Source organism: Endozoicomonas montiporae CL-33 (assembly GCF_001583435.1).
In the GTDB taxonomy this organism is placed as follows: Bacteria; Pseudomonadota; Gammaproteobacteria; order Pseudomonadales; family Endozoicomonadaceae; genus Endozoicomonas_A; species Endozoicomonas_A montiporae.
In genome coordinates, this window is record NZ_CP013251.1 from 2279308 (window position 1) to 2336978 (window position 57671).

Here is a 57671-nt window from a genome sequence, read left to right on the forward strand (position 1 = left end):
AACTGGAGAACACGATGTATTTTTTATGGAGGTTCTCAGGTCTGCCTATCTTATCCATCAGGCGTGAGAATACACCGGATTTCATTTTGCTTGCATCTACGGCGTAACAGGGTTCAATTTCAACACCATATATTTTTTTGTAGGCTTCAATACACTTATCCAGGAACGCTTTTTCCTGCTCGTTCTTGCCATAGTTACGGGTAGAGAGAATGATCATATAGCGGTTGGTTGGGTGGGCTGCAAACCGGTTTACTGCAGACATCATAGGGTTTAGCTGTTCAAGTATATTGTTCTGATAGTTCTTTTTTTCCAGTTCTGTTTTACAGGTTGCCGGAGGAGGGAATGTGCGATTTAAATGGAGATGAAATACACCTTCACTTTCAAAGAGGCGGGATATTTCATAAGGATCGTTTTTAATAAAATCTGCAGATACACTGACACCATTGGCTTTATAATCCCGCTTCTGGCGATAAAACTGGTAAATGTCTTTTGTCCTCTGAACTTATTCTGGCTCTTGAGGATTCAACAACCCTTGGTTACAAACATTCCGCAAGGTCAGAGCTTGGTGATTTGGGTGGACCGAAAGACGCCATAACCAAGGGGTTTTGGGCTCACTCTGTTATGAAGCAGAAAATATCAGGCTGAATAGTTGCTGAATAGTTACATTGCGTTAAACAAAGTGGAAAGATAGTCCAGGGGCGCATAGAATTTTTTCCACTGAGTTTTGGCTGTCTCTGATAGCGAATACTCAATAGGATCACCGTAAATGGCGTAATTGGACAAGCTGTTAAACAGGGCAAGACTCAGGATCAGGCTATGAAAAGCTCTGACAGTCAGGCCATTTGAGTTTATCTTCCAACTGGCGATAGTAAGTAAGGCTGCGGCTGCGGCTCCGGCTCCAGCTGCGGTTGTGGCTCCAACTGCGGCTCCGGCTGCGGTTGTGGCTCCGGCTCCAACTGCGGCTGCGGCTCCGGCTCCGGCTCCGGCTGCGACTCCAACTGCGACTGCGACTGCGGCTCCGGCTCCGGCTCCGGCTCCGGCTCCGGCTACAGCTACAGCTGCAGCTGCAGCTGCGGTTACGATTCCGACTCTGATTCCGACTCTGGCTATTGACCGGTCGTCCAGGCCAAGCATGGATGAAGACGCTAAAGCTGATATAGAACCTGTTGCAGACGCGCTTATCATAAAGGCCAGTGCAGCCTTTGCACGATTGAAGCCCCTTCTAATTAATGCTTCATAAAGGATGCCGCCTACCACCCAACCAGTGCTCATTGAAAGCACTATGTATTGTAGATGGTCATACTGGACAGGCCTAATGCTCGTACTACCTGTTTGTCTTAGCATTAATGATGATACAGTGCTCCCGACTGTCCTTGCGCCCGCTTCTGCGGTGAAATAAGTCAGAACCACAGGAAGTTTTTGATTACGGGTTCGATAAGCCATCCCAACGGCACCTGCAAGGCGTAATGGCTGCCACCAGGTTTGCTCTAAAGGCCAGGACGAGACATGCCCTGCAAGCATCACCTCAGTGGTTGTGATGGCGGGAACCAGCTGAAGACAAAAATGGTTTCTGAGTTCAGCCAGATCTTCTTTGTCATTGCTGTTCAACCCGAATCGCCTGACCAGTCCCGAGACTATCCCGGGTGTTTGACAGACACCATACCAGATACCCATGCTAACCAGGGTTGACAACGATACCCCTGCCACACTCTCCAACAGCTCGACGAGGCCAGACTCTACCGCGGTGGTATTTTTTTTATAGTATTCCAGAAAAGTAAAATCGTCCTGTTTGGACAGATCGCCCCTTGCCAAAGAACAAACAGCAATCAGACAAAAAAGCAACGGAAATAGTTTGAATGCCAATTTCATGATGATGCTCTGTAAATGACTGAGAGTTAAATGTAGATCATAAATGAGTTGACCTTGTATTTCCGAGGAGCCGGTTTTGCCATCAAACAGCCATATTGAGTTTGGCATTACAGAATTACTGAAACTATTTGTCCTGCTATGTCGGGCATGGGTGGTCAACAATAACGGCAGCAGGCAGGATGTTGGGAACGGCAAGGTGAAGCAGAAAATATCAGGCTGAATAGTTGCTGAATAGTTACATTGCGTTAAACAAAGTGGAAAAATAGTCCAGAGGCACATAGAATTTTTTCCACTGAGTCTTGGCTGTCTCTGATAGCGAATACTCAATAGGATCACCGTAAATGGCGTAATTGGACAAGCTGTTAAGCAGGGCAAAACTCAGGGCCAGGGCCAGAGTATAAGAAGCTCTGACAGCCAGGTTATTTGAGTTTATCTTCCAATTGACGGTATTGGCTACGGCTAAGGCTCCGGTTACGGTTATGAGTTCGGCTAAGAATATGGTTTTGGGTTTGGGTTCTGCTCCGGCTGAGTCTACGGCTAAGTCTGCGGCTAGGACTCCTGTTAAGACTGCTGCTACGGCTCCGGTTGCGGCTCCTGCAAAGCTTCCGGCTACCGTTCCGACTGCGACTATGGCTTCGGCTCCGGCTCCGCCTAAGAATAAGGCTAAGATTGCGGCTCTGGCTAAGATTTCGATTACGACGTTGGATTTGGTTAAGTTTATTAACCGGTCGTTCATACCAAGCATGGATGTAGACGCTTCGGCTGATATAAGACCTGTTTTAGACGCGCTTATCATAAAGGCCAGTGCAGCCTCTACATTACTAAAGCCCCTCTTAATTAATGCTTCATAAAGGATGCCGCCTACCATCAAACCAGTGACCACTGAAAGCATTCTGTATTGTTGATAGTCATACTGGAAAGGCGTAATGCTCGTACTACCTGTTTGTCTTAGCATTAATGATGATACAGTGCTCCCGACAGTCCTTGCGCCCGCTTCTGCGGCGAAATAAGTCAGAATCGCAGAAAGTTTTTCATTACGCTTTAGATAAGCCACCGTAACGGCACCTGCAAGGCGTAATGGCTGCCACCAGGTTTGCTCTAAAGGCCAGGGTGAGACATGCCCTGCAAGCATCACCTCAGTGGTTGTCATGACGTGAGTCAGCTGAAGACAAAAATGATTTCTGAGTTCAGCCAGATCTTCTTCGTCATTGCTGTTCAACCGGAATCGTCTGGCCAGTCCCGAGACTATCCCGGGTGTTTGGCAGACACCATGCCAGATACCCATGCTAACCAGGGTTGACAACGATACCCCTGCCACACTGTCCAACAGCTCGAGGCCAGACTCTACCGCGGTGGTATTTTTTTTATAATATTCCAGAAAAGTAAAATCGTCCTGTTTGGACAGATCGCCCCTCGCCAAAGAACAAACAGCAATCAGACAAAAAAGCAACGGAAATAGCTTGAATGGCGATTTCATGATGATGCTCTGTAAGTGACTGAGAGTTAAATGTAGAGCATAAATGAGTTGACCTTGGATTTCCGGGCAGCCGGTTTTGCCATCAAACAGCCATATTGAGTTTGGCATTACAGAATTACTGAAACTATTTGTCCTGCTATGTCGGGCACATAGGGACGACATTAAGAGCAATCCTTTGGTAATCAAGGCCTACAGCTATGACTGGGATAAACATGAACTTTGCTGTTGAGCCATATAATGCGACCTGAGCGAAAGCCCTTGCAAGACTCGTCACCTGTGAGCCTATCTGCAGGCCTTATTTGCCAAGGCCTTTCGCTTAATGTCGTCCCTATGATGTCGGGCATGGGTGGTCAACAATAACGGCAGCAGGCAGGATGTTGGGAACGGCAAGGTGAAGCAGAAAATATCAGGCTGAATAGTTGCTGAATAGTTACATTGCGTTAAACAAAGTGGAAAAATAGTCCAGGGGCGCGTAGAATTTTTTCCACTGAGTCCAAGCTGTGTCTGATAGCGAATACTCAATAGGATCACCGTAAATGGCGTAATTGGACAAGCTGTTAAACAGGGCAAAACTCAGGGCCAGGGCCAGGGTAACAGAAGCTCTGACAGCCAGGTTATTTGAGTTTATCTTCGAACTGGCGTTAGTAAGTAAGGCTACGGCTAAGGCTACGGTTCCAACTGTGGTTCCGACTGCGGCTCCGTATTCAGCTCCGGCTACGGCTCCGGCTCCGGCTACGGCCCCAACTGCAACTCCGGCTGCAACTCCGGCTCTGATTACGGGTTCGGCTGAGGCTCCGGCTCCGGCTCCGACTCCGACTGAGAGTAAGGCTATGGCTCCGGCTCCGATTCCGGCACTGATTCCGGCTATGGCTATTAACCGGCCGTCCATATCAAGCATGGATGTAGACGCTACAGCCGATATAGAACCTGTTGCAAACGTGCTTATCATAAAGGCCAGTGCAGCCTTTGCAGGACTGAAGCCTCTTCTAATTAATGCTTCATAAAAGATGCCGCCTACCACCAAACCAGTGACCACTGAAAGCATTCTGTATTGTTCATAGTCATACTGGACAGGCGTAATGCTCGTACTACCTGTTTGTCTTAGCATTAATGATGATACCGTGCTCCCTGCAGTCCTTGCGCCCGCTTCTACGGTGAAATAAGTCAGAACCGCAGGAAGATACAATTTTTCATTACGGTTTTGATAAGCCACCACCACAGCGGCACCTCCAAGGCGTAATGGCTGCCACCAGATTTGCTCTAAAGGCCAGGGTGAGACATGCCCTGCAAGCGCCATCTCAGCGGTTGTAATGACAGGAGTCAGCTGAAGACAAAAATGGTTTCTGAGTTCAGCCAGATCTTCTTCGTCATTGCTGTTCAACCCGAATCGCCTGGTCAGGCCCGAGACTATCCCGGGTGTTTGGCAGACACCATGCCAGATACCCATGGTAACCAGGGTTGACAACGATACCCCTGCCACATTGCCCAACAGCTCGAGGCCAGACTCTACCGCGGTGGTATTTTTTTTATAGTATTCCAGAAAAGTAAAATCGTCCTGTTTGGACAGATCGCCCCTTGCCAAAGAACAAACAGCAATCAGACAAAAAAGCAACGGAAATAGTTTGAATGGCGATTTCATGATGATGCACTGTAAATGACTGAGAGTTAAATGTAGATCATAAATGAGTTGACCTTGGATTTCCGGGCAGCCGGTTTTGCCATCAAACAGCCATATTGAGTTTGGCATTACAGAATTACTGAAACTATTTGTCCTGCTATGTCGGGCATGGGTGGTCAACAATAACGGCAGCAGGCAGGATGTTGGGAACGGCAAGGTGAAGCAGAAAATATCAGGCTGAATAGTTGCTGAATAGTTACATTGCGTTAAACAAAGTGGAAAAATAGTCCAGGGGCGCGTAGAATTTTTTCCACTGAGTCCAAGCTGTGTCTGATAGCGAATACTCAATAGGATCACCGTAAATGGCGTAATTGGACAAGCTGTTAAACAGGGCAAAACTCAGGGCCAGGGCCAGGGTAACAGAAGCTCTGACAGCCAGGTTATTTGAGTTTATCTTCGAACTGGCGTTAGTAAGTAAGGCTACGGCTAAGGCTACGGTTCCAACTGTGGTTCCGACTGCGGCTCCGTATTCAGCTCCGGCTACGGCTCCGGCTCCGGCTACGGCCCCAACTGCAACTCCGGCTGCAACTCCGGCTCTGATTACGGGTTCGGCTGAGGCTCCGGCTCCGGCTCCGACTCCGACTGAGAGTAAGGCTATGGCTCCGGCTCCGATTCCGGCACTGATTCCGGCTATGGCTATTAACCGGCCGTCCATATCAAGCATGGATGTAGACGCTACAGCCGATATAGAACCTGTTGCAAACGTGCTTATCATAAAGGCCAGTGCAGCCTTTGCAGGACTGAAGCCTCTTCTAATTAATGCTTCATAAAAGATGCCGCCTACCACCAAACCAGTGACCACTGAAAGCATTCTGTATTGTTCATAGTCATACTGGACAGGCGTAATGCTCGTACTACCTGTTTGTCTTAGCATTAATGATGATACCGTGCTCCCTGCAGTCCTTGCGCCCGCTTCTACGGTGAAATAAGTCAGAACCGCAGGAAGATACAATTTTTCATTACGGTTTTGATAAGCCACCACCACAGCGGCACCTCCAAGGCGTAATGGCTGCCACCAGATTTGCTCTAAAGGCCAGGGTGAGACATGCCCTGCAAGCGCCATCTCAGCGGTTGTAATGACAGGAGTCAGCTGAAGACAAAAATGGTTTCTGAGTTCAGCCAGATCTTCTTCGTCATTGCTGTTCAACCCGAATCGCCTGGTCAGGCCCGAGACTATCCCGGGTGTTTGGCAGACACCATGCCAGATACCCATGGTAACCAGGGTTGACAACGATACCCCTGCCACATTGCCCAACAGCTCGAGGCCAGACTCTACCGCGGTGGTATTTTTTTTATAGTATTCCAGAAAAGTAAAATCGTCCTGTTTGGACAGATCGCCCCTTGCCAAAGAACAAACAGCAATCAGACAAAAAAGCAACGGAAATAGTTTGAATGGCGATTTCATGATGATGCACTGTAAATGACTGAGAGTTAAATGTAGATCATAAATGAGTTGACCTTGGATTTCCGGGCAGCCGGTTTTGCCATCAAACAGCCATATTGAGTTTGGCATTACAGAATTACTGAAACTATTTGTCCTGCTATGTCGGGCATGGGTGGTCAACAATAACGGCAGCAGGCAGGATGTTGGGAACGGCAAGGTGAAGCAGAAAATATCAGGCTGAATAGTTGCTGAATAGTTACATTGCGTTAAACAAAGTGGAAAGATAGTCCAGGGGCGCATAGAATTTTTTCCACTGAGTTTTGGCTGTCTCTGATAGCGAATACTCAATAGGATCACCGTAAATGGCGTAATTGGACAAGCTGTTAAACAGGGCAAGATTCAGGGCCAGGGCCAAGGTAATAGAAGCTCTGACAGCCAGGTTATTTGAGTTTATCTTCCAATTGACGGTATTGGCTACGGCTAAGGCTCCGGCTCCGGTTATGAGTTCGGCTAAGAATATGGCTTCGGGTGTGGGTTCTGCTCCGGCTGAGTCTACGGCTAAGTCTGCGGCTAAAACTCCTGTTAAGACTGCTGCTAAGGCTCCGGTTCCGGCTCCTGCAAAGCTTCCGGCTACCTTTCCGACTGCGACTGCGGCTTCGGCTCCTGCTTCGGCTCCGGCTCCGGCTCCGGCTCCGGCTCCGCCTAAGAATAAGGCTAAGATTGCGGCTCTGGTCAAGATTTCGATTACGACGTTGGATTTGGTTAAGTTTATTAACCGGTCGTTCATACCAAGCATGGATGTAGACGCTTCGGCTGATTTAGAACCTGTTGCAGACGCGCTTATCATAAAGGCCAGTGCAGCCTCTACATTACTAAAGCCCCTCTTAATTAATGCTTCATAAAAGATGCCGCCTACCATCAAACCAGTGAGTATTGAAAGCTTTCTGTATTGTTGATAGTCATACTGGACAGGCGTAATGCTCGTACTACCTGTTTGTCTTAGCATTAATGATGATACAGTGCTCCCGACAGTCCTTGCGCCCGCTTCTGCGGCGAAATAAGTCAGAATCGCAGAAAGTTTTTCATTACGCTTTAGCCCGGATATTTCATAAACAAGCAGCAACTACCATCCCATCCTCTTAATTTTGGACTTTTCCGCAAGCCTGCTGCTCTGTTAACCATGTGAAAGACATTGCAGCCCATACTTGCTTACAGATTAGACGCTAATCAACGAATCCTGCTATTTCAGGATAACGGAAAGCCCCAAGGCTCTTTCATCTGGTTGCTATGTACCTTGATTGAGTCTTATGAAAGTTGCTACCCCGGTCGAAGTATCGGCATCTGGTAAAAGACTTCTGTCACATGCTGCAAAAGCCTCTTGAATGGGCAGCTACGCGGCAGATGAAGTTTAATTCGGTCTTTATATTCAACCACTTTGACTGCAACTTTACAGAGCTTCATGATCACCGTTGATGGCTGCGCTTTTTCCAGCTCCGTACCTTTCAAAGTCTTGGTTCTTAACTCATAGTGCAAAACATAAGCGGCACAGGCATAAAACATTCTCAAATGGTTAGCCAAAAAGCCCTGATCGGACAATCTGTCGCCGGACAGATCACTTTTCAGATGTTTGATGAAGTTCTCATCCTGTCCTCTTGGACAGTAAAGCTCTTCATAAATTACCTCTGGAGAAGCTTCCTTCATCGACGTCACAATGAAACGAGGGTTGTCGCCTTTTTGGTTGACCTCCGCCTTGTAAATTATCCGGGTATCGAGACCTTTCCAGCTCTTGGCCTGGTATTCTGCTTCCCCGTAAAGTCTGAGCCGATCAGGTTCTGGCATGTTGTTCAGTCTTGCCAGCTCAGTCTTGACCTTCAGAGCTTGACGCGCTTCATCCAACAACTCTTTGGCTTTTGGCCGCAAAGCCGTTTTGTGGCCTGCACCTTTGCCCAGGACATAATCCGAATGAGGGGCATTCTGAACCACCCACATTAACTCTGGTTGAGCGAAGTGGCTGTCTCCCCGAACCAGTAGATGGGTTTTCGGCCACTTTTTCCGAAGCAGCCGAATGACCCGTTCGAGAATGGCTGCATTTTCCTTGCCCGTTGGGGTTTTCCCCGGACGAAGAATCGCCGTAATCAGCTTGCCGCTGAGTCCCTCAAAAATCATCAGGGGCAAGTAGCAGTAGTCCTGATATTTGGCATTAAACAGGTTCATCTGCTGGCCACCATGAGTAATGGCCGGTGTATGATCAAGATCGATAACGATCACCGGAGGTGGCAGCTTGTAACTGCTGATAAAGTGATGCACAAATGCTTCAGCCATCCTGTAAATGTCGGAGCGGGTCATAGATTGTCCCAGCCGGGTAAAAGTGGGCGCTGATGCGAGATGGTTATCGCTGTCCAACGGATTGCGACCAGTGGCCAGTTTGAACATAGGGTCTTTACGCAAACGGTTACTGTCGTTGGCATCTTCATAGCCGCAGGCCATTTGCAGAACCCGCTGAACCAGAAGTTCTTTCAGGGAGTGGTCGATATAGGATTGATGGCGTCTGTCATTGATGGCATCAGTCATTTTGCAGATAAGACCGCTCTGCAGAATGGTTTCCCGTAGCAGCAGAGTGCCAAAGTCAGAAGATAACTCCCCACCATTGAAGTATGCCCGGATGGTTTTTCCATTTGAGGGATGAAAACGAAGCTGTTCTTGTGTAGATTTGGGCATGGCAAGTTCCGGTTTGCTTCTTCCGAAGCTTTCTTTTGGTCGACCCAATTATATCAAGTGATTGGGCGGAACTTGCCTCCTTTTATGAAATATTCGGGTTAGGGTATATCACATAAAAAACCAATAAAAACAACACCAAAGTACCTATTCATCATCGGGGTGTGTTTCGATAACTGAACGTCAGTCTTATCTTCGGAATTTGCCATTAATCTCTCTGAAAGCAACGTAATTCATGGGGTTTACAGCTATTTGGACGTTAGAGCTCAATCTCATCAAGTTCCAAACAAGACCAACAATATGTGGTGTAGCGCGTTTGCTAGTATAGGTTTTAGTATAGGTTTTTCGACCTAAAAGGAAGTTCGAATTTGATAACAGTAAAAACCTATACTGAATGTCGTCAGGCCTTGCGGATAAAGCCTTTCGGGCCAGGTAATAAGACTTCGAGGCCGATGATAATGACACTGTTGTGATATCCGCTAATGGCATGATGACAATGGATAACCAGAATGATTGAGGACTGGCTTTAGTGAGCGCAAATAATAACAAAGAGCACAAAAAACCTCTAACGAACCGTGGGATTGTCACTCTGAAGCCCGGGGAGGTGAGGGCAGATACGGCACAGCATACTGGATTACGGGTTGCATGTGGCAAGGAGGGCAGAAAGTCATTTATCTACCGCTTTAGAAGCCCTGTGACTCAAAAGCTAGTTCAAATTACGCTGGGTCACTACCCTGAAATGTCACTGCTCGACGCAAGGTCTGAGCATCGCCGGTTAAAGTTGATTCGTGAAAAGGGAGAGTGCCCCAAGCTGTACCTTCAAAAAGCCAGAGAGTCCGAACAGGCCGATTTACAAAAAGCTGAGGCAGAAGAAGCGGAAAACAGATTTCAGGTACATGATCTTGTAGAATTGTACCTCACAGGGCATGTTGAATCTAAAAACGTTAATGGAAAAATAATTTCAGGTGCCCGTAATCGAAAAGGGCAAGAAGAAGTTCGAAGAACCCTGGAGTTTGATGTTACGAAAGTGATAGGAAATATACCTGCCTCTGCACTCACTAAAAAAGATGTTACTGAACTGATAAGCCGTATTATTAGTCGCGGAGCGCCTGTTCAAGCAGGCAACGTGATGAGAGAGTTGAATGCAGCTTATGAGTATGCCATTGGCACAGGTAAATTGGATGATGAATTTATAAACCCGGTTGAGCAGGCAAAAAAAACGCTAATACGAGCTCATAAAGGAAAACTGACAGCAAAGAAAAAAAGCCGATATCTTTCGGAAAAGGAACTCAGAGAATTCCTTTTTTGGCTACCCAAATCAGGATTTTCCCAAACTCAAAAGAATGTTCTTTATCTAGCATTATTTACCGGTGCTCGTACCGGAGAGGTGTGCAATGCTGAATGGTCTGAGATTGATCTTAAAAATGCTGTCTGGCAAATACCTGACCCCAAAAATAGTATTCCCAGAAGTGTCCAGCTCTCCCGTCAGGCTGTATCACTGCTGACAAATTTAAAAAAGGTGAATGGATTTTATCCTTTTCAAACAAGCGTTAAAAAACGTCCTTTGAAACAAAAGTCACTTACTGAGACCCTGTGGGCATTAAGAAATCCAAAAAAAGTTGCTTATAACCGGAAGTACTCAGTCGAGCAACTGGCACCAAAATTTTTAGATGGCTGGGCTCCTCACGATCTGAGAAGAACGGTAAAAACCGGGCTGGCCCGTATGCAGTGCCCTTACGAAGTGAGTGAGGCTGTTTTAGGGCATGTACAGCAGGGGATGGAAGGGGTTTATAATCAGCACAGGTTTGAGCCTCAGTGTAGGGAGTGGCTGCAGACGTGGTGTGATTACTTAGATTCCCTGTAACAGGATATGTTCTGGCTTTACCGTCAGTTATCAGTAGAGCAAAGTGTCAGATCAGGTCTGAATTACTACAACTTATCCAATTGATCTGCTGATTTTTCTAAGTCCTCTTCAATTTGTTTATAATCAGGGTCCGATGTTGATGGCCACTCAGGCATTGGTCCCAGGATGCTTTCAGCCAGCTTTATTGCTTCTTTAGTATTTTGCTTCAATGATTCCAGTTCGCTTGAAGTCAAAAGACGTGGCTTGAAAAGCGATTTATCATGATTGGGTATTTTATTCATCGTATTCTACATACCGTCAAATTTATTTAAATAGTAGCTATTTTGTATTACAGGTTGAGGAGTTGATTTGTCAAACAAGTTAAGATTGATTGCGCTAATTCTTTTTTAGATCATTTTGCCAATCAATGATTTCACAGTGCTTCCAAGCTACAGTGCCAGTTGAAAGATGATAAGGAGCAGGAAATGAACCATTTTTAATCCATCGATAGATGGTAGATCTGCTGACTCCAATTGTTTCTTTTAGTTCGTCCAGGTGGATTAATCTTCTGAGTAACTCCCCATGAGCTCGCCGGTTGCTAAAACAACCCTAACCGACGGCGGTTTCAACCGGCGTTAATGTGAAGCCCATATCTTTAGCCTTCTGCTTCAGGGTTTTTAAAACTCTTTCTCTGTAACGCTGCTCAAAGTATTCCTGACCTTCATCTACATACTGGCTCCCATGCTTGAGCATACTGTAAACCAGCCTTGCCAGCTTATGCGCTGTTGCCGTAATCGCCTTTGGAGCACCAAGCTTGCTTCGCATTCTACGGTAATAGGCACCCAGGGCGCTTTTTGAGTTGGCCAGTGCATAAGCCGCCAACCTGAATGCTGTTGCGGCTGCGCCTGGCAAACGCTTGGTTTTCCGGTTCAGAACTTTACCACCGGATATTTTGGTTCCGGGACAGAGCCCTAACCAGAAGGCAAAATGTTTAGCGGAAGGCCATCGACTCATATCCAAACCGATTTCTGAAACAATCTTCAGAGCCGTATTTTCGTCGATGCCGTCGATATCAGTCAGATCGACACCGCTCACCCGGTTGAGCTCTGAACGCACATCAAAGTCTGGAGCGCAACGGGACTTCCGTTTTTTTGAAGGCTTATCTGGCGTAGAAGGCTTTTGAGAGTCTTTATCATCTTTGCTGTCAAATGTGTTGAGCTTCTGTTCCAGAGCTTTGTCACAAGCCCTGATTTTTTCATCATAAGTATCGTAAAGTTCAACAGCTTGCCGCAGAGCAAATACATGCTCATCCCGGTAATGCCCCTTCAGGGATTTGGCGATTTCTTCCTCGGATTTTTTGCAGTGCTTGTCACGATATCTGGCCAGCTCCACAGGATTCCGCTGCCCATTCAGTATGGCGCGGATAATAGTCATACCGGTTTTTCCGGTAATATCAGTCACCACATTATCCAGTAACAGATTCATCTGTCGAAGTGCCTTTTGCATATGCTGGATGTGGGAAGCACGGTAGCCAACAAGAGTGTCACGTTGTCGTCTATAAGATCGTAAAGAGCAAACCTGCTCATCAGGGCGGAACGCGCCATTGAGCAACCCGTAAGTATGTAACTGCAAAAGCCATTGGCAGTCCAGAACATCAGACTTACGTCCGGCAACATTCTTTACATGTCGTGCATTGACCAGCTTTACATCAAGTCCCCGGGATTCCAGTATTTCAAATGCAGGTATCCAGTAAATTCCGGTTGACTCCATCACAACGGTGGTAATGCCAAGCTTTACGAGCCAGTCAGCCATAGCTTCAAGGTCTGCGGTAAAACAGCCAAACGAACGCACCGGTTGTTCATCTAACTCTTCTGGCACTGCAACAAAGTGTGACTCTGACCCGATATCAATACCGGCGGCAAAGAGATTGATTTTCTCCAGATGTCCAGCAATACGCTTTTTGACTCTGTCAGAATGGGAACGGTTGGATTTGCTGCGGCGAGACATGGTTTACCCTCTATACTTCCGTGCGAAGGCATATCCGGATATGGGGCTGTCGATGATTCGCATTCTTCCGAACGAGATCGCATATTGCGTCATCAGTGATGTTGTCGCCAGCTCCCCGACCACGCTTTCAAACGGGCAAAAGGCACCAGTGTGTTTACGGTCTCTGGTCCGGATATGTCTTCCTTTCTATCATAGGCATGTAGGCAGTAGTTGGGAGAAAAGTTACTCATAGATGTTCAGCCGGGGGCCCGGCTTGGAGCGCTTTCAAGTTTCATGATCTTTCTCCCGAAAATTTATTTTTAATGTTTTCAAATGATTGATTGTTTGATTTAAACACCTCATAAAGGTTTGAAATCTTTTGGTTGAGATTCTTTAGTTTGGTTGCTTTCTAAATCGTCGCTCTTATTATCATCATTTTTGTATAAGAAAGGATATAGTTCTGGTTTGAAAATCTCTTTATTTCTTAACCTGTTTCTCTCGGTTTTATTTGTAATGTGAGTTTTGATTAGGTTTGAAACTAGAGATGGTTTTATACTGCTTTTCTTAATGGCTTCAATTATCATTGAACCAAGCAGGCTGATGATTTTTTTGTTTGCGCTATTTCTGAGCCTGTTGATCTTGTTTCGTTTCTTTTTTAGTGACTCTAAGGTTCTAGCTTTTTTTTCTTCTAGGACTTTAATGTTTTCGTTAAGTCGATCTAACTGGTCCACCCATTGTGGTTTTTCTGTACCTTTTTGCTGGTTGTTTGATTTTGGGTTCATTTGGAAACTCCTTTTAGTCCATTGCTGATCTCCCTATAAATAATTTTTGATGTAAAAGTTAAATAATACAAATAATTATTTGTTATTAATTGTTTATATGATATATCAATTATTAAACGTGAGGCATGTTATATGGATTCTTTGGCTTTCTATATGAGTGCCATTATCAATGGTTAGGATTATATGTAATAAGATGCAGGATTTGGGCTGGATGTTGTAATTGATACATAATAAGTTAGTTTAGATATGTTGATAAATAAGTTGAGTGATTAAAAATACCTGCTTTTCTCCTATTCACTTTATGGTTTCTCATAGAGACTGATTATAAGGATCAAAATATATTTGTATTGTATATAAATACTCTATAATTAGTATATGAATGATTGCTTAAGGAAAAGTGATGACGTATTTCAGTTGCAGTATCAGCTCTGTAAAAAGCTGCGATGGAGGATCGGCAGAGGCAAAATCACGATATGATCGTCGAATAGGCTATTGCAAGTCCAAAGCCAGCAGGCACAAAAGAAAAAAAGATCCTCTCATTGATTTTATTTTTATGGGGTTTCCTGCATTTCCTGATGTGAAGGAAACTGATGATGTTGTGACTCTTTTTTGTCAGGCAGCGGATAAGTACGAGCGATCTAATGGAAGGCTCTGTCGTAGGATTATGCTAGCGCTGCCTCGTTGCCTTTCCCATAGAAGGCATCGGCGTATAGCTAAAAAGTTAATCATTAAACTTTATAGATATGCCGGAAAGAGGTTTCCCATAACAGTTGCTTTTCATTTGGGGACGAGAGGTAACGAACCTCATATACATCTCATGATTTCAGAAAGAGTTCTTGATGATATATCAAGGCCGCTAGCTCAGTTTTTTAAACGCTACAACAAAAAAGCTCCAGACAAAGGCGGTGCAAGGAAAATAAATCTATGCCAGTATGGAGTTAATTCAAAAAAAGAAATTCGTAAAATAGCTGAAAGAGTCATCAATAGTGAGTTAGAGCTTTATTATGAAAAAGATCTAAGCACTCATGAGAAAACTATAATTGATAAAGACAATCTTTTTGTTAAAAGTACCTCCCTGAAAGAACAGAATAGTGAGAAAGTTAAGATTATATATGAAAATAAAGAAGCCCCTCCTAAAGATTCTATCCAATATCGGTTTTATAAAACCAAAGTTGAATCAAATATATTGGCTAGAACGTATAATAAAGAATTAGATAAACTAGTTGATTTTGATAATGAACTTGAAGTTCTTTATTACGAGTTGTCCAAAATAGCTTTATATAAGGGAAGAGGTAAAGAAATAACAATAAGAAATGTTGCTTTTCAATATCCGGAGTTAAATGAGTCATTTGAACGATTGAAACGAGAAAGTGATTTTGAGAAAAAGAGCATCGGCTTTCAGTTTATGATAAAAGTCGTTATCCCTGTATTGGCTTTTAACTTGCAATCAGTGAAATGCTTTCAATTATCAAAGGTTTTTTTAGAGAATAAACTCTCAGGAAATAAAGAAAAACGTAAGATATTATGTCGAGAATTTAATAACTCAGAAGATGCTTCTTCAAGAGTGATGAGGAGTTTAGATGTGATTAATAAAGGAGATGATGATTTTCTTAAGTTAAAGCGGAACGTTGTAGCATGGTTAAATAAGATATTTAATTATCCACGCTTTTCGAATGTGTTTAAAGCTCTTGAAAAAGTAATCCTTTCAAGGAAAAGTATAGGATCGGAACAGAATTCTAGAGTAAATCTTGGGTCTGAGGTTGTGAAATCTAAGAAGAAGCTGGTATCCCAAGATTGTGTAAATACTGCTTCTGAGAATAAAGCAAGAAATAAACTACCGAAACCCACAACCACGGTTAAAAAGCGCAGGCGTAGAAAACATGATTCAGATTACGGTATGGGCATTTAAGGAGAAGGAGCTATGAAAATAAGCCATCCAATGTCGCTGAGTATTCCTGATGATTTTGATATAGAGAGTAATCCATTTGTTAGCCTTCCGGAAAGCCGTTTACCCGTAGTAGGCAGAGATTTGAAAATGCTTGCCAGCAAGCTGAGGTTGTCGGTCATTGATAGTAGCTGGTTTTATGGTCTCACAGTTGCTGCATGGTATGAATACACCAAAGATCCCACAGAGAAAATCCGCTCCAGATATCAGAAAAAAATAAAAAAATTAGAGGTTCAGCGACATGACATTATCAATAAAATTCAAAATAGCCGTGACAAAGAATTAAAGGTAAATCTAGAGAATATTGATACCGAGATTGAAGCTCTGGAAGAGGAATGTCGCAGTGAGTGTGCTAAAAAGGAACGGGATGAGCTTCAAGCCTGCCAGCCACGCAGACGCCCCTTGTCATCGGGTAAAGAAGATGAATTACCAGTAGCTAAAAAACCGGGAAATGCTGTGGATTTACCTCTCGCGTTATTAGTTCATTTGACCAATCAGATGCCTTTCCTTGTGCAATCGCTGCCTCTTTCTGATCCGCATATTGAGTTATTCGCAGATTTGTTGGAGCCTCACACAGAAAAAGACTTTTCTTTTTATGTGGGCAGAGATGAGAATGCAGCCTATCGCTGGCGGAAAGGTATGAATCCGCCATCTACGGCAGTCAAGCGTCTAATTCATATGCTGTCAGTTTGGTTTCTGATGGAGCCTGCAGCATCGAAAGATCAACGAATAAAGTGGTGGGTTGATTTTGTAAATCAGGAGAGGAGGCTATTGGGTGATCGAATAGCTGGTAAAGAAGAGCATGCGAAGAGAGTTCTTCCCCCTGGACTGTAAATCTCAGAGGGAAATGGGGGGATTACCGGGGTAAATCAAAGTTATATTTAATTAAGTTGTTATCGCCTTAAATAGTTGTCTTTTATATATTTTGCTAATGGTGGTGATACGACTGCAAGAGCAGTAAGAACGGTTACACTGATAGCAGAGAGCCAGAACCAAAAATTCATCTGATCACTGGTTAATGCAAATATTGTAGCCAATGAGCTGGCAGGCAGTAGTAAAGCTGCGATCAGAGAAATGTGTTAACTCCGCTTTAATATGACCTTCTTCCACCGGTTTGAGATGACCCGTTTTCAGCAACACTTTTGACCCGCTTTCAACGGTTAAGTTCACTGTGTTTTCAGGTTTATTTCTTGGCAGAAGTGCCTTTCAGTAATCCAGCTTTGCGCTTCTCTTTCAGGCGGTAACTCTCACCTTTGATATTGAGAGTTGTCGCATGATGCAGTAGCCGATCCAAGATCGCAGTGGCTATGGCTTGATCGCCAAAGATCTCGCCCCAGTCGACAAAGCTCTTATTCGAGGTCAGGATGATACTTGCCTTTTCGTAACGGCGAGTCACGAGTCGGAAGAAAAGGCTGGCTTCATCCTGATCCATAGGAAGGTAGCCAATTTCATCCAGTACCAGCAGCTTTGGGTACATCAGTTGCTGCATCTGTCTTTCAAGCCGGTTCTCCTGCAACGCTTTTTTCAGCGTAGTCATCAGCTTGTCGAGGCTCATGAACATAACCCGATGTCCGGCTTCTGCTGCCTTAACAGCCAGAGCTATTGCCAGATGTGTTTTACCAACACCTGGCGGTCCGAGTAATACGACATTTTCAGCACGATCAACAAAACCAAGACCGGAGAGTTCCCGAACCACTTTTCGGTCAACGGTCGGCTGAAAGCTGTAGTCAAACTGCTCTAATGTTTTTAGCCATGGTAACCGGGCTTGCTTTAGACGACTCTCAAGCCCTTTCTGGTGACGGCCAGCCCACTCAGTAGAAAGCACTTCTACCAGGAACTCCCGGTAATTCAGGTCTTTCTTGCTGGCTTGCTCACACAGGGTATCAAGGTTGTCAGCCAGGTGGTCAAGCTTAAGGCGATTGACCAGTGTCGTTAACTGTTCCATCACACCACCTCCTCATAATGGCTGAGGTCACGGGTTTCAACCTTGATCTCGTCATACAGGGCACGGTGGTGGGTGGCGTCGAGTACCCAGCGGTTCTTTGCGTCAACCAGCAGATGGCTGGCAACGAGGGTATCGTCCGGGCCATAAACCCGTAGCTGCCGGTCAAGTCCCATGCGGATACTGACTTGCTGACCAACCAAAGTACTGGGAACACTGTAGCGATTCGTCTTAAAATTAATGTAACCATCAACCGGCACACGTCGTGTTTCCCGGTAGCTGGTGTCATAACGAATATCCGGTAGCTTTTGAAGGTGCGGCTGTTCTTTAGCAAAGCGGTCAGCCACTTTTTCTTTCAGAGTGTCATGATGGCGTTCATCTGCTACGTTGGTCAGCCAGTCTCCCAGTTGCTGGTTCAAGTGCTCAAGGCTTTCAAAGCTGCGATAGCGCTGGAAGAAGTTTTCTTTTACGTAGCGCACCATACGCTCGGTTTTTCCCTTGGTCTGTGCTCTGTAGGGTTTGCAGGCTTTAGGCTGAAACTCGTAGTGTCGAGACAACAACAGAAAACCTTCATTAAACTTCACCTGTCCGTTACCAGGATGCTCCAGAACTGCAGCCTTCTGGTTATCAACCAGTACCTGCGCACTTGAACCCCCGAACCACTCGAACGCCCGGATCAGGCTTTCATAAGTGTGTTCCGAATCATTGCTGTAAGCAGCAAAGGCATAGAAGCGGCGTGAGTAGCCCAGAACATTAACGGAGACATAAACTTTGCGAAGCTCACCTCCAACTTCGATCTGCAGTTCTCCCCAGTCGTGCTGCAACTGGTGACCGGGAGCCGTTTCATAACGGGTGGTCGCCTTGCTTTCACGCAGGGTGCGTTTAGGGTGGATATAGTCCCGTAAAATGGTGATGCCACCGGCATATCCCTGCCCTTTGATTTCGGCAAATATGACCTCGGCATTCCAGACATTCTCAGCCAGTAACGCGTCAATGACGGATTTGAAATCATCAAGCTTACTCTGGCGAACACCGGATTTGCGTCTGGGTGGTGGTCCTTGCCTTTGCAGGGCTCTCTTGACGGTACTGACAGAGCAACCTCTCTGGCAGGCAATGTCCTCAAGATAGCAGCCTTTGTCTCTGGCTTGCTTTATCATAAGGTAGTCCTCTCGGTTGATCATGGCTCCTTTTCCTGAGTGCTGATAACACTATGGGATTCGGCCATGAAGTGGTAAATCGAGAGGTCATTTCAAACCGGTGATTTGGGGTCATTTATTGGCGGAGGTAACAATGGCGAAGCTCTACAATCTGTTGCTTAGCCGCTTCGGTCTCATCCTTTATATGGCAAAACTGGGTCCCTAACCATGATATAATTTCTTGAACTGAAGAGTTATCTAATCCCTTCTTTTTCACAGCATCACGCAGAAAGTCAGGCAGAGCCTTAAGGACCTCTGCCATTAAATTAGTTGACTCAGCAGGCTCTGATAAAACATGCGCAGACGAAAGTAATGATTCAAGAAATTCAATTAATCCATCTCTATCTTCATTCTTATCTATACGAATAAACCAATCATACTGATATCCATCATCAGCTGGGCGAAAACTTACACCTGAACGAATGACGCAGAACTCAGCGTATTCCAGATTATTCAAAAGCTCTTTGAGTAATTTTTCATCGCCATCAAAAACAAAGTAATGACCGTAGAAATTTGACTCAATATACCACTTAATTTTAGGCAGCTCAGGAGTTGGAGCTGATGCATACACCCTTGGTACAGAGTCATCCCAGAAATCACAACAGTCACGTTCATAGCTATTATCATCTAGTTTGATTAGTAGCTCATCAGACTCTGTTTTATAGACAGGATAAACCATGCCACGATAAACAACTCCAAGAACACCTTCTGGAGTAGAACGTGCAGGCCTATCACTGGCGATCTCTAATAATTCACCTTCCGAGTAAACATTAACATCTAACTTAAAATACATGTAAAACTCATCACTATAATTTTTTATTTTAAGAAGTGGTTAAGAGCTAATGTACATCACAAGTGTCTTTAATAGCAATGGAGGCTAACGAGATTAGCCTCCTGAATGTACAACTTCTCTACAGATGCAGTTCGTTGCAAACCCTCTGAACAATTAATTCTATTGGAGATTTTCCATCAACCTCTAACCATTGATTTACTACTTGATTGTTTTGTAACGCCAGCCTGTAGAATTCGTTAAGTGTGCTGTCTGCACTGGGCGAAAGCGTTTTGATATCCTCTGATGTATTACTCTCCCGAGATTTCAGTCGTTTTTTCCTTTCCCTGTATGGAACATGGATGTAGACCGTTAAATCAGGAACAATCAGTTTTTTTTCAACATCGTGAAGAGGCAGGCTATTACCTGATGTTTTCCAGTGATGGTAAACTTGTGTTGACAGCCAATACCGGTCAACAACCACAGAGTGACCATCGTTGAGCTTACGACCAACTGTATTGGACAGCTGCATCACAGTAGATGCATAAAACAGCTGTCTGGCATAAGGGTCATTGTAATGAATACGATCAATTTCTTTACGGACGGGTTTGTAGCGGCCTGAAGGCGTGGTGAGGTGTTCCATGCCTAAGTGTTCTGCCAATGCTTTTGTCAGTGTTGATTTTCCTGTGCCATCAAGTCCTTCAATTGCAATAAACATTATGCTGCCTCCCTGGTGGTGTTCAGTGATTTTGCCAGACGATCCATTTTTTCCCATTCAGATCGGGTAAAACTATTGCTTGCAACAACATGAGGAATATTACTGTTATCAATAATTCCTTCTTTCAGCCCATATTTATCCTTTTGTTCTATCAGCCCAGTTCCCTCAAGAAGCATCAGTGGGAAAGCTTTAATGACACAATCACAGCGGTCTAAAAGAAATTGGATACTTTTTCTGAAACTATTGTATGTCTGGTTCGGAAGTCCGTAGATCAGGCTGACTTCAAAGGGTTGATCAAGTTTTTTTAACAGCTTTATCGCTTGTTCAATTTTCGGGATATTATTCGGTCGTTCAATGAGTTTATATTCTTCCTCAATAATGGTTTGAAGACCAAACTCTAATTCAACGTTTAATTTTTTACAGAGTCCAAGGAACTCTTCATCAATCATTTCAAACCTGACCTGAAGTGAAAGTAAAGACGTTAAGTTTATCGATGCAGCATAGCGCAGAATATCCTTGCATCGATCTCCGCGATTAAAAACCGGGTCGAGTACATTAATTTTTTTCACATTGAATGCTTTGAATAACCTCAGCTCAGCTTTGATTTTATCAAAGTTCATGAGGTGAACACCGTTACTAATCAGATCTCTGTGGGCGCAGAAATTGCATTTGAACTGACAACCACGGGATGTTTCCCAATGCAGCATTTCGTTATTGGGTTTGAGATCATACGAGCCATCCAGAAAGGGCGACGGCAGAACTTCAAAGTTAACAGGTTGTTCAATAATCTGGGCAGTAATAGACTTCTCGGCCATTATGGCTTCAGGTAATGATGCTTCTCCGTAACCCGGGATGTAAATATCACCGTAAGGGTAAAGCTCCTTGCAGTTTTTTCTATGTATTTGATACCCACCCAGTATGACTTTTCCGTTAAAGCCTTTTTCCCTGCATAGTGCTATCAGTGGATTAATGATGTTAGAGCTCCAGACGTAACAAGCCAGAATCAAATTATCCAGTCTTCGGAGATCCGTATGATTAGAAATACGACTAAAGATTTCCATGTGAGATAGTGATTCTTTCATTTGCTCGGGCATAGTGATCGCCAGGTGTTCAATGACAAATGAAGTGTGGTATTTTTCATGGCTCCGGCACGCTGACATAAGAGAAGCGGCTGCTAATCCTGTGCCGCTTTTTCCGCGTTGACTGAAATCAAATGTCACCATAAGAGCATTAAGTACTTGTTTCATAAGCCACTCCGTTTACAGCTTTTTATACATTTTGTTGTAGTTTTCGTGAGTTAATATCTGAAAGGGACTCAGTTTTTTACAGTACAGTTTGCAAATCAAGCGGTATCTTCGGCCTAACTTAAAGCGAACAATACTGGGTTTTCTGATTAGCTTTTTTCCTCCCAGATAGTGGTAAGTTTTTCCCTTTGAGAGGTCATCACAGATTTTTGTAGCTCTTACTTTCTGAGAGGTTGGTAGCGTCCGCCATAATTTTTTCTCTGTTGTAGTCGTGGGGTCCGTGTAGCGTATCATCCCTATTGCCCTTTTTAGTTCCATCATTCCTGTCAAGCCTGGACCTTTCCTTGAGCAATACCTCTTTTAGATGCCCATCACGTTTCGAAAGTTCCTTTTTACTCAGCAGGTGATAGAGAATGAGATCAATCATCCATCGTCACACTGGTGGTTTGTAGCTGAATAAAACAGATGTTCAGCTGGTAGAACGTGACAGGAAATCGTTTCTGATGGCTCCTGCTTCCACTGCATTTCAACAGCGGACAGGATTAGTATGAAATTGTGGACTCCACAAAAAAGGGCAGATTTATAAATTTTTCAGAAAAGAATGGTAGGATTTGGCACTGGCAATTTCACGACCAACTATGTCGGCCAGAAGGCGGTATTCAGGCTGCATGAGAGTTGTCTCTGGCAAATTGTTCAATAGTTTTTCTGTTTTCTGATAAGAGCCTGCATAAAATGACTTTAAAATGGTGTCATAGCTGCTCAACTCATTTTCGACCTTATTATTCATTTGAGCAAACAGGAGCTGGCTGATGGATTGCTTGCCTGCAAAGGGGTTGGGTAGCTCAGTTTTGTGAAGGTTTACGTTATCTTTGAGTAGAAAAGACCGAAATGAGTCCAGATTAGGGCTTAGTGCATTGAGTATATTTCGCTTTGTTTCCAGAACCGAGAGTAGTTCATTAACTTTTACTTCTTTTTCTTTCTGGCTGAGTGAGCCGAGCATGAGTTGATTTACTTTCTTAGTGTTATCAAAGAGAGTATCGAGAATAATAAGATTTCTGATAAACGTCAGGTTGCCTTGCTTATAGGTAATGCTTTTATTATGTGCCCCCTGATGTTCTTCAAACATCTCAGGTGGAATGGTCTTGTTATTTTTGTAGGTGTCAATTTTGTTACGTAAAGACTCGGGCACTAGCTCTTTACGTATCTTCAGTGCGTCCGCTACCAAACGTGTGGCGCTGTACTTTTTCACATTTCCCACTGTTTTATTACCTTTCGCATTTCAAGGCTGTGCGAATATGTTTTGGTGTGGAATAGGATGGTTGTGATTCAGCAATGCTTTTGGCAGCACTGACTAACTTGTCTCTGGATAAATGACAGTAACGACTGTCCTCAACAATTGCTTTTATAGCCCCTTCACACCGACCAGCAAGAAATGCTTCTTCTTTTGAGGTTGTCAAATTCTGGAACCATGCTTTTTCTTGTTCTACTAACTGACGACAGGCATGTTGTAGCTCTTTGACACTCAGGTCAGCTGCAGCGGTCGTGGAGGCAAGAAAAAAAGCTAAGACAGCAACAAGATTACGCATTGTTGTCCTCCTTTGATGGTTGATCTTCTTTTTCGTTGTTACTTTCTTCTTCTAAAAAGAAAGTCTGCTTGATTTTTCGCTGGGAAAGATAAAGCCCGAGAAACAGAGCCCCATGAACGATAAGCAAAAGGTCTTCTGCATTATATGGGTACTGTTGATATATTGGGGCGACTATAAAATAGGCAGGAATAACAAAGAGTATGATAGATCTAAAGCCCGAGACTGACCAGCAACCGAGCCATATAACAGGATACCTTTTCAGGTTGTTTTTCTTTATCAGGTCGTAAGTTTCTGAGAGATACCCATAGGCGAAAATAATAAACCCGAATAGAGTGATGAAAAAGCCAGTTGCTAACGAATCTCCAAATTCGCCTTTTAGTAATTTGGGTACTAAAAACAAGAAAAAGACCAGAGCCCAGGTGAGCAGGGCTATGATCAGATAAACCAGCCCGTGAAAAAGTGGTAATTTTCTGGCACCGGTTTCTCTGAACTTGGCTATATCCCACCAGACTAATTTTTGTTGACTTCCTGTGGACATCACAGAGCTTCCCTATCTCATTATTTTTGTAATAACGGAATTTTGGCAGCTAGCCATCTGCTTGTAAATCCCTCGGTTTAATATACGACGGAATTAATATAATGACTGATAGATCTGACGTTTTTTTGACCGAATATGAGCAGCTTGATTGAATGTGTATGGAAAAGATTAGGGGCGTTTTGGAACAGAGTCTAACTCTTTATACAGGGTGTCCTTTGATCTTAATGCCTTCAAAGTTAGGGAAGTTCCGGGACGATTTTGCAGGTACTCAACAGAGAGTTGAGCAGGTCTTAATCCCTTCAAAGTCAGGGAAGTTCCGGAACAGACACCGAACCCCGTTGCAGCGATCACCATGGTCTTAATCCCTTCAAAGTCAGGGAAGTTCCGGAACAAAGACTTTGCCTGCTTCAAGTCTGAAGCAGTGTCTTAACCCCTTCAAAGTCAGGGAAGTTCCGGAACACTGAATGCCGTTAAACCGGAACCACGGCAGGAGTCTTAATCCCTTCAAAGTCAGGGAAGTTCCGGAACGGTTGAAAGAACCCACGCCACTGTTCGGTCGAGACTTAATCCCTTCAAAGTCAGGGAAGTTCCGGAACTTCTTTTAACTTTAGATTGGAGGTGCTTATGCAGTCTTAATCCCTTCAAAGTCAGGGAAGTTCCGGAACAATAATCCTTTGCAGTTTAAGGCAGCAAGGACAGCGACGTCTTAATCCCTTCAAAGTCAGGGAAGTTCCGGAACATTGCGGTGGCAACGTCTTCGTTCAGTCCCGCGTCGTCTTAATCCCTTCAAAGTCAGGGAAGTTCCGGAACGCACTGACCGTCTTGCGTCCGGGGCGGTGAGGAAGTCTTAATCCCTTCAAAGTCAGGGAAGTTCCGGAACTTTAGATTGGAAGTGCTTATGCACGAATCTAAAACGTCTTAATCCCTTCAAAGTCAGGGAAGTTCCGGAACGCAAGGCACGTCCGCTGGAAGCATTTGTTATGGTCTTAATCCCTTCAAAGTCAGGGAAGTTCCGGAACGCGGAGCTGGACGAATACAACCGGATTTACCGCGTCTTAATCCCTTCAAAGTCAGGGAAGTTCCGGAACGCGGAGCTGGACGAATACAACCGGATTTACCGCGTCTTAATCCCTTCAAAGTCAGGGAAGTTCCGGAACTCACTGCCTTGGGGGTCGGAGAACACTGACGGGTCTTAATCCCTTCAAAGTCAGGGAAGTTCCGGAACTTCAATATCGCTGTCCCTGAAGAAAATGCAGAAGTCTTAATCCCTTCAAAGTCAGGGAAGTTCCGGAACTTTTAACTAGATAAGGAGACATGCATGTCCAAATGTCTTAATCCCTTCAAAGTCAGGGAAGTTCCGGAACTAAAATCACACGACGAAGGCGAGCCAGATTGTCGTCTTAATCCCTTCAAAGTCAGGGAAGTTTCGGAACCTACAAGGCGAATATGTTAGCTAAGTTATTGAACGTCTTAATCCCTTCAAAGTCAGGGAAGTTCCGGAACTCCACCGCCAAAATAGTACTTTAAATTCATGGGGTTGCAAAGGGGGCTGCCCACTACTGTTGTTATATACAGCAAAAAGTGCCGGTTTTTCATAGGTGTTCTTCTCCTGGTGGCGGGGTTGCCCCCTTCCGCTGCTGGTTCAGCATAACATGAAAGCACTCAAACGGGGTGTTTGTGATTCCGTAAATTGAATGAGTTACATTCTTAGGGTTCTCAGAATGTTGAAAACTTACGAACAGCGCCTTCTATCAGGCAGTCCAGTGACCGGTCAGTCAGTATCTCTTTCAGATAATCATCACTGTGACCGGACGAGTCGCTATGCCAGACGTGCTGACGGACAATGTTTTTCAAACGGTTTTTGTCTAATGACATTCCACAGAACCGGGCGGCGCTGGCTGTCAAACTCCGTATTATGGGATAAAAACCTTCTCCGCCTTCATGGTCACCAATGAGTGAAAGCCAGTGTTGTCCACGGCGTGACCGAATAAAGTCGTCAACACATCTTTTTGAATTTAAAAGGCGTGTCTCAGTTCGAACGTCCTGATGATAGGTTGGCCACCGCTGATGCCCGTGCGACGTAATGGCTTTAGTCAGAATCTCTGAGGGTAAGTCATCCTGATCCCCTTTCAGAAGGCCATTGCGTTTTGTTATCCAGTCCTGCGTACCAATAAACTGAGGACTCGCCACATAAATCAGCTGTGCAGGGCTGTATAAAGCCGGATCAATGCAGCTGTTTTTTTGTTGTGTTTTTGCCCACTGTTTAATGTCTGAAAGGCTCAGTGGTGTGTCCAGCAGGAAAAAAAGTCTGGCGTACAGGCGATTCCCTGCTGGTTTCTGGCTGGCAGTCAACTGCCAATGGCAGCTGGTATGGGTAAATGGTTTATCCAAAGCCTTCAGTGCAGCCACAATGGCCTTTTCTGGTTCTCTGTTTGCATCAAAATACGGAACGTCCAAACCATCAATGTCGATGATCAGTATGCCTGTTTTTTGGTTTCCCAGGGTGGCGGGGTAGTCACCATCGGCGTAACAGAGCCGCCGAACCCACTCGCTTTGAGGAAACGTGTCCAGAGGTTCACCATGCACCAATGCAAACTGCGAATGCGTTGCCAGCTTTTGAATAAAGAGTGACAGTGCTTCAATGGTTTGAATGGCCGCAGAGGTGTGTCGTCTGAAGTAACGAACTTTTGGATAGGATGATTTATCCATAACGCCATTTCGCCAGGTAAATGTTTTACATAAGGGCTGTCGAGCTTCAAGCAAGGTCAAATAATGCATACCCTGAAACTTAGAAGCGCATTGAAACTATTGGTTTTACACAAGCTTGTGGCTTATCTCACAAGCTTGCCAACGCCCTGCCAGGGTCAAACGTTATGTAGCCTTATGTGTGTAATTAACAACAAAGGTTCATGATGATGGATGACGAAGAATTTATCGAAGACTGGTCAGATAACTTTGACGACAGGGATGCAGACGACTGGGAAGATTTTTATGATATTGCCGTTTCGGATGATTAGGAGCCTGTTCCCGGTCAGGCTCCGGACCGGTTAACCCGATAGGATTCTGCTGCTGTTGCCCATTTCAGAGAGATATATCTCATTCTTTTTTCAGCAGCTTTTGAGAATGGGTGCCATTGGTGAAACCAGGCTGCTTGTCCTTGTCGGTTCAATTCACAATGTTGCCCTTTTTGCCAGTCAAAATGAGTGACCTGAATGGTTTTGTTCAGCACCCGCTGCATGACAAAATGTTCCAGATCAGGTCTTAAACAGTCAACAAGGTCACAAGCCAGAGAGGCTCTGCCCGCACTGGGCTTATGAAGAAAGCCTGCATATGCGTCCATACCTTTTTCCGAAAGAGCCTTATGTGCCAGTTGGTAAAGAAAAGCAGCACCCAGAGACAGCATGGCATTCACCGGATCTTTAGGAGGGCGGCGGTTTCGGCCTGAAAAATGAAACGCAGAAGGAACCAGAGCTGTCATTGCCTGATAAACCTGTTTGGCTCCCAGAGCTTCACAATTCAGCAGTTCTTCATAGCGTAAAGGGCGGCTTGCTTTTAAGCGGTCTGTCAGCACAGACACGCGGCTTGCATGGCTGTCTGCTCCCATTGTTTTCAGCCAGTGCCGCTGACGATGCAGTTTATAAAGTATGAGTATGCGCACAAGGCGAAGGTTGTCGGCAGCGTGAGACATTGCCAGGTATTGACCCTGTCGGCGCAGGACATGGGCTGTTGGCTCCGGAGTGACTGAAACTGAAGTGACCTGAGTGTGAGCATGATAAAGGTGTACATGGATGTCTGCTTTCACCAAGCCGTGGAGCAGGGAGGTATTAATATCGACGGGCTGACAGATAACAATTTGCTTCAGGCGTTTTAACGCAACCGATTGTGACTGCTCAGGTGTGTTGATCAACAACCGACCTTGCCGGATGCTGAGAGTTACCTGCTTTTGATAAATGTAAAGGGTGTCCATGGTCAGGGTGCGCTCCATTTCATGGTGGTCGGGCCGCCGCTGAAACGAATACTTTCCGGTAAAAGAGGCCGACCATACCACTTCAGGCTGATGCCTGCCCGGATTGGGATCAGTCGAATGTCATCCGAACGGGTATCCATCAGTTCCTGTAAACCACAAACCAGTGGTTCAATTTCTTTCTGGCTCAGGCTGGCATAGAACACGGATCGTTGAAGCGAAAGAGCTTCTTGTCGCAACAAACGATGCACCTTTGTCAGGCGGCGGGGGCAGGTTATGTCGTAGCAAATGATCCAGCCGTTAGTGTTGCTGGTGGAGTGTTTATTGTTCATAAAAAGCAGACTCCAGTTTGTTTTTGATGGTTTGTGTGTACATCCACAAGAGTCGCTTCCACACCAATGCTTCCGATTCAAAGGTATCCTGGAAACGCATCAGAGCCTCTTGCTTCAAAAGGCAGCCAGAACCAGCGGGTGTGAAATTTCGCTGTCTTATAATGCGTTCACTGAACAGTTTCAGTACAAATTGTTCAGCCAGCGGGCGCAGTGGCTCCATCAGATCACAAGCCAGTGCCTGTCTGTTCTTTCCGGCTTTGTGATAAAACCCTAAAGCAGGGTCAAGCCCGCTACACAAGGCAGCCTGCCAGGCCAGCAGATAAATACGGGTATAGGTGAGTGACAGCAATGCATTAACCGGATCGGGTGGTGGGCGGCGTTGTCTTTTTTTGAATCCAAGGCTGTCGGGCATCAGGCAGCGATAGGCATAAAACCATTGTTGCTGGGCTTTGCCTTCCAGTCCCCGCAGCTGGTCTTGCGTGTGTTGGCTGGTCAGTTGTTGTTGGCATTGCCTGATGGTACGTTGGCAATCAAACAACACTTTTCTCGCATCCGGACGTCGCTGGATGCAGCTTTCTACCGTTTTCAACATGCGGTGAAACTTGATATCGAGCCAAAAACGTATCAGCCCGACAGATGCAGGGTTGCCAGTCAGTTGCAACTGTTTAAGCCTGCAGGAATAAACGGCAGACCCGGGAGGGGCAATCGTAAAACTTCGGGATAACTGGTGAGTGTTGATATAAACCAGTGCAATGCCCATCTCATAAGCCGTACTGATTAAACGACTGGGCAGGCTGACCGAATGCAGCAGCACTAATGTATCCAGTCGCCGCAAAGGAATAGCCAGAGGCGGTTTGTTTTCCTGACGAATCAAAAGTGCCTGCGCCTGACATTCCAGCGATTTAACCCTGTCGTTAATGATCAGATGCGCCATATCATGCAACCAGCAGAAAATCTGAAAACAGTAAAGATTCTGACTGACCCAGCCTGATGATCTGACGTGAACGGCTGACAGGCATCCAGAATAACGTGTCACTGTCGGACATAAGCGGCGTAAGCTGCCAGTAAATGTCCCCAAGTTGTTGTTCATCAACCCAGCATTCAAATACAGACTTCTGACGGCTGTCGCAAATCTTACGCAGCCGGTACAGAGCTTTATTTCTCGTTTTTGGGTCTTTAATGTCGTAACCGATAAGCACAGGTATGTCGGCCATTGGTATTACACTCCTGATCATGATTTGAATCTGAGTATATGTGTGCCAATGGCGGGAGTGGTGTCAGACAAACTTGTGAAACGGGAGCGTTCCGGAACATGGAAAAAGTACAAATAGCCTTTGGCAGAACGTCTTAATCCCTTCAAAGTCAGGGAAGTTCCGGAACCATACGCTCGGGGGTTAGTCGAACAAGGTGAGTCTTAATCCCTTCAAAGTCAGGGAAGTTCCGGAACAAGGCTGAACGTCGCTTCAAAGCCAAGAAGATGTCTTAATCCCTTCAAAGTCAGGGAAGTTCCGGAACTTGAGAAGCGCCGGATGCACTGGGATGCATTCGTCTTAATCCCTTCAAAGTCAGGGAAGTTCCGGAACAGGAATGACGGATCATTACCGATCTGGTCACTGTCTTAATCCCTTCAAAGTCAGGGAAGTTCCGGAACTCTACGAGTCGATGGTATTCAGCACAATGAACCACGTCTTAATCCCTTCAAAGTCAGGGAAGTTCCGGAACCCTGAAATGGTCTCACTGGCGGCGGCGTCTTAATCCCTTCAAAGTCAGGGAAGTTCCGGAACGAAAGACGCTGCTGGTATTGGCTCAAGATTCATGCGTCTTAATCCCTTCAAAGTCAGGGAAGTTCCGGAACATACGTGGAGGATGGTAATCACTAATCGGAGTGCGTCTTAATCCCTTCAAAGTCAGGGAAGTTCCGGAACATAGAGGTGTTCACTATGGATACATTTGAAAAGTCTTAATCCCTTCAAAGTCAGGGAAGTTCCGGAACTTGAAGCACTCACCAAACACTTCCCCGGTGCCGTCTTAATCCCTTCAAAGTCAGGGAAGTTCCGGAACAGATTGGAGGTGCTTATGCACGAATCTAAAACTGTCTTAATCCCTTCAAAGTCAGGGAAGTTCCGGAACCGTTGACCGGCTCGTGTTGCGGCCAGTTCGCCCAGTCTTAATCCCTTCAAAGTCAGGGAAGTTCCGGAACCGCTAGTGTCTTCTAAAGGAACTGTTAAACTAGGTCTTAATCCCTTCAAAGTCAGGGAAGTTCCGGAACTCCACCGTCAAAATAGTACTTTAAATTCATGGGGTTGCAAAGGGGGCTGCCCACTACTGTTTTTATGTACAGCAAAAAAGGGCGGTTTTTCATAGGTTTTTTGCTCCTGGTGGCGGGGTGCCGGTTTTGGCTTATCCTACAACAGCTATTGACTTAACGTAACATGAAACCGTTCAAATCGGGCATTAAAGCGTTCCATTTCCTGAAGGGTTAATTCCTGACCACGCTTGTGTTCAGGAACATCAATACAAAGATGCCAGTATTCAGCACCAAGGTCGCACACTCTGGCGGCTAAATGAACAGGCAGCAAACCATACACTTTATCGCCATGTTGAAAAGGTTGGAAATCAATGTGTTGAATGGTTTGATTAAAAAACAAACCGGTCTCCTTTGCCCATTTTACGGCACCGGGGTGGCGGGTGATTAAATAAACAGCCATAAATAATATGCCATAAATCAATTTAACTTGGTTTGAATTTACTATATGTTGTCTTTCTTATAAGAATCACAAGCTTGTTAAATAACATATTTCCTTCGAAGCCTTCATTATGATGCAGGCTGAAGTTTGCAGGGGAAACCAATGACTGAATCAGGCAATTATAAAAATATACTGTTTGTGGCTTCCGGTATGTCGCCACAAATTCTTACCGAAACACTTTATGCCCTAATGGTTCAGGACAAACCTCTGATTCCTGATGAAATACATCTTGTCACGACGGTTCAGGGGCGTGAAAAAGCGCGGGCGGGTTTGCTCGATTCAGGAAAGGGCCAGTTTTACCGCTTTTGTGAAGACTATGGTTTTTCACCGGATGCTTTCAGCGAACGCACTATTCACGTCATACACGATGCTCAGGGAAATGCCCTGAATGACATTAAAACACCTTCCGACAATGAAGCCACGGCAGACACCATTACAAGGCTGATTCAACAGTTTACTGCCGATCCCGACACTCGTCTGCATGTGTCACTGGCGGGCGGGCGCAAAACCATGAGTTATTACACCGGTTACGCTTTGTCGCTTTATGGTCGCAAGCAGGATCAGCTCTCTCATGTGCTGGTCAGTGAAGGTTATGAAAGTTGCCACGACTTTTATTACCCAACCCCCGAAAGCCGAATGCTGGAGAACCGTTTTGGTGAACCCTGCGATGCCGCAGACGCCGAAGTGACACTGGCCAATATTCCCTTTGTCCGGTTGCGTGAAGACTTGCCAGAACGGTTTTTACAGGGCAAAGCCTGTTTCAGTGAAACCATTCGTATTATGGGAAAGGTGGACGAACCGCGTTCGCTCAACATCCATGTGCAGGCTTCCACCATTACGGTATCGGGCTGTGTTGTACCCATCGCCGACCTTGAGCTGGCTTTTCTGTTGATGTTTGCTCGTGATTTGCAAATCAATGGCGATGAAGCCGGTTATGAATTGCCGGGAAAAAGCGGCAGTGCCGCTATTGGAAGACCTTATTTAAGAGCCTTATGTGAGATCAAGGGCATTGACTACACCAACGATTGGTCTGAGCTGGAGGGCAGGCTGATCGATCAGGATATCAATCCCAGAACACTCAAATCATTAACGAACGGTCTAATGAAAAGTTCATTTTACAGTCAGCGCCGCAATGAACTGATGCGGCTACTGAAAATTGAACTGGGTAAAAAACTGGCCGAGTGTTATTTACCTCAACCCGTTAATGGCAAAGGTGGAGAGCACCGCCTGCTGCTGAATGCGGGTGAAGTGTCCGTGACTGTCTGAAACATTAAATCCTTAAAACCACGAACAATAATCAGAATCTATGGAAAAACAACCTCTGAACAAACTGGAGGCACGCTTTCTACTCTCTACCCCTGCCTTTCTTGGGGGAGCAGAGAGTGACAGCTGTGCTGAAAAAATAAGACCGCCGTCGGTGAAAGGTGCATTACGCTTCTGGTGGCGGGCGTTGGCGTGGAGTCGTCTGTTTAATGGCGATGCCAATGAAACACTCAAACAGTTGCATCAGGAAGAAGGTGCGTTGTTTGGTTATGCGGCGGGAGGGGCAGACAATTCAGACAATAAAGGTGGTCAGGCGGCTTTTCGGTTGAGAATACACGATGACAAGAGTCAGCAGGGCAGAGAAAAACTGGATCGAATCGATTATTTGTTGGGTCAGGGGTTAGTAAAGCGAAATAAAACATTGAGCTATCTCGCTTCCGGAAAGAATTTTTCTGTGGCCTGTTACCCCCGACAAACAATGAGTGAACAGCAGCATAAAGAGCTGGAAGAAGCGTTGCTTTGTTTTGGATTGTTCGGAGGGTTGGGTGCTCGCTCAAGGAAGGGATTGGGCAGTGTTTCTGTCCAATCCATTACGGGTGGGCAGCATACAGCGCCTGAGAATGTTGAAGCCTATAAAACGCTGGTTAGACAGTTGTTGAAAGGGATGGATTCTGTCCGTACGCAACCGGTTTATTCGGCTTTTTCATCGTACAGCCGTGTTGATGTATCCGTCACAGGCCAGCAGCCGGAGTTGTTACTGGCACAGCTGAATGACCAGTTGCAACAATATCGGGGCTGGTTTACCAAAGAGAAAAACTTCGAAAAAGACCATGACTGGGCTTACAGGGTAGCGAATGGTAAGCAGCCTTCTGACTTGCCAGAAAGAACCGTGTTTGGCTTGCCTCATAATTATTATCTGAGCAAAGCCGGAGTGAAAGTGGATATCAATACCGAGAGCGGTCGTCGTGCAACGCCCTTGCTGTGCCATGTTCATCAGTTTCCCGATGGCCATGCTCTGTTAACACAAACTTTGTTGCAATCGGACTTTCTGCATAGCAGTCAAAAAGTGGGTGTGTCTTCCAAACGGGTAAAGGGCAACCTTGAAGCCGATGTGGACTGGTCGGTTATCCGCAATTTTATGAACCGCTTCCAGCACAAAGAGGTGATCTGTGGAGAGTAAATATTTTCATATCACTCTGGGGCCGGTTCAGGGTTTTGTGGCTCAGGCTCGTCGAACCCGTGACTTTTGGTCAGGGTCTTTTTTGCTGTCGTGGTTGTCTGGTGTTGCCATGCTGGCGGTTGAGCAACAGCGTGGTGAAATCAAGTTTCCGATTCCTGCTGACGGGTATCTTGAGTGGCTGAAAGGTGATGGTAAAAATGATCCGCCTCAACAAGGCTCCATTCCCAACCGTTTTAAAGCCATGAGTATGAAAGTACCGGCAGAATTTGATGCTGATTCTGTCGTACAGTCTATTCAGCAAGCCTGGCAGGCACTGGCTGAGCAGGTATGGCAGAAAGACCTGCAACCACTGGACATTGACCTGACTGAAACCCGAAAAATCTGGGATCGACAGATTAAGCACTTTTGGGAAATCAGCTGGTGTCTGAGTGATAAGGCAGATGCCAGTGACTTGCTGGATCGTCGCAAAAACTGGCGTACCTACCAGCCACCGCAGGAGCCGGGCGTTAAATGCATGATGATGGACGGCTGGCAGGAGCTTTCCGGCGCTAAACGCCCGGGGCGTGCCGGTCAGGGTGAGCGACCTTTCTGGAAAGCGGTCAGAAAGCAGACAGGTCAGGTTGATCTTCGTGCGGGTGAAGAGCTGTGTGCCATTGCGTTTGTTAAACGTCGGTTCTCTCACATCTTTCCAACCTTTCAGGCAAAGGTGCCCAACGAACTAACGTTGTATGGCTGGTGTGTTCCGGTCAATGTACCTTCCGTGAGTTATCTGGCGGCAACCCATTGGTTGGAAGAAACCTTTAAACAGGCAAAAACACCGGAGCAATGGGATTCTGTCTGGCGCTTGTACGACGCTTTGGAGTTGATTGAAGCACACGACGGACATCGTGCCGAAGTGCCGCTTTGTATTCGCAAAGCCACCGAACACAGCGGCGAAAAACGCCAATGGCAGCGGTTGGATGGTCAATACCTGTTTGATTTTATCTTGCAATCCAAAGCACGACACGAACCTGAACAACAAGCAGTGTTTGAAGAGGCGCTAATCGCATTAAAAGAGGTTAAGGACATTACAGAAACAAAACCCAGTCCTTTTTATGCCGTCTTGCTAATGGACGGTGATTCGCTGGGTAGCCAGATGAGTGATGTTAAGAAGCAGAAACCGATCAGCAAGGCGCTTAACCGGTTTACTGCGAATGCTTCGGATATTGTTTGTCAGCATAACGGCTTTCTGGTGTATGCAGGGGGAGATGATGTATTAGCGCTGTTGCCAATGGAAGACGCTATGCCTTGTGCGCTAGCTTTGCGCAATGACTATGCAGACTGTTTTGCACGATATAAAACGGAAGAAGGTAAAGCTGTCGCCAGTACCTTGTCTGGTGCCATTGAATACTGCCATGTGAAATCACCACTGATGAAAGGTCTGTTTGATGCCCACTCCTTGTTGGATGAGGTTGCCAAAGACCAGACAGGTCGTGACTCTCTGGCGATTAGAGTATGGAAGCCCGGTGGCTTGCATCTGGAGTGGAGCTGCCCGTGGGAAAAGGCGGTAAAAGGCGACAAGCTTGTGATTGAACAGCTGGCCGACACACTCTGTCACACTGATGCTGACAATGAGCAAAACCGGAAAGCCGTTAATGGCTTTGCCTGGGGCTTTTTTCAGAAAGCAGAAAAGCTGTTTACCGACATGCGGCTGAATGAAGGGGAAGACATTCTTGAGGTGGGCGTGGTTCATTCACTGCTAACTGCCCAGTATTTGCATACCGGACAGTTGACTAATAAAGAGCATACATCAGCCATAGAACTGGTGAAGCAGTTGATCAACCAATGTCAGCTGTATGTTCGTCAGCACAATGAGAATAAAACTGAATATTACGAGCGATCCGGTTTGTCCATTGATGCGCTCAAACTCACCCGTTTTCTGGTGACCGAAGGACAAGATAAAGAGGGGCAGACAGTATGAGTCAACGCTGGCGTTTAACGTTTACCCCGGTAGACAGTTGGTACTTCCGTGAGTCAAGGCCACACGGTGCCGCCGGTGCGGATCGTTTGGAAAGTCTGTTTCCGCCGCCTGTTCGGACGATTGCCGGAGCCATCCGAACCCGTCTTGGTGAATGCCTGAACGTAGACTGGCAGGCATTTCGTCAGGGTGAAGCGTATTTTGAAGATATCAGTATTAATGAGTTGCTCGGTGACAGCGCTGATACCGGCATGTTGTCGTTTTCACGGGTTGAGCTGACCATAAATAACCAGCCTTTGTTTCCGTGGCCTGCCTGCGTGTTAGAAAAGAAAGGTTTGGACATAAGCAGCCTGAAACGTGCGGAGTATGTCCGGTTGAAACCGGGCAACCCTGTGCAGTGTGATTTGGGCAACGTATGCCTGCCCGAGTTAGTGAAGCCTTGCCCCGGTGCCAAAGTGCCAGCGGGTGATTACCTTGATCAGTCACTATTGGAACAAATATTGGCCGGAGGTTTACCAGACACTTCCGGCAAAGGCATTACCCGTCGATCTGACTTGTTTTCACTGGAACCGAGGCTGGGTATTGGCCGGGATGTAAAGCGCGGAACCATTGAGCAGGGGTTGCTTTACCAGACCAGCCACTTGCGTCTTGGTGAGGATGTGAGTGTCACGGTTTCTGTGGATGGACTGCCGGAAATTGTAGCGAAACGCTTACAGGACAACTTGCAAACATCGCCGTTTATTCGCTTTGGTGCCGAGGGGCGCATGGCGCGTGTAGAGATACATTCCCAAACACAGCAGTGGCTGCCGAAACCTCCAAAAGTCAAGGGTGGTGAGCAAGGTGTGGTGTTGATGTTGTTGTCTGACGGGGACTTTGGGGACACACGGCAATCGCCACTACCAGGCTTTAAACCGGTCATTCAGAAGGATGTCACCCTCTGGCAGGGTTCCATTAACGGACTTGAGGTTGAGCTGCATTGCGTCATGGCTGGAAAGCCTGTACGCCGTGGCGGTTGGGATTTGAAACAAGGCTGCCCCGGTGTAATGAAAAGCTATGTGCCTGCCGGTAGTTGCTACTTCATTAAACCATTGAAGAGCACCGTGACTCAGATCCTGGAACTTCACGGAACCTGTATTGGCGAGCAGACATCATGGGGTTACGGGCAAATAGCCTGTGGACTCTGGAAATAATTCGAACAGATTAGAGGATGATGTAACCATGACCACTGAAACGGCTTTTTTTACCCTTATGGCTGAAACCAGTATTCACGCCGGAGGCAGTGAAGCAGAAGGGGCTGTTGATCTGCCCATTCAACGGGAAAGGCACACTGGTTGGCCCTGTATTTTTGGTTCAGGCGTTAAGGGGGCTATGCGTGCCAAAGCAGGCAACCTTCCGGATATTGATTTGAAAACGGTATTTGGCCCTGACCCTAAAGACAACAACAGCAGTGACCATGCCGGAAGCCTGTTGGTGAGCGATGCCCGCCTTCTGTTTTTGCCGGTTCGTTCTCTGACAGGTCATTATCGTTGGGTATGTTGCCCTGCGTTGTTGAAGCGACTGGAAAGGGATTTGCAACGGGCCGGGCGTGAAGGTTTTTCCTTTAATATTGAACTGAATGACAGCGAAGTTTTAATCGGCAAGAAGAGCAGTGCCGAACGTCTTTATCTCGAAGAATACGCTTTTGAGGTGAAGGGCAGTGTCGATGAGACAGTGCTAGCAGGCCTGCAACAACTGCTGGGAGAGGAATACCACAAGGACCTCCAAAATAAACTGGCGATTGTCAGCGACGATAACTTTATGCACCTGTGTCAGGCAGCGCTGCCGGTGAATGCTCATATTGCAATTGAGTCAAAAACGAAAACCGTTCGTGATGGTGCGCTTTGGTATGAGGAGTCATTAGCACCGGATACGGTTATGTATATGACGCTGGTCGCACAAAAAGGGCGCTCAGGGCAAATGACAGCACAGGGTGTGATGAGCGAAATCACTGAACAGCTGTTTCGGGAACCTTACCTTCAGGTAGGAGGGAATGAAACCACCGGCATGGGCTGGTTTAAGGTGAGCCGTGTAGCGGAGGTGGTTTGATATGAGTTTGAAAGTAAAGGTTCGTCGCAAGGGTGAACAGCCGAAAAATGATCCGATAACAATGGATATGCCCCGTACCATCCAGCAGCAGCGGGCAAAGTTCAGTTATGAGAAGGTAAAAGAGGTTGTTGATTTAAATAACCCGGATGCAGCGAAGCGGTTTAAGGCTTATGCAAACTCACTGCCAGCCATGGTTCAGATGAATGGTTTGGGACAAACGCTGGCATTCGCTAAAAGTAAGTTTGACTCCAAAAAACCGGAAGGTATTGCCTGGCAGCATCTTTACGATCTGATCAGTGCATGGCACCAGCGGGATACCGGGTGTTACCCAAAGACCGACGTGCTTGAAGGCATTATGTCGCAGGATATGCATGTTTACCGGCAGGCACAGGCTGAAACCCAGGCATTAATGGTATGGGTCAAGCAGTTTGCCCGGGCCGAGATTCGTGTTGATGAAAAGGAGGGTGGTGAATGACTCTGAAGCTGCCGCTTTATAACCAGTCTGAATGTTCCAAGCCTGCTTTTCCTTATCATAAAGGACTTTGGTTTGAACGTTTCTTTTCTTATCCGGATAAATGGACAGTGGACTATTCCGGAAGGGATAAAAACAAAAGCCGTAAAACGGAGTGGATTTCTGGCATAGCCGGTTCCTGCGGCGATGGTAATGAGATCACCCGTTTTGCCGAACGACAGGTTCGTTTGGTGAGCAGCCTTGAGGGGCAGTATCGGGTCTACGAGCTTGACTGGCATTTTGTCACAGGGATGGGCAACCCACACCCTGTAGAGAATGGTTTTCTCTGGCATCCGACGTTGGGCACTCCCTACCTTCAAGGTTCATCCATAAAGGGTTTGTTGCGTAGCTGGATGGAAGAACAGGGCGCTGATAAGGCACTGTTGCACCGCTGGTTTGGCAGTGAATCGAAAGATTCAAAAGTACCAAAAGACTCAACAGAACAGAAGAAGGATAATCAGGCAGGTAGTCTGATTTTTCACGACGCTGTGCCAACAAAGCAGCCTGTGGTCGGGTTGGATATCATGACACCCCACATGGACAAGTGGTATGAAAAAGGCGGCAGTGGTCAGCCTGCCGACAAACATCAGACGATTCCGGCTGACTGGCATAATCCGGTACCGGTTCCGTTTCTGGTGACAAAAAATGCCAGCTTTTTGTTTGCAGTGTCACCACGCACAGAAGCCATGAAAGAAGACATGGGTAAGGTGATGGATGAACTGGCTAAGGCCCTGGAATGGCTGGGTGTAGGTTCCAAAACGTCCGTAGGCTATGGCTCTATGAGCCCAGACCTAAAGGCCGAAGAAGGTTTTGCAAACGAGTTGGCAGAACATTTGGAAAAAGAGCAGGAAGAAAAGCACAAGTCTGCACTGTCACCCGCACAGTTGTCACTGTTCCACCTTGAACAACAGCTCATCAGTGACAAAAACAGCGGTATAAAAAATGCCGGTGGTGCCTGCAAGCAACAATTAAACGAAGTGAAAAACCAGGCGGTTACGGAAAACTGGACGTTTGATGATCTGGAAGCATTGAGGTTGCTGGCCATTAACGTGCTTAAACAGCATGGTCCCGATCCTAAAAAAGGAAAGGGCAAGGAGTTAATGAAATCCATTCGGGCATTGCAGGAGCAGGCAAAGTGATGCAGGTCTTACCTTTGGCACGTTACCGCTTCCGCGTTCGTCTGCACGACACCTTGCAACTGCCGGAGTTTTCCGGATCGTTGATGCGAAGCGTGTTTGGTAATGCACTGAAACGGTTAGCCTGTGCTGCTCAAGGAGATGAGCCTTGTTCAGGTGGGTGTGCCTATAAACGATTGTTTGATCCGCAGCGCCCCGAACGGGGGCGTTTTCCGGAAAATCCGCCGCCTTATGTGATTCAACCACCAAGGCAAACCCGTGTGGAAGCAGGGCAGTGTTTGCAATTTTCCATGGTGTTGATGGGTAAGGCTCTGGATGACCTTCCCATCGTCGTACAGGCGTGGCAACAGGCATTGTCGGTGGGATTAGGCAAAGAGCGAGTGACCGGACAGCTTCTGGATGTTTGTTTGGTCGGTGAAGGAGAACAACAGGAGGTCTATTCATCACTGGACTGTCGTTATCAGCCCCATAAGGCAGAGGTGTTGTTACCCGTACAGTCGTCTGGTGCTGTCGCTATGAATTTATTGACACCCTTGCGGCTGCAACAACAAAAGCGATTTCTTAAACCAGAAGGGTTAACAACAGAGTTGCTGGCAAAAGCGCTGTTACGCCGTACCCGTTTGGCAGGTGAGATTTATCTTGGGTTAACGACGCCGGATTGGCATCAGTTTGCTCAATGGTTTGAATCGGTAACGATGCGAAGTGATCTACGCTGGCAAACCGTTGAACGATATTCAAGCCGACAAAAGCAGTCTATGAAACTCGGTGGGTTGTTGGGCTCCATTCAGCTGGATAATTTGCCTGCTGAATTAATGCCCTGGTTAAAGCTTGGCGAGTATTTGCATTTGGGTAAAAACAGTTCATTCGGGCTTGGACAATATCATCTGCAGGTAATGGCCTGATGTATTGAAGAAGTAAAATTCAACAAGGCAAGACAACAATGAAAATAAAACATAAATTTATGTTTGCGCTGGTGACTACAGCTGTATTGACTGGCTGTAGTAAAGACTATGATTTTAGTGGTCGTTATGAAGCCACGGTGGGTGACAATTGTGAACCTGACAAGATCCCTTCGACTTTACTCACCATTTCACCTGTTGGTAGTGATAAGTCAACTTATACTGCAAGGCTGGCTTCAGAATTTGCATCTGGTGTCTTTCCGGTAACCAGCTCTGCAGCATCCGTTTCAAAAGATGGAAATATCGTATTCAGTTTCTTTAAACAAGGTAAAGCCAGCTTCTTTTCCAGTGAACCATCCATCGATATGCACATGAATCTCATTAAAAGGGATAGAGACCATATCTACATTAGCAACTGGCAAGTAGAAATGCGCAGCGAAGTGTCTTCCAGTATAGGGGCTAATTTTGACTTTGTTAAAGACAAAGAGCTGGAAATGATGGGGCAGCGTGTTCCTAATGATATGTCTTATGTCGCTGGCGACAAAGGACTGTGTTTACGAAGAATTACTATTTAATAAAACAGGGAGCCAGAATAATGAGTAATACCGATATACGCTCCTTGATGGTATGCATTGTTACCAAACAGAATGCTGCCAATATCCTTCCTGTAATGACCATGAAACCGGATATCGTGGTATTGGCGGTATCGGACGATATGAAAATGGGCTCAGAAAACCTCAGTCAATGGTTTTTAACCCATGGTGATTTTCGACCGGAGCAGATTGTAGCCATGGATGGTTTGCCAGACCGTGGTATTGATCGTATCAGTGACTATGCGCTGGAATTGCTCATCAAAATCGAAGAGCAATGGCCGGATTATAAAGTGATACTAAACACCACTGGCGGCAATAAACTGATGACACTGGCGATGGTAGACGCTTTCCGGAAGGGTGGTGTGAGCGATATGGTGTATGCCGACACTCAGCATAATGTACTGGAAGTGATTGAACCGGCTAAAACACCGTCGATTCCAATTTCTTCTGTCTTTACTATTTCTGGCTATCTTGCAGCTCAGAATCGAATTGCCCGTAAGGCCAGCAGTGACGAACAGGCATGGTGCGAACGAGCTTTAGAACGAAAAGCCCTGACGAAATGGTTGGCGAACCATATGGATAAGCTGCTTCAAGAAAAGGGCGGCGGTATTCTGCCTCAGATTAATGGCGCAGCGGCTTTGGCGCTGGATAAAAACGGTGGTTTAAAACCCCACTGTAATCAACAGGATCTCCACTACGTTAATCCTCCGTCGAAGGCGGTGCTTAAAAAGCTGAAGGAGAATGGCATTCTCGAATGGTCTGAAGATCGTCCGAATACTGTTTACTTTACCCATGCCGAGCCAACCCGTTACATCAGCGGCGGTTGGCTGGAAGAGTACGTTTGGCATATCGCCACAGATTCCAATGCCGAACATGTTGCGGCAGGTCTGGATATACACGACGGTCAACATCGAAAAGACGATGTGCGTAATGAGCTGGATCTTGTGTTGGTGCACAACAACCGAATGCTGCTGGTGGAATGCAAAACCAGCCAGATTCAGAAAGACCGGCAGAAAGAGTCAGACATTATTCACAAACTGGACAGCATTGGCACCCATGCAGGTGGTTTGTTTTGTGAGCGCCTGCTGGTGAGTGCCAGTCCGCTGGATCATGAAAACCGACAAGGGCGAACCATTAAAGTGTCGTCCCGAGCCAAAGGCTATTCTATTGATGTTCTGCAATACCTTGAGATCAAACAATTCCGGCAGTTGATTGATCACTGGCTGGCAAAAGGTGAATTACCGAAAGGCTGATGTCGTTAATCAATGGTGTAAAGGGGAAAAAATGAACAGAATGTTGTACAAAATAACAGTGCTGGGCAGACCCCTTTGCAAGCTATTGAAACTGAAGTATTATTTTGGGTCTAGAGTTCCGGAACGTCCCTGACTTTGAAGGGATTAAGACGTTTATCGTTGCTGTACTCTTCTGAGTAACTCCCCATGAGCTCGCCGGTTGCTAAAACAACCCTAACCGACGGCGGTTTCAACCGGCGTTAATGTGAAGCCCATATCTTTAGCCTTCTGCTTCAGGGTTTTTAAAACTCTTTCTCTGTAACGCTGCTCAAAGTATTCCTGACCTTCATCTACATACTGGCTCCCATGCTTGAGCATACTGTAAACCAGCCTTGCCAGCTTATGCGCTGTTGCCGTAATCGCCTTTGGAGCACCAAGCTTGCTTCGCATTCTTCGGTAATAAGCACCCAAAGCACTTTTTGATCTGGTCAGTGAATAAGCCGCCAACCTGAATGCTGTTGCGGCTGCGCCTGGCAAACGCTTGGTTTTCCGGTTCAGAACTTTACCACCGGATATTTTGGTTCCGGGACAGAGCCCTAACCAGGAGGCAAAATGTTTAGCGGAAGGCCATCGACTCATATCCAGACCGATTTCTGAAACAATCTTCAGAGCCGTATTTTCGTCGATGCCGTCGATATCAGTCAGATCGACACCACTCACCCGGTTGAGCTCTGAACGCACATCAAAGTCTGGAGCGCAACGGGACTTCCGTTTTTTTGAAGGCTTATCTGGCGTAGAAGGCTTTTGAGAGTCTTTATCATCTTTGCTGTCAAATGTGTTGAGCTTCTGTTCCAGAGCTTTGTCACAAGCCCTGATTTTTTCATCATAAGTATCGTAAAGTTCAACAGCTTGCCGCAGAGCAAATACATGCTCATCCCGATAATGCCCCTTCAGGGATTTGGCGATTTCTTCCTCGGATTTTTTGCAGTGCTTGTCACGATATCTGGCCAGCTCCACAGGATTCCGCTGCCCATTCAGTATGGCGCGGATAATAGTCATACCGGTTTTTCCGGTAATATCAGTCACCACATTATCCAGTAACAGATTCATCTGTCGAAGTGCCTTTTGCATATGCTGGATGTGGGAAGCACGGTAGCCAACAAGAGTGTCACGTTGTCGTCTATAGGATCGCAATGAACAAACCTGTTCATCCGGGCGGAACGCGCCATTGAGCAATCCGTAAGTATGTAGTGCCTGTCAGAAAACCTCAGAAAATTCGCAGCGAATTCTGGCTGTCATGCACCCATCGCAGCTGAATTCTACTGTTATGGCAAGTAGAGGCTATTTTTTGTACTCAGCAGCGTGAAGTAAAAGCAAAAATGCCACTTCTGAAGCGTGCAAAACCCTCATGCCAGGCATGATAAAACAAAAACTGACCGGTAGCTGGCTGAAAAGCTATTGACGATCTCTGGTCAGAAGAAGTTTGCCCAACCGTTTCAGATTGCCGGCAACAACAGCCAGTGCAACGTATCGCTTAAAGCCCTCAATGCCTTTATCCGGACACTTATCGAGGCCGTTGGATTCCAATGCATTTATATCCGACTCCACGGCTGAGTGTTTTCTTTTTGCCCGGATAAATTCCAGATGGGTTTCACGCTTTTTGTCACTGGCTGACAGTCTGCCTTTCTTGGGCAGAACCGGACGTTCAAGAAGAGCTTCCAACTTCTCAAGATTGTCCGGGCTCCAGAAACCCTTGTCGTAGCTCACCTGATTCAATGCTGGAAACCGCTTTTTAGCATCTTCTGCCATAGGTACAGTAACCTGGTCGTCTGTTTGCTTTTGCATGACCTGATGATGCAAAGTAAAACCAAATTGATCCTGTAGCACGCAAACTCGTAGCCCCAGTTCTACCGGTGTACCGGCCTTGCCTTTGCTGATCCACTCGGTGTGTGGTTCAAAAATCGAGAATATCTTCTCGCTATGGGGAATCTGTTCGTGCTCAATAACTCGCCGGTAAATCAGAGCTATCTGGTGCTTGCCGTGAGCAATGTGGTATTTGAGATTTTCCAGCCTTGGTTCATCGGGTTGTTTCTTCACCAACAAAGACAAGGTCACTTCCGCCTTGTGCAGAACGGCGCTGCTGTACTTGATGTACTCAACATGAGCCATCTCAATATCGTGCTGTCGCAGGCGCTTTTTCAGCTCACAGGAAGCGCCGGAGTGTTTCAGGTTCCGCGCTTTGTGGTAACGCTTACGGTGTTGATTCTTGAGATATTCACGCTGGCGCCACCCCGGAAGCTGGTATTGTTCAGCAAGGGTTGATGCAAACTCGATACTTTTACGGCAAGCATCGCTCAACAGGCTGATATCCGTAGGGAAGTGGACATCGGTTTTAACTACGAACGAATCGGCACGGCCATGTAACGGTTCGTCTTTTTTTTAACCAGCATATGGCCTGCTGCCACGACGACCTGATTGATCTGATCGAGAATTTCAGGGGTGAAGTGGCTGATATTATCCTGCAATGTCTGTATATGGTAAGAGCGCGTACAGTAAGGACCGTGGCCAAGCATTTGTCTAAGAGAACCATGTTCATTGGCAAGCTCTCTCAGACGGTCGTAGTCGCAGTTAGTAACCAAACGAAGTGTGCCAAGCACCAGTATTTTCCAGAACTCCATACCGGGACGACCATTGTTCTGGTCAGTGGTGGTCATGGTATCGAGTACCTGAAAAACCTGATTACGCAGTTCGATATTTGTCCATATGTGCTGTAAAGCCCGCAATAGCCGGGGAATATCGTCCCTCGATTTGGCGTCGAAGGTGATGGCAGAGATATCAATCTCTCCCAGCTGCATTTGTGGGTTGATGGTTTGGCGCATAAATTGAGAAAAACAGCCTGTTTTGGGAAATCTTCATGAACTATATGGGGCTGCAGGCTTCTGTATTCAAGTGCTTGAGGGTTTCCGGACAGGCACTATGTAACTGCAAAAGCCATTGGCAGTCCAGAACGTCAGACTTACGTCCGGCAACATTCTTTACATGTCGTGCATTGACCAGTTTTACATCAAGCCCCCGGGATTCCAGTATTTCAAACGCAGGTATCCAGTAAATCCCGGTTGACTCCATCACAACGGTGGTAATGCCAAGCTTTACGAGCCAGTCAGCCATAGCTTCAAGGTCTGCGGTAAAACAGCCAAATGAACGCACCGGTTGTTCATCTAACTCTTCTGGCACTGCAACAAAGTGTGACTCTGACCCGATATCAATACCGGCGGCAAAGAGATTGATTTTCTCCAGATGTCCAGCAATACGCTTTTTGACTCTGTCAGAATGGGAACGGTTGGATTTGCTGCGGCGAGACATGGTTTACCCTCTATACTTCTGTGCGAAGGCATATCCGGATATGGGGCTGTCGATGATTCGCATTCTTCCGAACGAGATCGCATATTGCGTCATCAGTGATGTTGTCGCCAGCTCCCCGACCACGCTTTCAAACGGGCAAAAGGCACCAGTGTGTTTACGGTCTCTGGTCCGGATATGTCTTCCTTTCTATCATAGGCATGTAGGCAGTAGTTGGGAGAAAAGTTACTCATAGATGTTCAGCCGGGGGCCCGGCTTGGAGCGCTTTCAATATACTGGTTCCGGAACGTCCCTGACTTTGAAGGGATTAAGACAATAGTTTGATAAACTTCGGGAACAGGAACCCCTCCACGACCTGCATCAATACACCACACCCACCATCATGCTTTAATCCCCCACAAGCTTGTAAACCATCACATCGCACTGGCTCCGGTTTACTCTACAGCGGTCAAAAAACTATCCAATAAAAAGGAAAAGGTGTATGGATAAGCACGAAAGCCTGTATCAGTTGATCAGAAGAATGGACCGTATTTTGTGGGCGATTCCTGTGCTGATCAGTGCATTAACATTGCTGCTGTGCTTCATGCTCTGGGAAATGGTACTGGCGTATTTTGAAACACCGGGGCAGTACCTCAGAGGGACAATTGCAGGTTTGCTGACCTTTGCCCTGCAGTACCATATGTTGAAACACGCCTGGAAGCCCAATAAAAGTCTGGCTGCCATTACCCAACCGGGTGAAGATGAAAAAGTCTGTCCGTTCTGTGGTGAGTGCATTGATCTTCATGCCCGGTTCTGTTGCCATTGCCGGCAGCGTATTCCCCATTGGGACAAGCAGGGGAAGCCCTTTCAGCATAAAACCCGCTGGTCATTGCAACGTTGTGATCAGTGCGGTGCGTTGTCCCGACGCAATTATGGCAATGAAGAACGTATTTTATGCAAGCGCTGCCATTAAGGAACCATAATGACTGCCATGCTGCAAAACACGGGTCGCACATTTATTGTCAGCCGTCATTCTGCCAGCATTGAGTGGATTAAACAGCAGGGCTATGAGCACGCTGAAGTGATTCACCACTTTGCGGCAACTCAGTTACAACGAGGCGACCTGGTCATTGGCACCTTGCCGGTGCATCTTGCCCGTGAAATAAATGAGCAGGGTATACGATTTATTTATTTCAGTATTAACGTGCCTGAGTCCATGCGGGGAAAAGAAATCAGTGCCGGATTGCTAAGCACTCTGAACCCAAGGCTGGAAGAATTGCAGGTATCGGCCTGTCATCACCAGCCGGTAGAAATTCGACAATCTGAAACACTCTTGCATCGTCTTGCTGACTGCTTTCGCTCCCACGATCGTCACATCATGATTTTTGGTTTGGGGTGTTTGCTGTTTGTGATCTTTCTTTATCTGGGTGAGTGGGCCGCTAACAATACCGTTAATTTGCCGCTTATTAACGATGTGGATGTAAATGGCAATCCTAAAACTGTGGCGGTGATTCTTGATCAGGCAGGCATAGTGTTCAGCTATGTGACCGTTGCGTTTGCGGCTCCTGCGTTGTTATCGATTTACTTTCGCTTTAAACGCTCCATCAAAGGACCGATTAAAGGTAAGGCCGTCAATATGGATCAGCTAACCTCGAAATACAAAGCAGGCATGGTGCTGGCCACACAAGAGCGCAACAAGCTGCCTTACTGGTTACTGAACCGAATTGCCCTTGGTCAAAAAAGACTGACTCTTGCGGTGTTGTATACCGACCAGACTCGGGAATCCGCAATAAAAATGATTGATACCTTTGCCGGTGAGATCGACTTCTGTATGCAACCCAGCGATTCCGATCAGGATCGTTTATTACAGCCTCTTAACTATCAGGCCAATCGCGAAGTAGCCCGCCGGATGATTGATAAATTCCTCGAACAGGTGAATGCCAGAGCTGAGGAAACGTTTATTGATATCACTGGCGGTACCGTGGTGATGTCGGTGTCCATGATGGAGGCGGCGAAAGAGCGTGGGATGAATGTGCTGTACACTTCCAGCCGCGAGATGGTAACGGAAAAAAATTATCGGCTGAAAGAGGTGGCGTCTACCATTGACCTGTCGCCTGAATCACTTTAACTCGATGCTGCAGTTTTTGATATTTGAGGGAGAGCAGGAAATGGCAGGGTGGCATAAGAGCAGACTACTACTGCAGCTCCGAATTCAAGCCTTGCGAGATTCCATCATAGCCACAGCAGCAGGTTGGAGGTAAGATCTCATAGGAACTTAATAACCGTCAAGTGTCGTATCTTGCTAATTCGCCCATTACCCGTTGTCACTGCCTTTCTGGATGCTTTGAATGATTCGCTCAAGTCCATCAATTCCTCTGCGCAGTTGAGTAGATCCCAGAAAGTGGCACTGGGCGTTTTTATCATGGGAATCGTGGTAACTAAAACTATTAACTGGGCTGCTTTTGAGCGCAGAAGCTTAGGCAGATTCAAAGCGACCCGTCTGTGCTGGATGTTTTATCAAGCAGAAATTGCATGGCAAAGCCTGCTACAGGCCAGCGTCAGAAATATTCTTCTACGCTATGGAATACAAAGTGGAACCCTTGCTATCGACGATACAGGAAAAAAGCGCACTAAAAGGACTTCAAAAATCGACGGTGCCCATAAGATAAAAGACAAATCAACAGGTGGTTATTTTAATGGGCAGGAACTGGTGTTTATGGTGCTCGTTACTGAAGTAGCTACCTTTCCAGTAGGGTTTCGCTTTTATATTCCTGACCCTGAGTTATCTGCATGGAGGAAGAAAGACAAGGCGCTCAGGAAGCAAGGCATTCAGAAAAAAGAACGACCGAACCGTCCTGAGCCAGATCATGTTCGTTACCCCACCATGCAGTCGTTGACGCTGGTTATGCTGCAAGAATTTGTTGATTCGTTTCCCAACATTACGATCAAAGCAATTCTCGCTGATGCACTGTATGGCACAGGAGACTTTATGGATAAGGCTGCGGAAATAACAGGCGGAGCCCAGGTTGTCAGCCAACTGCGCTCGAATCAGAAAGTATCCAACCGAAACCACTCGGAAGCGACTCTCAAAGCTTACTTTTCGCGCCAGAAAGGCGCTGAAACTCAACTCATAATACGCGGTGGCAAAGAAGAGCAGGTCACGATGCTGGCTGCTCGGCTGTATGTTAAGGCTCATGGGAAAAGACGTTTTGTTATTGCCCTGAAGTATGAGGGTGAAGAGGATTATCGCTATCTGGTGGCTTCAGATATGTCATGGCGGCATACCGACATAGCCAGGATTTACACCTTGAGGTGGTTGGTCGAGGTTTTCATTCAAGACTGGAAAGCTCATTGTGGCTGGAACAGGTTGAGCAAACAGCAAGGTGCTGACGGATCGCAGCGCGGCGTGATCCTGAGCCTGCTGTGCGAACACATGCTGTTACTGCACCCTGAGCAATTCGTCCTACTGAAAAACAAACAGGCCGGAATGCCCGCAGGCTGTCTGATCGAACGCCTCAATGCAGAAGCCTTGCTTGCTACGGTGAAATCAGTGGTTGAATCGGAAGATCCAGATACCGAGCTTAAGGCTCTGGCCTTAGCCTTAGAGCATACTTTGCCCAAGCGGGAGTCGAGCAGGCATATGGCTGGTAGAGACCTGGGAGAACAAAAGGCAACTGACTCACTCAAAGCACACGCCCGGAAGTTTAAACTTTTAGATGCAGCTTAGAATCGAGATAAATACGTTACTTGTTTAGGTAAAACTGCAGCATCGAGTTTAACGCTGTGAGGGCTTTTTAGAGGGTAACAGCTTGTTAAATTCCCGGTTCAAAGCCCGATAACGCTTTATTGCCCAGACAATGACAAGCCAGACAGCAAGATTGGCGATCAGATTTAATACAACTAATTGTTCCATCGTGAGACTCGTTTTTTATTGTTCTCTGCGGGTTTTTCAAAAGGTACTCGCCATACCAGAAAGCAGACACCGCTTACCAGTCATCGAAGCTGCTGCCTGTGCCACCAAAGCTGTCAAAAGGATCACTCGATAACCCACTTCCTGAAGAAAAGCTGTCAAAAGGATCATTCGATAATCCACTTCCTGAAGAAAAGCTATCAAAAGGGTCATCGTGCAGCCCAATGCCAGAAGAAAAACTGTCGTGTGAATCAGTACCGTAGGGGTTGCCCAACACATCAACACTGCCAGTCCCATCTATCATGGGTAATCCGTTGGCAGGGTTAATAGACGAGCTACCCAACGATGATGACAATGAGTCATTGTCAAAATGGCTGATGGATAATTCGTCGTGGTAGCGGGCACTAAGATCTGTACCAAAGGGGTTGCCCCCGACATCCACACTGCCTATACCGTTGACCATGGGCAGACCGGTAGCCGGATTAACGGTAGGGAAATCATCGGTCGCTGACGAGTAGGAATGTGACCGGGTGTCGTTTCTTTCACCGGTAAAAAAGCGGGTTAACCAGTTGAATAGCCCCATTGTTTTTTCCTTTTATAGGGTGGGTTAGTATTGGTTTTGACTAACGCTATAGGACAGGGCGCATTGTGTGGGTTTTCACAAGCTTGTGAGTAGATGAAAGCCCCTGAAACATAAATCAATAACTTACAGACCCCCTTAGCAGATGATACCTAAAAACCATGAAAAATGGCTGTTTTTCACTATACGTAGATACAGTGTTTGCTAACCCCCTTTGCAAGCCTATGAATCTAAAGTACTATTTGGACTCTGGGGTTCCGGAACATCCCTGACTTTGAAGGGATTAAGACCGTTCTACATCTGCCGCAGGCACCGGGTAAACCGTTCCGGAACATCCCTGACTTTGAAGGGATTAAGACGAATCCAGCAGTTCAAACAGGTTACGCTGAAATGTTCCGGAACATCCCTGACTTTGAAGGAATTATGACCATTCATTAATCGCCTCTGCGTTTATCTATATTGTTCCTGAACGCCCTTGACCTTGAAGTATGAGGCTATTCTGCTTGCTTCCATTTGGTGTGAGTTTCTTCTGAAAAAAACTGCCTGCGACACATTCTGTCGTTTCCCACAAACATAATAAGTACAACATTTTTACACGGCTTAAGTCAGATATTGAGCTTCCGCAAAGCAATCGGCTTTACCTTGGTGGATCTCTGTCCATTTTGATCCGCTCTGGTAGGATTCAGAATAGTTTCAGAAAAGTTTTCCGGTAGCTCGACATCCTTTCTATTTTCATATTGCTGTGTCAGGAGTCGTTATGTCTCAAAAAGAACCGGGGCTGGAACAAGAGCTGCTGGATGAGTTGCTCAAAACCTGGCAGGAAAATCCAAATCAGAGGTTAACCCAGTTGCTGGTGAATGTGATTGCACCGCGTGAGCCTTGTCCCGGAATTTTTTACGTTGAGGACTCAAGGTTGATTGAGTTACTGAAGAAAGCCAGAAGGCAGTAAGAGCCGGAAGTGTTCACAGATAAAGCAGATTATTGATTGGGGGCAGTATGATCATTAAATTTAAAAAGTGGTTCGATGAACTGGCTGAAAATGCCATTCTGGTAAAAAAAGCCAAGGCCAGTGCCAAAGGTGATGAAAGCAAGTGGGGTAAGGAAATCTGGCGCAGCTCGGAAAAAAATAAACAAATTAAAATGAAATTCCGTGATGAAGGCGCAAAGCTTGGCTTACGCTCAAGACCTTCTTATGTGACTGGAGCAGGGGAATGGCTTTATGACTTTATCTGGAGAGAATTTGATCACTCTGGCAATCTTATTGGTGTAAAGCTTGCAATGGAAATTGAAATGTCAGATATGAACCTAAAAGGTATCCGTTATGACTTCAATAAACTGCTGCAATCAGATGCAGAATATAAGGTAATGGTATTTCAGCTCAAAGAAGAAGCAGAAGTTAATGAGGCTCTGGATAATCTGCATATGGCATTCATGTCATACCAGGCCAAAGCCCCTGCGCATTATCTTCTGGCAGGATGGTGTACCAGAAAACAGAAATTTATTTTCCATGACTTTTTGTGATCATTAGCAGATAACGATGTGGTGTTGTAGGGGAGGCTGCCTGACTGACTCCCTACATTGCTGCGACACATTCTGTCATACCGCCATAGATAATCCGTTTTGTCATCATTCAATTAAGCAGTGTTTATTATGCAATCCGTTGTTGAGTTTCAAAAAAGCACGCCAGTTATTTCAGATAAAGTTCGACTATGGATATTAAGAACCCTGATTCGCTGCGGTGGTATTAATAATCTGGACAGTCTCTATGAAGGGGATGCCCTTATTGAGGCTCTGGAGCTCCGAGGCAATACAAATCCGTGCAATAGTGACTTTGACAAAAAACAGGCATTGCAGACTTTTCGCTTCATGTTACTGGAGTCAGATGACAGACAATATTATGAGCCTGAATCACAGTTGACGCACAACCTTCAAAAACTGTCTCTGCTTATTGGTTTGTCGCAGGTTGAAACTCATCTGCTTGAATTTGCCATCCTGCTACAACATGAACCGGCCCTTGAGTCTGCGGTTAATCTGCTGGAAAACATGGGTTATAACAAATTACTACTGGTTTTATCATTGGTGTTGGATCTGTCCGAGCAGGAAGTCAGAACGGCATTGTCGCCGGAAGGTTTGTTGAACCGCTCGGGTTTGCTGGTTGTAGAACGAAGCGGCTCGAACTACCTGTCCGGCAGAATGGAGTTGTTGTCTTATAGTTTTGCCAGTCAGATAGTATTCAGTGATGGTTCGCCTGAAACTTTGCTTCGCGACGTTATCCACTCCGGTTCATCGACCACTCTGACACGGGATAACTTTGAGCATATCAAAAGTAACTTTCATCTTCTGGAGCAATGGATAAACCATGCTTTTGCTATGAATCGACGTGGTGTCAATGTTCTTCTGTATGGTGAGCCGGGAACTGGCAAGAGTGAATTGAGTCGCTTGATGGCTGAGTTAATGGAGGTTCCTCTTCTGGAAGTGTCCTCTGAAGATATCGATGGTGACCCGATATCCGGTGAGAAACGGCTACGGGCCCTGAGAGCCAGTGGCGTATTCTTTGCCAACAAGCCTTGCATACTGGCATTCGATGAAGCGGAAGATGTGTTCGATAGCGGCAATGGCCCATTCTTTGGCAGAAGCATTGCCCAGAGTCGTAAGGCGTGGATAAACCGCACTCTGGAAGAAAACGTGATACCGACCTTCTGGCTGACCAATTCGGTAGAATCTATTGATCCTGCATTCATTCGCCGGTTTGACCTGGTGATTGAACTGAAAGTTCCGCCCAGAGCCCAGCGGGCAAAGATGATTCAGTTGAACAGTCATGGATTGCTGGATGAATCATCGGCATATCGACTGGCTGCGTCTGAACATTTGGTGCCGGCTATCATCCACCGGGCTGCAGGTATTGCTTGCGAGCTTCAGGGGCAGCTGGGCGATGAGCCACCGCAGGATACTTTTGAGCGACTGACGAGCAACACCCTGAAAGCCCAGGGGCATTCTGTTCCCGGGCGCTATGATCCATCCGTACTGCCTAATCATTATGATCCGGAGCTGATTAATGCCAGTGAGAATCTGTCGGTCATCAGCGATGGACTGATTCGCAGACAGGCAGGGCGACTGTGTATCTATGGCCCGTCCGGTACGGGTAAAACCGCCTATGCCCGATGGCTGGCAGAGCAACTCAATAAACCATTGGTCATCTGTCGTGCTTCTGATTTGTTGGGAAAATACGTGGGAGAAAGTGAAAAGAATGTCGCCCATGCCTTCAAAAAAGCGGTCGATGAAGATGGTGTGCTGTTGTTAGACGAAGTGGATAGCTTTCTAACCCGAATATTTCATAAAAGGAGGCAAGTTCCGCCCAATCACTTGATATAATTGGGTCGAACAAAAGAAAGCTTCGGAAGAAGCAAACCGGAACTTGCCATGCCCAAATCTACACAAGAACAGCTTCGTTTTCATCCCTCAAATGGAAAAACCATCCGGGCAGACTTCAATGGTGGGGAGTTATCTTCTGACTTTGGCACTCTGCTGCTACGGGAAACCATTCTGCAGAGCGGTCTTATCTGCAAAATGACTGATGCCATCAATGACAGACGCCATCAATCCTATATCGACCACTCCCTGAAAGAACTTCTGGTTCAGCGGGTTCTGCAAATGGCCTGCGGCTATGAAGATGCCAACGACAGTAACCGTTTGCGTAAAGACCCTATGTTCAAACTGGCCACTGGTCGCAATCCGTTGGACAGCGATAACCATCTCGCATCAGCGCCCACTTTTACCCGGCTGGGACAATCTATGACCCGCTCCGACATTTACAGGATGGCTGAAGCATTTGTGCATCACTTTATCAGCAGTTACAAGCTGCCACCTCCGGTGATCGTTATCGATCTTGATCATACACCGGCCATTACTCATGGTGGCCAGCAGATGAACCTGTTTAATGCCAAATATCAGGACTACTGCTACTTGCCCCTGATGATTTTTGAGGGACTCAGCGGCAAGCTGATTACGGCGATTCTTCGTCCGGGGAAAACCCCAACGGGCAAGGAAAATGCAGCCATTCTCGAACGGGTCATTCGGCTGCTTCGGAAAAAGTGGCCGAAAACCCATCTACTGGTTCGGGGAGACAGCCACTTCGCTCAACCAGAGTTAATGTGGGTGGTTCAGAATGCCCCTCATTCGGATTATGTCCTGGGCAAAGGTGCAGGCCACAAAACGGCTTTGCGGCCAAAAGCCAAAGAGTTGTTGGATGAAGCGCGTCAAGCTCTGAAGGTCAAGACTGAGCTGGCAAGACTGAACAACATGCCAGAACCTGATCGGCTCAGACTTTACGGGGAAGCAGAATACCAGGCCAAGAGCTGGAAAGGTCTCGATACCCGGATAATTTACAAGGCGGAGGTCAACCAAAAAGGCGACAACCCTCGTTTCATTGTGACGTCGATGAAGGAAGCTTCTCCAGAGGTAATTTATGAAGAGCTTTACTGTCCAAGAGGACAGGATGAGAACTTCATCAAACATCTGAAAAGTGATCTGTCCGGCGACAGATTGTCCGATCAGGGCTTTTTGGCTAACCATTTGAGAATGTTTTATGCCTGTGCCGCTTATGTTTTGCACTATGAGTTAAGAACCAAGACTTTGAAAGGTACGGAGCTGGAAAAAGCGCAGCCATCAACGGTGATCATGAAGCTCTGTAAAGTTGCAGTCAAAGTGGTTGAATATAAAGACCGAATTAAACTTCATCTGCCGCGTAGCTGCCCATTCAAGAGGCTTTTGCAGCATGTGACAGAAGTCTTTTACCAGATGCCGATACTTCGACCGGGGTAGCAACTTTCATAAGACTCAATCAAGGTACATAGCAACCAGATGAAAGAGCCTTGGGGCTTTCCGTTATCCTGAAATAGCAGGATTCGTTGATTAGCGTCTAATCTGTAAGCAAGTATGGGCTGCAATGTCTTTCACATGGTTAACAGAGCAACAGGCTTGCGGAAAAGTCCAAAATTAAGAGGATGGGATGGTAGTTGCTGCTTGTTTATGAAATATCCGGGCTAAGAGATCGTCGCAGTGCCGAAAGAAGCTGGGAAGCAACACTGGTTAACGAAATGCTGACACAGATGGAGGCCTTCCCAGGGGTTATGGTGGCTTCTACAAACCTTATGGATGGTTTGGATCAGGCAGCACTGCGCCGTTTTGACCTGAAAATCAAGTTTGACTTCCTAAGGCCTGAGCAGGCACAACGAGTGTTTTTTGAACATTGCAAATTGCTGGATATGGAATCAAGCCCGGAAGCAGAAGCAGGCGTTCGACGACTGAATAACCTGACTCTGGGCGATTTTGCACTGGTAATGCGGCAGCAGTTGTTTAACCCGATCGAAAATCCTGCCACGCTGCTAAGCCGGTTAAAAGCCGAGTGCGATGTGAAGGAGGGTGTTAAACGCCCGATTGGGTTTGTTAGTTAATTGGTCTGGTAGTGTGTGGGTTAATAGGACACATAGGTAAAAGTCATGCCTCAAATTGTTATGCACATTGATGAGATTGCACGAAAAAAACAACGTGATGTATTGATGTTGATAGGGTGCTCTCTCTGACTGATTGAAACAAAAGTACGCATTTTAAGCGACTATTATGAAGACAACTTATTATCGCTAAATCCTGCCATCATGCCTGCATCCGTCATTGCCCGTCAGTCAAAAACTATCGTACTGCAAATTGAAGTACCCATTGAATCTAACAACATGCTGAGTCTTGAAGATGGATTGCAGCGAGCGTTGAATGAGGCAGGAGTACTTGGCACTCAAGAATTATTAAAGTTGTTTGAACCACCCAACAACGAACCTATTGTCCTTAACCAGCAAAAATGGAGCTATAAGGGGAAAGTGCTAAAGCACTACGAAACCCTTTACGGATGCGTGCCCATGGAACGCTCTGTCTATCAGGGTGTCAGAGGTGGAGTCACTCTGGCTCCGCTTGATTATCACTCTGGGATTGTTGGCTCAGCTACGCCCAAATTTGCAAAAACTCTCGCCTGGAAGTACAGCCAGATGCCTGCTCCCGCAGTAAAAGAAGATTTTGAAACCAACCATCAAAGAGTGTTGTCAAACTCCTATATCAAGCACTTATCCGACAGGGTCTGTGCATTAATTGAAGATCAAAAAAAGACTCGTTATGATTTACCGCCGTTACCAGAGGCAGTGGAAACCATTGCTATAGGACTTGATGGCACCTGCATGCTGCTTTGCGAAGAAGGCTGGCGAGAAGCCATGTGTGGAACCTTAAGCCTTTATTCTGCCAATGGCGACAGACTTCACACAATCTACACGCCAGTTCGCCTGAATATGGTAAACAAAGCTTTATGAACAAGCTGGACGATGAGATTGCGGATCTCAAACGTCTCTATCCGCAAGCAACATACATTGGCGTAGCCGATGGAGCTAAAGAAAACTGGCGATACCTGAAGCAGCATACCTCAGCTCAAATACTCGATTTTTTTCATGCCTCAGAGTATCTGGGAGGAGTGGCAGAAGCGTTGTTTCCGAGCAGTAAAGCCAAGAGAAAGCAGTGGCTTGAAGACAAGCTCCACAACCTGAAAAACAAGCGAGGGGCAGCCAAAAAAATACTGAAAGAAATTGAATCTGCCGAACTCCCGAAAAAGACTACTGCACTGATAGAGAAGCGTTACAAGGCGGTGACCTATTTTACGAACAACCATCATTTGATGAAATACCATCAAGCCCTGAAACATAACTGGCCGATAGGCTCTGGAGTGACAGAAGCTGCTTGTAAGACATTGGTCAAACAACGGCTGTGTGGTTCAGGTATGAGGTGGAAACCAGCAGGTGCAGAAGTTCTTCTTGAAACGAGGTCTTTGATCCAGAGTAAAGGGCGTTGGAATCAACTTTGGTCTAGCTTTATGTCAGGCAGGATGATAGTTGATTTTTGAATCAACTATCAAATTGAGAGAGCACCCTGTTGATATTCAAAGATGATTCACAAAATATATTTCATTTTGACTATGAGAAGATTGAAGCAAGAGAAACTGTAATTAAATGGCTTGATGACCAAAAGGTACCTTATGCTCCTTGTATGGGCATAGCCTCTGAAAATTGTCTGGAGCCGTATACTGGGAATTTATACCTTGACGTGCCTTTTGATGAGGGGGATGAAAGCTATAAAAAACTTGCCGAGTTTTTTGAACACCCGGATGGTTCCATGAAGTTTGATGATGTTGTTTTTGTCTATTGTCCATTAGATATGGCAATGAAAAATGCTCATCATGATGAACCAGGGTTCTGGGACGATTGGGCTAGAAATTTTTAAATTAATAAATATGGTAATGAATCAAATGGTTTTACATCAGATTGAAAAAATAATCTTAGCCCGAATATTTCATAAAAGGAGGCAAGTTCCGCCCAATCACTTGATATAATTGGGTCGAACAAAAGAAAGCTTCGGAAGAAGCAAACCGGAACTTGCCATGCCCAAATCTACACAAGAACAGCTTCGTTTTCATCCCTCAAATGGAAAAACCATCCGGGCAGACTTCAATGGTGGGGAGTTATCTTCTGACTTTGGCACTCTGCTGCTACGGGAAACCATTCTGCAGAGCGGTCTTATCTGCAAAATGACTGATGCCATCAATGACAGACGCCATCAATCCTATATCGACCACTCCCTGAAAGAACTTCTGGTTCAGCGGGTTCTGCAAATGGCCTGCGGCTATGAAGATGCCAACGACAGTAACCGTTTGCGTAAAGACCCTATGTTCAAACTGGCCACTGGTCGCAATCCGTTGGACAGCGATAACCATCTCGCATCAGCGCCCACTTTTACCCGGCTGGGACAATCTATGACCCGCTCCGACATTTACAGGATGGCTGAAGCATTTGTGCATCACTTTATCAGCAGTTACAAGCTGCCACCTCCGGTGATCGTTATCGATCTTGATCATACACCGGCCATTACTCATGGTGGCCAGCAGATGAACCTGTTTAATGCCAAATATCAGGACTACTGCTACTTGCCCCTGATGATTTTTGAGGGACTCAGCGGCAAGCTGATTACGGCGATTCTTCGTCCGGGGAAAACCCCAACGGGCAAGGAAAATGCAGCCATTCTCGAACGGGTCATTCGGCTGCTTCGGAAAAAGTGGCCGAAAACCCATCTACTGGTTCGGGGAGACAGCCACTTCGCTCAACCGGAGTTAATGTGGGTGGTTCAGAATGCCCCTCATTCGGATTATGTCCTGGGCAAAGGTGCAGGCCACAAAACGGCTTTGCG

Annotated in this window: 56 protein-coding genes, 2 pseudogenes and 2 CRISPR repeat arrays (2 of these 60 only partly in view); of the genes and pseudogenes, 26 read left to right on the forward strand and 32 right to left on the reverse strand. The window is 46.2% G+C overall.

All coding sequences use genetic code 11. The features are described 5' to 3' along the window. Both EZMO1_RS10400 and EZMO1_RS26190 read right to left on the reverse strand, forming a co-directional pair. Positions 1 to 265 carry the 5' end (the start) of a hypothetical protein gene (locus EZMO1_RS10400; RefSeq protein ID WP_034873151.1) on the reverse strand. Its footprint begins 1799 nt before the window's first position, so 265 of the gene's 2064 nt are visible here — the first part of the coding sequence; the start codon lies at positions 263 to 265; the stop codon falls past the left edge of the window. Between the two features lie 395 nt (positions 266 to 660). Beyond that, the gene (locus tag EZMO1_RS26190; RefSeq protein ID WP_145912556.1) at positions 661 to 1869 is read right to left on the reverse strand and encodes a hypothetical protein; all 1209 of its coding nucleotides are present in this window, start codon (positions 1867 to 1869) and stop codon (positions 661 to 663) included. 76 nt (positions 1870 to 1945) lie between these two features. Here EZMO1_RS26190 and EZMO1_RS26730 point away from each other — a divergent pair, with 76 nt between their 5' ends. After that, on the forward strand, positions 1946 to 2089 hold the full coding sequence (locus EZMO1_RS26730; protein ID WP_187300063.1) for a hypothetical protein: 144 nt from the start codon (positions 1946 to 1948) through the stop codon (positions 2087 to 2089). Positions 2090 to 2104: 15 nt separating this feature from the next. On the opposite strand, the gene EZMO1_RS26735 is transcribed toward EZMO1_RS26730, so the two are convergent. The 5 genes from EZMO1_RS26735 to EZMO1_RS10435 form a co-directional block, all read right to left on the reverse strand. Next, positions 2105 to 3346: a hypothetical protein gene (locus EZMO1_RS26735; protein WP_187300064.1), complete on the reverse strand. Its 1242-nt coding sequence runs from the start codon at positions 3344 to 3346 to the stop codon at positions 2105 to 2107. A 430-nt stretch (positions 3347 to 3776) separates the two neighbouring features. After that, the gene (locus EZMO1_RS26740; protein WP_187300065.1) at positions 3777 to 4985 is read right to left on the reverse strand and encodes a hypothetical protein; all 1209 of its coding nucleotides are present in this window, start codon (positions 4983 to 4985) and stop codon (positions 3777 to 3779) included. A 235-nt stretch (positions 4986 to 5220) separates the two neighbouring features. Beyond that, complete coding sequence (locus tag EZMO1_RS26745) at positions 5221 to 6429, reverse strand: hypothetical protein (protein ID WP_187300065.1); 1209 nt, start codon at positions 6427 to 6429, stop codon at positions 5221 to 5223. A 235-nt stretch (positions 6430 to 6664) separates the two neighbouring features. Further along, a complete protein-coding gene (locus EZMO1_RS26750; protein WP_034873154.1) occupies positions 6665 to 7531 on the reverse strand; it encodes a hypothetical protein in 867 nt (288 codons plus the stop codon). A gap of 194 nt (positions 7532 to 7725) precedes the next feature. After that, positions 7726 to 9126, reverse strand: coding sequence for an IS1380 family transposase (locus EZMO1_RS10435; protein ID WP_061509438.1), 1401 nt, complete (start codon positions 9124 to 9126; stop codon positions 7726 to 7728). Between the two features lie 526 nt (positions 9127 to 9652). On the opposite strand from EZMO1_RS10435, the gene EZMO1_RS10440 reads away from it, so the two are divergent. Next, positions 9653 to 10987, forward strand: coding sequence for a tyrosine-type recombinase/integrase (locus EZMO1_RS10440; RefSeq protein WP_034873156.1), 1335 nt, complete (start codon positions 9653 to 9655; stop codon positions 10985 to 10987). A 65-nt stretch (positions 10988 to 11052) separates the two neighbouring features. Here EZMO1_RS10440 and EZMO1_RS10445 read toward each other — a convergent pair whose 3' ends face one another. The 4 genes from EZMO1_RS10445 to EZMO1_RS10455 all read right to left on the reverse strand — a co-directional run bounded on the left by EZMO1_RS10445 (position 11053) and on the right by EZMO1_RS10455 (position 13734). Beyond that, entirely contained in the window at positions 11053 to 11268 is a 216-nt protein-coding gene (locus EZMO1_RS10445) for a hypothetical protein (RefSeq protein ID WP_034873157.1), read from the reverse strand. Between the two features lie 94 nt (positions 11269 to 11362). Further along, positions 11363 to 11527 carry a helix-turn-helix transcriptional regulator gene (locus EZMO1_RS28090; RefSeq protein ID WP_082211712.1) on the reverse strand — a complete coding sequence of 55 codons (165 nt, stop codon included), beginning with the start codon at positions 11525 to 11527 and terminating at the stop codon, positions 11363 to 11365. A 48-nt stretch (positions 11528 to 11575) separates the two neighbouring features. After that, positions 11576 to 12973 carry an IS110 family RNA-guided transposase gene (locus EZMO1_RS10450; RefSeq protein ID WP_061509440.1) on the reverse strand — a complete coding sequence of 466 codons (1398 nt, stop codon included), beginning with the start codon at positions 12971 to 12973 and terminating at the stop codon, positions 11576 to 11578. Between the two features lie 338 nt (positions 12974 to 13311). Beyond that, positions 13312 to 13734, reverse strand: coding sequence for a hypothetical protein (locus EZMO1_RS10455; RefSeq protein ID WP_034873158.1), 423 nt, complete (start codon positions 13732 to 13734; stop codon positions 13312 to 13314). 400 nt (positions 13735 to 14134) lie between these two features. Here EZMO1_RS10455 and EZMO1_RS10460 point away from each other — a divergent pair, with 400 nt between their 5' ends. After that, positions 14135 to 15643 (forward strand): MobA/MobL family protein, encoded by a 1509-nt coding sequence (locus tag EZMO1_RS10460; protein ID WP_051789412.1) that lies wholly within the window; start codon positions 14135 to 14137, stop codon positions 15641 to 15643. A gap of 12 nt (positions 15644 to 15655) precedes the next feature. Next, positions 15656 to 16513, forward strand: a complete 858-nt coding sequence (locus EZMO1_RS10465; RefSeq protein ID WP_034873159.1) for a V-type ATP synthase subunit E family protein — start codon at positions 15656 to 15658, stop codon at positions 16511 to 16513. Positions 16514 to 16687: 174 nt separating this feature from the next. Here the strand turns inward: EZMO1_RS10465 and EZMO1_RS27285 are convergent, their stop codons facing one another. The 16 genes from EZMO1_RS27285 to csx16 (EZMO1_RS10540) all read right to left on the reverse strand — a co-directional run bounded on the left by EZMO1_RS27285 (position 16688) and on the right by csx16 (EZMO1_RS10540) (position 30676). After that, positions 16688 to 16849: a hypothetical protein gene (locus EZMO1_RS27285; RefSeq protein ID WP_222842221.1), complete on the reverse strand. Its 162-nt coding sequence runs from the start codon at positions 16847 to 16849 to the stop codon at positions 16688 to 16690. A 13-nt stretch (positions 16850 to 16862) separates the two neighbouring features. Further along, positions 16863 to 17624 carry an IS21-like element helper ATPase IstB gene (gene istB, locus EZMO1_RS10470; protein WP_034873160.1) on the reverse strand — a complete coding sequence of 254 codons (762 nt, stop codon included), beginning with the start codon at positions 17622 to 17624 and terminating at the stop codon, positions 16863 to 16865. Continuing rightward, positions 17624 to 18802 (reverse strand): IS21 family transposase, encoded by a 1179-nt coding sequence (istA, locus tag EZMO1_RS10475; RefSeq protein ID WP_034873161.1) that lies wholly within the window; start codon positions 18800 to 18802, stop codon positions 17624 to 17626. The genes istB and istA overlap by 1 nt, the downstream gene beginning before the upstream one ends. A 91-nt stretch (positions 18803 to 18893) precedes the next feature. Further along, positions 18894 to 19610, reverse strand: coding sequence for a hypothetical protein (locus tag EZMO1_RS10480; protein ID WP_034873162.1), 717 nt, complete (start codon positions 19608 to 19610; stop codon positions 18894 to 18896). A 118-nt stretch (positions 19611 to 19728) separates the two neighbouring features. Then, complete coding sequence (locus EZMO1_RS10485) at positions 19729 to 20304, reverse strand: dTMP kinase (protein WP_034873163.1); 576 nt, start codon at positions 20302 to 20304, stop codon at positions 19729 to 19731. Beyond that, positions 20304 to 21551, reverse strand: coding sequence for a B12-binding domain-containing radical SAM protein (locus EZMO1_RS10490; RefSeq protein WP_034873164.1), 1248 nt, complete (start codon positions 21549 to 21551; stop codon positions 20304 to 20306). Before EZMO1_RS10490 ends, EZMO1_RS10485 begins: the two co-directional genes overlap by 1 nt. 12 nt (positions 21552 to 21563) lie before the next feature. Beyond that, positions 21564 to 21869: a ParE family toxin-like protein gene (locus tag EZMO1_RS28095; protein WP_420809933.1), complete on the reverse strand. Its 306-nt coding sequence runs from the start codon at positions 21867 to 21869 to the stop codon at positions 21564 to 21566. Between the two features lie 259 nt (positions 21870 to 22128). Then, a complete protein-coding gene (locus EZMO1_RS10500) occupies positions 22129 to 22806 on the reverse strand; it encodes a hypothetical protein (protein WP_034873166.1) in 678 nt (225 codons plus the stop codon). Between the two features lie 7 nt (positions 22807 to 22813). Then, positions 22814 to 23134, reverse strand: coding sequence for a hypothetical protein (locus tag EZMO1_RS10505; protein WP_034873167.1), 321 nt, complete (start codon positions 23132 to 23134; stop codon positions 22814 to 22816). Further along, on the reverse strand, positions 23127 to 23672 hold the full coding sequence (locus EZMO1_RS10510; RefSeq protein WP_034873168.1) for a hypothetical protein: 546 nt from the start codon (positions 23670 to 23672) through the stop codon (positions 23127 to 23129). Before EZMO1_RS10510 ends, EZMO1_RS10505 begins: the two co-directional genes overlap by 8 nt. A 218-nt stretch (positions 23673 to 23890) precedes the next feature. Further along, positions 23891 to 25175: a CRISPR direct-repeat array (repeat unit 36 nt; unit sequence GTCTTAATCCCTTCAAAGTCAGGGAAGTTCCGGAAC). 213 nt (positions 25176 to 25388) lie between these two features. Beyond that, positions 25389 to 26381, reverse strand: a complete 993-nt coding sequence (locus EZMO1_RS10515) for a hypothetical protein (RefSeq protein ID WP_145912558.1) — start codon at positions 26379 to 26381, stop codon at positions 25389 to 25391. 322 nt (positions 26382 to 26703) lie between these two features. Then, positions 26704 to 27657, reverse strand: coding sequence for a CRISPR-associated endonuclease Cas1 (gene cas1 / locus EZMO1_RS10520; RefSeq protein WP_051789414.1), 954 nt, complete (start codon positions 27655 to 27657; stop codon positions 26704 to 26706). Continuing rightward, positions 27642 to 27968: a CRISPR-associated endonuclease Cas2 gene (gene cas2 / locus EZMO1_RS10525; RefSeq protein ID WP_051789416.1), complete on the reverse strand. Its 327-nt coding sequence runs from the start codon at positions 27966 to 27968 to the stop codon at positions 27642 to 27644. Before cas2 (EZMO1_RS10525) ends, cas1 (EZMO1_RS10520) begins: the two co-directional genes overlap by 16 nt. Beyond that, on the reverse strand, positions 27958 to 28902 hold the full coding sequence (gene cas1, locus EZMO1_RS10530; RefSeq protein WP_051789418.1) for a CRISPR-associated endonuclease Cas1: 945 nt from the start codon (positions 28900 to 28902) through the stop codon (positions 27958 to 27960). Before cas1 (EZMO1_RS10530) ends, cas2 (EZMO1_RS10525) begins: the two co-directional genes overlap by 11 nt. A gap of 1 nt (position 28903) precedes the next feature. Further along, positions 28904 to 29182, reverse strand: coding sequence for a CRISPR-associated endonuclease Cas2 (gene cas2, locus EZMO1_RS10535; RefSeq protein ID WP_034873173.1), 279 nt, complete (start codon positions 29180 to 29182; stop codon positions 28904 to 28906). 130 nt (positions 29183 to 29312) lie between these two features. Then, a CRISPR array of direct repeats spans positions 29313 to 30237; the repeat unit is 36 nt; unit sequence GTCTTAATCCCTTCAAAGTCAGGGAAGTTCCGGAAC. A gap of 145 nt (positions 30238 to 30382) precedes the next feature. Next, on the reverse strand, positions 30383 to 30676 hold the full coding sequence (csx16, locus tag EZMO1_RS10540) for a CRISPR-associated protein Csx16 (RefSeq protein WP_034873174.1): 294 nt from the start codon (positions 30674 to 30676) through the stop codon (positions 30383 to 30385). 141 nt (positions 30677 to 30817) lie between these two features. On the opposite strand from csx16 (EZMO1_RS10540), the gene csm6 reads away from it, so the two are divergent. From csm6 to EZMO1_RS10590, 10 genes are read left to right on the forward strand one after another with little or no spacing between them, the layout of a single operon-like run. Beyond that, entirely contained in the window at positions 30818 to 31981 is a 1164-nt protein-coding gene (csm6, locus tag EZMO1_RS10545; protein WP_034873175.1) for a CRISPR-associated ring nuclease Csm6, read from the forward strand. 40 nt (positions 31982 to 32021) lie between these two features. Next, a complete protein-coding gene (gene cmr1 / locus EZMO1_RS10550) occupies positions 32022 to 33158 on the forward strand; it encodes a type III-B CRISPR module RAMP protein Cmr1 (protein WP_034873176.1) in 1137 nt (378 codons plus the stop codon). Further along, the gene (gene cas10 / locus EZMO1_RS10555; RefSeq protein WP_034873177.1) at positions 33148 to 35118 is read left to right on the forward strand and encodes a type III-B CRISPR-associated protein Cas10/Cmr2; all 1971 of its coding nucleotides are present in this window, start codon (positions 33148 to 33150) and stop codon (positions 35116 to 35118) included. Before cmr1 ends, cas10 begins: the two co-directional genes overlap by 11 nt. Beyond that, positions 35115 to 36305 (forward strand): type III-B CRISPR module-associated Cmr3 family protein, encoded by a 1191-nt coding sequence (locus EZMO1_RS10560; RefSeq protein ID WP_034873178.1) that lies wholly within the window; start codon positions 35115 to 35117, stop codon positions 36303 to 36305. The genes cas10 and EZMO1_RS10560 overlap by 4 nt, the downstream gene beginning before the upstream one ends. A 28-nt stretch (positions 36306 to 36333) precedes the next feature. Then, the gene (cmr4, locus tag EZMO1_RS10565; protein WP_034873179.1) at positions 36334 to 37200 is read left to right on the forward strand and encodes a type III-B CRISPR module RAMP protein Cmr4; all 867 of its coding nucleotides are present in this window, start codon (positions 36334 to 36336) and stop codon (positions 37198 to 37200) included. Position 37201: 1 nt separating this feature from the next. Further along, positions 37202 to 37675 (forward strand): type III-B CRISPR module-associated protein Cmr5, encoded by a 474-nt coding sequence (gene cmr5 / locus EZMO1_RS10570; protein WP_034873180.1) that lies wholly within the window; start codon positions 37202 to 37204, stop codon positions 37673 to 37675. Beyond that, positions 37672 to 38850, forward strand: coding sequence for a type III-B CRISPR module RAMP protein Cmr6 (gene cmr6, locus EZMO1_RS10575; protein WP_051789420.1), 1179 nt, complete (start codon positions 37672 to 37674; stop codon positions 38848 to 38850). Before cmr5 ends, cmr6 begins: the two co-directional genes overlap by 4 nt. Then, entirely contained in the window at positions 38850 to 39749 is a 900-nt protein-coding gene (gene cas6, locus EZMO1_RS10580) for a CRISPR system precrRNA processing endoribonuclease RAMP protein Cas6 (protein WP_034873181.1), read from the forward strand. Before cmr6 ends, cas6 begins: the two co-directional genes overlap by 1 nt. A gap of 38 nt (positions 39750 to 39787) precedes the next feature. Next, entirely contained in the window at positions 39788 to 40321 is a 534-nt protein-coding gene (locus tag EZMO1_RS10585) for a hypothetical protein (RefSeq protein WP_034873184.1), read from the forward strand. 20 nt (positions 40322 to 40341) lie between these two features. Next, positions 40342 to 41592, forward strand: a complete 1251-nt coding sequence (locus EZMO1_RS10590; RefSeq protein ID WP_034873185.1) for a Card1-like endonuclease domain-containing protein — start codon at positions 40342 to 40344, stop codon at positions 41590 to 41592. Between the two features lie 213 nt (positions 41593 to 41805). On the opposite strand, the gene EZMO1_RS10595 is transcribed toward EZMO1_RS10590, so the two are convergent. From EZMO1_RS10595 to EZMO1_RS10610, 3 genes and pseudogenes are all read right to left on the reverse strand, one after another. Further along, complete coding sequence (locus EZMO1_RS10595) at positions 41806 to 42807, reverse strand: IS110 family RNA-guided transposase (protein ID WP_145912561.1); 1002 nt, start codon at positions 42805 to 42807, stop codon at positions 41806 to 41808. 219 nt (positions 42808 to 43026) lie between these two features. Next, a protein-coding gene (locus EZMO1_RS25490) for an ISNCY family transposase (protein ID WP_236631984.1) occupies positions 43027 to 44450 on the reverse strand; the annotation gives its coding sequence in 2 pieces (ribosomal slippage) (positions 43027 to 44006 and positions 44006 to 44450; 1425 coding nt in all). Positions 44451 to 44544: 94 nt separating this feature from the next. Further along, positions 44545 to 44880: pseudogene (locus EZMO1_RS10610) on the reverse strand (IS110 family transposase); the annotation flags it as partial. Positions 44881 to 45412: 532 nt separating this feature from the next. On the opposite strand from EZMO1_RS10610, the gene EZMO1_RS10615 reads away from it, so the two are divergent. The 3 genes from EZMO1_RS10615 to EZMO1_RS10625 all read left to right on the forward strand — a co-directional run bounded on the left by EZMO1_RS10615 (position 45413) and on the right by EZMO1_RS10625 (position 48637). Then, entirely contained in the window at positions 45413 to 45883 is a 471-nt protein-coding gene (locus tag EZMO1_RS10615; protein ID WP_034873187.1) for a hypothetical protein, read from the forward strand. Between the two features lie 9 nt (positions 45884 to 45892). Then, positions 45893 to 47038, forward strand: coding sequence for a CRISPR-associated protein Csx16 (gene csx16, locus EZMO1_RS10620; RefSeq protein WP_051789421.1), 1146 nt, complete (start codon positions 45893 to 45895; stop codon positions 47036 to 47038). A gap of 171 nt (positions 47039 to 47209) precedes the next feature. Continuing rightward, entirely contained in the window at positions 47210 to 48637 is a 1428-nt protein-coding gene (locus EZMO1_RS10625) for a transposase (protein ID WP_145912468.1), read from the forward strand. Between the two features lie 48 nt (positions 48638 to 48685). On the opposite strand, the gene EZMO1_RS26755 is transcribed toward EZMO1_RS10625, so the two are convergent. Both EZMO1_RS26755 and EZMO1_RS10630 read right to left on the reverse strand, forming a co-directional pair. Continuing rightward, positions 48686 to 48823 carry a hypothetical protein gene (locus EZMO1_RS26755; protein WP_160174016.1) on the reverse strand — a complete coding sequence of 46 codons (138 nt, stop codon included), beginning with the start codon at positions 48821 to 48823 and terminating at the stop codon, positions 48686 to 48688. 73 nt (positions 48824 to 48896) lie between these two features. Beyond that, positions 48897 to 49403 carry a hypothetical protein gene (locus tag EZMO1_RS10630; RefSeq protein WP_034873188.1) on the reverse strand — a complete coding sequence of 169 codons (507 nt, stop codon included), beginning with the start codon at positions 49401 to 49403 and terminating at the stop codon, positions 48897 to 48899. Positions 49404 to 50157: 754 nt separating this feature from the next. On the opposite strand from EZMO1_RS10630, the gene EZMO1_RS10635 reads away from it, so the two are divergent. The 9 genes and pseudogenes from EZMO1_RS10635 to EZMO1_RS10675 form a co-directional block, all read left to right on the forward strand. Then, entirely contained in the window at positions 50158 to 50349 is a 192-nt protein-coding gene (locus tag EZMO1_RS10635) for a hypothetical protein (protein ID WP_034873190.1), read from the forward strand. A 47-nt stretch (positions 50350 to 50396) separates the two neighbouring features. Next, entirely contained in the window at positions 50397 to 50921 is a 525-nt protein-coding gene (locus EZMO1_RS10640) for a hypothetical protein (protein WP_034873191.1), read from the forward strand. A gap of 129 nt (positions 50922 to 51050) precedes the next feature. Continuing rightward, the gene (locus EZMO1_RS10645) at positions 51051 to 52772 is read left to right on the forward strand and encodes an AAA family ATPase (RefSeq protein ID WP_051789424.1); all 1722 of its coding nucleotides are present in this window, start codon (positions 51051 to 51053) and stop codon (positions 52770 to 52772) included. 48 nt (positions 52773 to 52820) lie between these two features. Beyond that, entirely contained in the window at positions 52821 to 54221 is a 1401-nt protein-coding gene (locus EZMO1_RS10650; RefSeq protein ID WP_034873155.1) for an IS1380 family transposase, read from the forward strand. Between the two features lie 194 nt (positions 54222 to 54415). Further along, the gene (locus EZMO1_RS10655) at positions 54416 to 54853 is read left to right on the forward strand and encodes an AAA family ATPase (RefSeq protein ID WP_034873192.1); all 438 of its coding nucleotides are present in this window, start codon (positions 54416 to 54418) and stop codon (positions 54851 to 54853) included. Positions 54854 to 55054: 201 nt separating this feature from the next. Then, positions 55055 to 55750, forward strand: a complete 696-nt coding sequence (locus EZMO1_RS10660; RefSeq protein ID WP_061509446.1) for a hypothetical protein — start codon at positions 55055 to 55057, stop codon at positions 55748 to 55750. Continuing rightward, entirely contained in the window at positions 55747 to 56334 is a 588-nt protein-coding gene (locus EZMO1_RS10665) for a hypothetical protein (protein WP_061509448.1), read from the forward strand. Before EZMO1_RS10660 ends, EZMO1_RS10665 begins: the two co-directional genes overlap by 4 nt. A gap of 29 nt (positions 56335 to 56363) precedes the next feature. Beyond that, entirely contained in the window at positions 56364 to 56711 is a 348-nt protein-coding gene (locus tag EZMO1_RS27290) for a hypothetical protein (protein ID WP_051789427.1), read from the forward strand. Between the two features lie 157 nt (positions 56712 to 56868). After that, positions 56869 to 57671: pseudogene (locus tag EZMO1_RS10675) on the forward strand (IS1380 family transposase) (it continues 683 nt past the right edge of the window).

Bases quoted from the DNA above. Each gene is read 5' to 3' on its own strand.
- csx16 (WP_034873174.1), bottom strand. From the start codon at position 30,676: ATGGCTGTTTATTTAATCACCCGCCACCCCGGTGCCGTAAAATGGGCA.
- cas6 (WP_034873181.1), top strand. From the start codon at position 38,850: ATGCAGGTCTTACCTTTGGCACGTTACCGCTTCCGCGTTCGTCTGCAC.
- cas2 (WP_034873173.1), bottom strand. From the start codon at position 29,182: ATGGCCGACATACCTGTGCTTATCGGTTACGACATTAAAGACCCAAAA.
- istA (WP_034873161.1), bottom strand. From the start codon at position 18,802: ATGATCAACCGAGAGGACTACCTTATGATAAAGCAAGCCAGAGACAAA.
- EZMO1_RS28095 (WP_420809933.1), bottom strand. From the start codon at position 21,869: ATGATGGAACTAAAAAGGGCAATAGGGATGATACGCTACACGGACCCC.
- EZMO1_RS10445 (WP_034873157.1), bottom strand. From the start codon at position 11,268: ATGAATAAAATACCCAATCATGATAAATCGCTTTTCAAGCCACGTCTT.
- cas1 (WP_051789414.1), bottom strand. From the start codon at position 27,657: ATGGAGCGCACCCTGACCATGGACACCCTTTACATTTATCAAAAGCAG.
- cas1 (WP_051789418.1), bottom strand. From the start codon at position 28,902: ATGGCGCATCTGATCATTAACGACAGGGTTAAATCGCTGGAATGTCAG.
- cmr4 (WP_034873179.1), top strand. From the start codon at position 36,334: ATGACCACTGAAACGGCTTTTTTTACCCTTATGGCTGAAACCAGTATT.
- EZMO1_RS10510 (WP_034873168.1), bottom strand. From the start codon at position 23,672: ATGTCCACAGGAAGTCAACAAAAATTAGTCTGGTGGGATATAGCCAAG.
- EZMO1_RS10665 (WP_061509448.1), top strand. From the start codon at position 55,747: ATGAACAAGCTGGACGATGAGATTGCGGATCTCAAACGTCTCTATCCG.
- EZMO1_RS10635 (WP_034873190.1), top strand. From the start codon at position 50,158: ATGTCTCAAAAAGAACCGGGGCTGGAACAAGAGCTGCTGGATGAGTTG.
- csm6 (WP_034873175.1), top strand. From the start codon at position 30,818: ATGACTGAATCAGGCAATTATAAAAATATACTGTTTGTGGCTTCCGGT.
- EZMO1_RS10490 (WP_034873164.1), bottom strand. From the start codon at position 21,551: ATGAAACAAGTACTTAATGCTCTTATGGTGACATTTGATTTCAGTCAA.
- csx16 (WP_051789421.1), top strand. From the start codon at position 45,893: ATGACTGCCATGCTGCAAAACACGGGTCGCACATTTATTGTCAGCCGT.
- EZMO1_RS26190 (WP_145912556.1), bottom strand. From the start codon at position 1,869: ATGAAATTGGCATTCAAACTATTTCCGTTGCTTTTTTGTCTGATTGCT.
- cas2 (WP_051789416.1), bottom strand. From the start codon at position 27,968: ATGAACAATAAACACTCCACCAGCAACACTAACGGCTGGATCATTTGC.
- EZMO1_RS10465 (WP_034873159.1), top strand. From the start codon at position 15,656: ATGAAAATAAGCCATCCAATGTCGCTGAGTATTCCTGATGATTTTGAT.
- EZMO1_RS10630 (WP_034873188.1), bottom strand. From the start codon at position 49,403: ATGGGGCTATTCAACTGGTTAACCCGCTTTTTTACCGGTGAAAGAAAC.
- EZMO1_RS26755 (WP_160174016.1), bottom strand. From the start codon at position 48,823: ATGGAACAATTAGTTGTATTAAATCTGATCGCCAATCTTGCTGTCTGG.
- cmr1 (WP_034873176.1), top strand. From the start codon at position 32,022: ATGGAAAAACAACCTCTGAACAAACTGGAGGCACGCTTTCTACTCTCT.
- EZMO1_RS10645 (WP_051789424.1), top strand. From the start codon at position 51,051: ATGCAATCCGTTGTTGAGTTTCAAAAAAGCACGCCAGTTATTTCAGAT.
- EZMO1_RS10560 (WP_034873178.1), top strand. From the start codon at position 35,115: ATGAGTCAACGCTGGCGTTTAACGTTTACCCCGGTAGACAGTTGGTAC.
- EZMO1_RS26745 (WP_187300065.1), bottom strand. From the start codon at position 6,429: ATGAAATCGCCATTCAAACTATTTCCGTTGCTTTTTTGTCTGATTGCT.
- cmr5 (WP_034873180.1), top strand. From the start codon at position 37,202: ATGAGTTTGAAAGTAAAGGTTCGTCGCAAGGGTGAACAGCCGAAAAAT.
- EZMO1_RS10450 (WP_061509440.1), bottom strand. From the start codon at position 12,973: ATGTCTCGCCGCAGCAAATCCAACCGTTCCCATTCTGACAGAGTCAAA.
- EZMO1_RS26735 (WP_187300064.1), bottom strand. From the start codon at position 3,346: ATGAAATCGCCATTCAAGCTATTTCCGTTGCTTTTTTGTCTGATTGCT.
- EZMO1_RS10650 (WP_034873155.1), top strand. From the start codon at position 52,821: ATGCCCAAATCTACACAAGAACAGCTTCGTTTTCATCCCTCAAATGGA.
- EZMO1_RS10460 (WP_051789412.1), top strand. From the start codon at position 14,135: ATGACGTATTTCAGTTGCAGTATCAGCTCTGTAAAAAGCTGCGATGGA.
- EZMO1_RS10505 (WP_034873167.1), bottom strand. From the start codon at position 23,134: ATGCGTAATCTTGTTGCTGTCTTAGCTTTTTTTCTTGCCTCCACGACC.
- EZMO1_RS10455 (WP_034873158.1), bottom strand. From the start codon at position 13,734: ATGAACCCAAAATCAAACAACCAGCAAAAAGGTACAGAAAAACCACAA.
- EZMO1_RS10615 (WP_034873187.1), top strand. From the start codon at position 45,413: ATGGATAAGCACGAAAGCCTGTATCAGTTGATCAGAAGAATGGACCGT.
- EZMO1_RS10515 (WP_145912558.1), bottom strand. From the start codon at position 26,381: ATGGATAAATCATCCTATCCAAAAGTTCGTTACTTCAGACGACACACC.
- cmr6 (WP_051789420.1), top strand. From the start codon at position 37,672: ATGACTCTGAAGCTGCCGCTTTATAACCAGTCTGAATGTTCCAAGCCT.
- istB (WP_034873160.1), bottom strand. From the start codon at position 17,624: ATGGAACAGTTAACGACACTGGTCAATCGCCTTAAGCTTGACCACCTG.
- EZMO1_RS10485 (WP_034873163.1), bottom strand. From the start codon at position 20,304: ATGTTTATTGCAATTGAAGGACTTGATGGCACAGGAAAATCAACACTG.
- EZMO1_RS10585 (WP_034873184.1), top strand. From the start codon at position 39,788: ATGAAAATAAAACATAAATTTATGTTTGCGCTGGTGACTACAGCTGTA.
- EZMO1_RS10590 (WP_034873185.1), top strand. From the start codon at position 40,342: ATGAGTAATACCGATATACGCTCCTTGATGGTATGCATTGTTACCAAA.
- EZMO1_RS10640 (WP_034873191.1), top strand. From the start codon at position 50,397: ATGATCATTAAATTTAAAAAGTGGTTCGATGAACTGGCTGAAAATGCC.
- EZMO1_RS10435 (WP_061509438.1), bottom strand. From the start codon at position 9,126: ATGCCCAAATCTACACAAGAACAGCTTCGTTTTCATCCCTCAAATGGA.
- EZMO1_RS10480 (WP_034873162.1), bottom strand. From the start codon at position 19,610: ATGTATTTTAAGTTAGATGTTAATGTTTACTCGGAAGGTGAATTATTA.
- EZMO1_RS10660 (WP_061509446.1), top strand. From the start codon at position 55,055: ATGCCTGCATCCGTCATTGCCCGTCAGTCAAAAACTATCGTACTGCAA.
- EZMO1_RS26740 (WP_187300065.1), bottom strand. From the start codon at position 4,985: ATGAAATCGCCATTCAAACTATTTCCGTTGCTTTTTTGTCTGATTGCT.